This is a genomic window from Streptomyces sp. O3, from assembly GCF_054788135.1.
Window position 1 is genome coordinate 1 of record NZ_JBTVYK010000021.1, and the last position, 57,671, is coordinate 57,671.

Annotated in this window: 47 protein-coding genes and 1 riboswitch (1 of these 48 running past the window's edge); of the genes, 22 read left to right on the forward strand and 25 right to left on the reverse strand. The window is 71.2% G+C overall.

Features of this window, described 5'->3' with window-relative positions:
- Positions 1–120: 120 nt before the first annotated feature.
- From ACX6XY_RS12730 to lipB, 4 genes are all read right to left on the reverse strand, one after another.
- Entirely contained in the window at positions 121–822 is a 702-nt protein-coding gene (locus ACX6XY_RS12730) for a DUF4191 domain-containing protein (protein WP_460329454.1), read from the reverse strand.
- Between the two features lie 87 nt (positions 823–909).
- Positions 910–1,113 (reverse strand): SCO2195 family GlnR-regulated protein, encoded by a 204-nt coding sequence (locus ACX6XY_RS12735; protein ID WP_460329456.1) that lies wholly within the window; start codon positions 1,111–1,113, stop codon positions 910–912.
- A gap of 304 nt (positions 1,114–1,417) precedes the next feature.
- Positions 1,418–2,383 (reverse strand): lipoyl synthase, encoded by a 966-nt coding sequence (locus ACX6XY_RS12740; protein WP_460329458.1) that lies wholly within the window; start codon positions 2,381–2,383, stop codon positions 1,418–1,420.
- Positions 2,384–2,509: 126 nt separating this feature from the next.
- On the reverse strand, positions 2,510–3,376 hold the full coding sequence (lipB, locus tag ACX6XY_RS12745) for a lipoyl(octanoyl) transferase LipB (RefSeq protein ID WP_460329460.1): 867 nt from the start codon (positions 3,374–3,376) through the stop codon (positions 2,510–2,512).
- Positions 3,377–3,617: 241 nt separating this feature from the next.
- Here lipB and ACX6XY_RS12750 point away from each other — a divergent pair, with 241 nt between their 5' ends.
- Positions 3,618–5,060, forward strand: a complete 1,443-nt coding sequence (locus ACX6XY_RS12750) for a regulator (RefSeq protein ID WP_460329462.1) — start codon at positions 3,618–3,620, stop codon at positions 5,058–5,060.
- Between the two features lie 257 nt (positions 5,061–5,317).
- Positions 5,318–12,640, forward strand: a complete 7,323-nt coding sequence (locus ACX6XY_RS12755) for a LamG domain-containing protein (RefSeq protein ID WP_460329464.1) — start codon at positions 5,318–5,320, stop codon at positions 12,638–12,640.
- A 54-nt stretch (positions 12,641–12,694) separates the two neighbouring features.
- On the opposite strand, the gene ACX6XY_RS12760 is transcribed toward ACX6XY_RS12755, so the two are convergent.
- Both ACX6XY_RS12760 and ACX6XY_RS12765 read right to left on the reverse strand, forming a co-directional pair.
- On the reverse strand, positions 12,695–14,062 hold the full coding sequence (locus ACX6XY_RS12760; protein ID WP_460329466.1) for an FAD-dependent oxidoreductase: 1,368 nt from the start codon (positions 14,060–14,062) through the stop codon (positions 12,695–12,697).
- A 220-nt stretch (positions 14,063–14,282) separates the two neighbouring features.
- Positions 14,283–15,272: a TIGR01777 family oxidoreductase gene (locus ACX6XY_RS12765; protein ID WP_460329468.1), complete on the reverse strand. Its 990-nt coding sequence runs from the start codon at positions 15,270–15,272 to the stop codon at positions 14,283–14,285.
- Between the two features lie 61 nt (positions 15,273–15,333).
- On the opposite strand from ACX6XY_RS12765, the gene ACX6XY_RS12770 reads away from it, so the two are divergent.
- Positions 15,334–15,828, forward strand: coding sequence for a GNAT family N-acetyltransferase (locus ACX6XY_RS12770; RefSeq protein ID WP_460329470.1), 495 nt, complete (start codon positions 15,334–15,336; stop codon positions 15,826–15,828).
- A 14-nt stretch (positions 15,829–15,842) separates the two neighbouring features.
- Here the strand turns inward: ACX6XY_RS12770 and ACX6XY_RS12775 are convergent, their stop codons facing one another.
- Entirely contained in the window at positions 15,843–16,364 is a 522-nt protein-coding gene (locus ACX6XY_RS12775; RefSeq protein ID WP_460329472.1) for a DUF4240 domain-containing protein, read from the reverse strand.
- A gap of 311 nt (positions 16,365–16,675) precedes the next feature.
- On the opposite strand from ACX6XY_RS12775, the gene ACX6XY_RS12780 reads away from it, so the two are divergent.
- Positions 16,676–17,614, forward strand: coding sequence for an SDR family oxidoreductase (locus ACX6XY_RS12780; protein ID WP_460329474.1), 939 nt, complete (start codon positions 16,676–16,678; stop codon positions 17,612–17,614).
- Positions 17,615–17,669: 55 nt separating this feature from the next.
- On the opposite strand, the gene ACX6XY_RS12785 is transcribed toward ACX6XY_RS12780, so the two are convergent.
- On the reverse strand, positions 17,670–18,680 hold the full coding sequence (locus tag ACX6XY_RS12785; protein ID WP_460329476.1) for a helix-turn-helix transcriptional regulator: 1,011 nt from the start codon (positions 18,678–18,680) through the stop codon (positions 17,670–17,672).
- A gap of 166 nt (positions 18,681–18,846) precedes the next feature.
- On the opposite strand from ACX6XY_RS12785, the gene ACX6XY_RS12790 reads away from it, so the two are divergent.
- Both ACX6XY_RS12790 and ACX6XY_RS12795 read left to right on the forward strand, forming a co-directional pair.
- On the forward strand, positions 18,847–20,391 hold the full coding sequence (locus tag ACX6XY_RS12790) for a sodium-dependent transporter (RefSeq protein WP_460329478.1): 1,545 nt from the start codon (positions 18,847–18,849) through the stop codon (positions 20,389–20,391).
- Positions 20,391–20,498: a methionine/alanine import family NSS transporter small subunit gene (locus tag ACX6XY_RS12795; RefSeq protein WP_460329480.1), complete on the forward strand. Its 108-nt coding sequence runs from the start codon at positions 20,391–20,393 to the stop codon at positions 20,496–20,498. The genes ACX6XY_RS12790 and ACX6XY_RS12795 overlap by 1 nt, the downstream gene beginning before the upstream one ends.
- Before the next feature lie 56 nt (positions 20,499–20,554).
- Here ACX6XY_RS12795 and ACX6XY_RS12800 read toward each other — a convergent pair whose 3' ends face one another.
- The 9 genes from ACX6XY_RS12800 to ACX6XY_RS12840 form a co-directional block, all read right to left on the reverse strand.
- Positions 20,555–21,193, reverse strand: a complete 639-nt coding sequence (locus ACX6XY_RS12800) for a hypothetical protein (RefSeq protein WP_460329482.1) — start codon at positions 21,191–21,193, stop codon at positions 20,555–20,557.
- 145 nt (positions 21,194–21,338) lie between these two features.
- On the reverse strand, positions 21,339–24,023 hold the full coding sequence (gene aceE / locus ACX6XY_RS12805; protein ID WP_460329484.1) for a pyruvate dehydrogenase (acetyl-transferring), homodimeric type: 2,685 nt from the start codon (positions 24,021–24,023) through the stop codon (positions 21,339–21,341).
- A 270-nt stretch (positions 24,024–24,293) separates the two neighbouring features.
- The gene (locus ACX6XY_RS12810; protein WP_460329486.1) at positions 24,294–24,920 is read right to left on the reverse strand and encodes a GntR family transcriptional regulator; all 627 of its coding nucleotides are present in this window, start codon (positions 24,918–24,920) and stop codon (positions 24,294–24,296) included.
- A 117-nt stretch (positions 24,921–25,037) separates the two neighbouring features.
- Positions 25,038–26,843, reverse strand: a complete 1,806-nt coding sequence (sucB, locus tag ACX6XY_RS12815; protein ID WP_460329488.1) for a 2-oxoglutarate dehydrogenase, E2 component, dihydrolipoamide succinyltransferase — start codon at positions 26,841–26,843, stop codon at positions 25,038–25,040.
- Positions 26,844–26,903: 60 nt separating this feature from the next.
- Complete coding sequence (gene lpdA / locus ACX6XY_RS12820) at positions 26,904–28,292, reverse strand: dihydrolipoyl dehydrogenase (protein ID WP_460329490.1); 1,389 nt, start codon at positions 28,290–28,292, stop codon at positions 26,904–26,906.
- Between the two features lie 305 nt (positions 28,293–28,597).
- On the reverse strand, positions 28,598–30,157 hold the full coding sequence (locus ACX6XY_RS12825; RefSeq protein ID WP_460329492.1) for a leucyl aminopeptidase: 1,560 nt from the start codon (positions 30,155–30,157) through the stop codon (positions 28,598–28,600).
- 95 nt (positions 30,158–30,252) lie between these two features.
- The gene (locus ACX6XY_RS12830) at positions 30,253–31,050 is read right to left on the reverse strand and encodes an adenosylcobinamide-GDP ribazoletransferase (RefSeq protein ID WP_460329606.1); all 798 of its coding nucleotides are present in this window, start codon (positions 31,048–31,050) and stop codon (positions 30,253–30,255) included.
- Between the two features lie 320 nt (positions 31,051–31,370).
- A complete protein-coding gene (gene cobT, locus ACX6XY_RS12835) occupies positions 31,371–32,429 on the reverse strand; it encodes a nicotinate-nucleotide--dimethylbenzimidazole phosphoribosyltransferase (protein WP_460329494.1) in 1,059 nt (352 codons plus the stop codon).
- A 96-nt stretch (positions 32,430–32,525) separates the two neighbouring features.
- Complete coding sequence (locus ACX6XY_RS12840; RefSeq protein ID WP_460329496.1) at positions 32,526–33,722, reverse strand: bifunctional adenosylcobinamide kinase/adenosylcobinamide-phosphate guanylyltransferase; 1,197 nt, start codon at positions 33,720–33,722, stop codon at positions 32,526–32,528.
- 91 nt (positions 33,723–33,813) lie between these two features.
- On the opposite strand from ACX6XY_RS12840, the gene ACX6XY_RS12845 reads away from it, so the two are divergent.
- A complete protein-coding gene (locus tag ACX6XY_RS12845) occupies positions 33,814–34,020 on the forward strand; it encodes a hypothetical protein (protein ID WP_460329498.1) in 207 nt (68 codons plus the stop codon).
- A gap of 347 nt (positions 34,021–34,367) precedes the next feature.
- Here ACX6XY_RS12845 and ACX6XY_RS12850 read toward each other — a convergent pair whose 3' ends face one another.
- Genes ACX6XY_RS12850 through ACX6XY_RS12860 form a run of 3 tightly spaced genes read right to left on the reverse strand, consistent with a single transcriptional unit; the run spans position 34,368 to position 36,885 of the window.
- Positions 34,368–35,438, reverse strand: a complete 1,071-nt coding sequence (locus tag ACX6XY_RS12850) for a S1C family serine protease (protein WP_460329500.1) — start codon at positions 35,436–35,438, stop codon at positions 34,368–34,370.
- Between the two features lie 56 nt (positions 35,439–35,494).
- A complete protein-coding gene (locus ACX6XY_RS12855; protein ID WP_460329608.1) occupies positions 35,495–36,247 on the reverse strand; it encodes a class I SAM-dependent methyltransferase in 753 nt (250 codons plus the stop codon).
- Between the two features lie 44 nt (positions 36,248–36,291).
- The gene (locus ACX6XY_RS12860) at positions 36,292–36,885 is read right to left on the reverse strand and encodes a DUF3043 domain-containing protein (protein WP_460329502.1); all 594 of its coding nucleotides are present in this window, start codon (positions 36,883–36,885) and stop codon (positions 36,292–36,294) included.
- Positions 36,886–37,159: 274 nt separating this feature from the next.
- Between ACX6XY_RS12860 and ACX6XY_RS12865 the strand changes: the two genes are divergently transcribed.
- The 4 genes from ACX6XY_RS12865 to ACX6XY_RS12880 are packed head-to-tail and all read left to right on the forward strand — an operon-like array spanning position 37,160 to position 40,226.
- Positions 37,160–37,957 (forward strand): PspA/IM30 family protein, encoded by a 798-nt coding sequence (locus tag ACX6XY_RS12865; RefSeq protein ID WP_460329504.1) that lies wholly within the window; start codon positions 37,160–37,162, stop codon positions 37,955–37,957.
- Between the two features lie 43 nt (positions 37,958–38,000).
- On the forward strand, positions 38,001–38,279 hold the full coding sequence (pspAA, locus tag ACX6XY_RS12870) for a PspA-associated protein PspAA (RefSeq protein WP_460329506.1): 279 nt from the start codon (positions 38,001–38,003) through the stop codon (positions 38,277–38,279).
- A gap of 49 nt (positions 38,280–38,328) precedes the next feature.
- Positions 38,329–39,540: a sensor histidine kinase gene (locus ACX6XY_RS12875; protein ID WP_460329508.1), complete on the forward strand. Its 1,212-nt coding sequence runs from the start codon at positions 38,329–38,331 to the stop codon at positions 39,538–39,540.
- Positions 39,537–40,226 (forward strand): response regulator, encoded by a 690-nt coding sequence (locus ACX6XY_RS12880; protein WP_460329510.1) that lies wholly within the window; start codon positions 39,537–39,539, stop codon positions 40,224–40,226. Before ACX6XY_RS12875 ends, ACX6XY_RS12880 begins: the two co-directional genes overlap by 4 nt.
- Before the next feature lie 60 nt (positions 40,227–40,286).
- On the opposite strand, the gene nadA is transcribed toward ACX6XY_RS12880, so the two are convergent.
- A complete protein-coding gene (gene nadA / locus ACX6XY_RS12885; protein WP_460329512.1) occupies positions 40,287–41,483 on the reverse strand; it encodes a quinolinate synthase NadA in 1,197 nt (398 codons plus the stop codon).
- Between the two features lie 312 nt (positions 41,484–41,795).
- On the opposite strand from nadA, the gene ACX6XY_RS12890 reads away from it, so the two are divergent.
- On the forward strand, positions 41,796–42,152 hold the full coding sequence (locus ACX6XY_RS12890; protein ID WP_018848827.1) for a HesB/IscA family protein: 357 nt from the start codon (positions 41,796–41,798) through the stop codon (positions 42,150–42,152).
- Positions 42,153–42,218: 66 nt separating this feature from the next.
- Here the strand turns inward: ACX6XY_RS12890 and ACX6XY_RS12895 are convergent, their stop codons facing one another.
- Positions 42,219–43,760 (reverse strand): hypothetical protein, encoded by a 1,542-nt coding sequence (locus ACX6XY_RS12895; protein WP_460329515.1) that lies wholly within the window; start codon positions 43,758–43,760, stop codon positions 42,219–42,221.
- Between the two features lie 115 nt (positions 43,761–43,875).
- Positions 43,876–44,076: a hypothetical protein gene (locus ACX6XY_RS12900; RefSeq protein WP_460329517.1), complete on the reverse strand. Its 201-nt coding sequence runs from the start codon at positions 44,074–44,076 to the stop codon at positions 43,876–43,878.
- A gap of 136 nt (positions 44,077–44,212) precedes the next feature.
- Between ACX6XY_RS12900 and ACX6XY_RS12905 the strand changes: the two genes are divergently transcribed.
- The gene (locus ACX6XY_RS12905; RefSeq protein ID WP_460329519.1) at positions 44,213–45,187 is read left to right on the forward strand and encodes a carbohydrate kinase family protein; all 975 of its coding nucleotides are present in this window, start codon (positions 44,213–44,215) and stop codon (positions 45,185–45,187) included.
- 22 nt (positions 45,188–45,209) lie between these two features.
- On the opposite strand, the gene ACX6XY_RS12910 is transcribed toward ACX6XY_RS12905, so the two are convergent.
- On the reverse strand, positions 45,210–46,616 hold the full coding sequence (locus ACX6XY_RS12910; RefSeq protein WP_460329521.1) for an aminotransferase class V-fold PLP-dependent enzyme: 1,407 nt from the start codon (positions 46,614–46,616) through the stop codon (positions 45,210–45,212).
- Positions 46,617–46,910: 294 nt separating this feature from the next.
- Here ACX6XY_RS12910 and ctaC point away from each other — a divergent pair, with 294 nt between their 5' ends.
- The 4 genes from ctaC to ACX6XY_RS12930 all read left to right on the forward strand — a co-directional run bounded on the left by ctaC (position 46,911) and on the right by ACX6XY_RS12930 (position 51,420).
- Positions 46,911–47,873 (forward strand): aa3-type cytochrome oxidase subunit II, encoded by a 963-nt coding sequence (gene ctaC / locus ACX6XY_RS12915; protein ID WP_460329523.1) that lies wholly within the window; start codon positions 46,911–46,913, stop codon positions 47,871–47,873.
- Entirely contained in the window at positions 47,870–49,606 is a 1,737-nt protein-coding gene (gene ctaD / locus ACX6XY_RS12920; RefSeq protein ID WP_460329525.1) for an aa3-type cytochrome oxidase subunit I, read from the forward strand. The genes ctaC and ctaD overlap by 4 nt, the downstream gene beginning before the upstream one ends.
- Positions 49,603–50,001: a cytochrome c oxidase subunit 4 gene (locus tag ACX6XY_RS12925; RefSeq protein ID WP_460329527.1), complete on the forward strand. Its 399-nt coding sequence runs from the start codon at positions 49,603–49,605 to the stop codon at positions 49,999–50,001. The genes ctaD and ACX6XY_RS12925 overlap by 4 nt, the downstream gene beginning before the upstream one ends.
- A 165-nt stretch (positions 50,002–50,166) precedes the next feature.
- Positions 50,167–51,420 carry a L,D-transpeptidase gene (locus ACX6XY_RS12930; RefSeq protein WP_460329529.1) on the forward strand — a complete coding sequence of 418 codons (1,254 nt, stop codon included), beginning with the start codon at positions 50,167–50,169 and terminating at the stop codon, positions 51,418–51,420.
- 67 nt (positions 51,421–51,487) lie between these two features.
- Here ACX6XY_RS12930 and ACX6XY_RS12935 read toward each other — a convergent pair whose 3' ends face one another.
- Positions 51,488–51,889: a hypothetical protein gene (locus ACX6XY_RS12935; RefSeq protein WP_460329531.1), complete on the reverse strand. Its 402-nt coding sequence runs from the start codon at positions 51,887–51,889 to the stop codon at positions 51,488–51,490.
- 177 nt (positions 51,890–52,066) lie between these two features.
- Here ACX6XY_RS12935 and ctaE point away from each other — a divergent pair, with 177 nt between their 5' ends.
- The 5 genes from ctaE to trpD all read left to right on the forward strand — a co-directional run bounded on the left by ctaE (position 52,067) and on the right by trpD (position 57,463).
- Positions 52,067–52,684, forward strand: a complete 618-nt coding sequence (gene ctaE, locus ACX6XY_RS12940) for an aa3-type cytochrome oxidase subunit III (protein ID WP_460329533.1) — start codon at positions 52,067–52,069, stop codon at positions 52,682–52,684.
- A 65-nt stretch (positions 52,685–52,749) separates the two neighbouring features.
- Positions 52,750–53,562, forward strand: coding sequence for a cytochrome bc1 complex diheme cytochrome c subunit (gene qcrC / locus ACX6XY_RS12945; RefSeq protein WP_460329535.1), 813 nt, complete (start codon positions 52,750–52,752; stop codon positions 53,560–53,562).
- Entirely contained in the window at positions 53,559–54,614 is a 1,056-nt protein-coding gene (qcrA, locus tag ACX6XY_RS12950; RefSeq protein ID WP_460329537.1) for a cytochrome bc1 complex Rieske iron-sulfur subunit, read from the forward strand. Before qcrC ends, qcrA begins: the two co-directional genes overlap by 4 nt.
- Positions 54,611–56,239: a cytochrome bc1 complex cytochrome b subunit gene (gene qcrB / locus ACX6XY_RS12955; protein ID WP_460329539.1), complete on the forward strand. Its 1,629-nt coding sequence runs from the start codon at positions 54,611–54,613 to the stop codon at positions 56,237–56,239. Before qcrA ends, qcrB begins: the two co-directional genes overlap by 4 nt.
- A gap of 159 nt (positions 56,240–56,398) precedes the next feature.
- Positions 56,399–57,463, forward strand: coding sequence for an anthranilate phosphoribosyltransferase (gene trpD, locus ACX6XY_RS12960; protein ID WP_460329541.1), 1,065 nt, complete (start codon positions 56,399–56,401; stop codon positions 57,461–57,463).
- 164 nt (positions 57,464–57,627) lie between these two features.
- Positions 57,628–57,671: riboswitch (SAM riboswitch) on the forward strand; it runs 74 nt beyond the window's last position.

The window sequence follows — 57,671 nt, forward strand, 5'->3', positions numbered from 1 at the left end:
GGGGGGCGCGGCCGGGGGGGGGGGGGGGGGGGGGGGGGGGGCCCCCCCCCCCCCCCCCCCCCCCCCCCCCCCCTCCGGCTTCGGGAAGAACGAAGAACGCGGGAAGCGCGGGAAGCGCGGTCAGCGGCCCTGTGGTCCGCCGCGCGGCATCTTCATGCCCTTGGGCATCGGGCCCTTCGGCAGCGGCATATTGCTCAGCAGGTCGCCCATCGCCCGCAGCCGGTCGTTGGTCGCGGTGACCTGCGGTCCGGTGAGCGTGCGCGGGAGCTTGAGCATCTTGGTGCGGAGCTTCTTCAGGGGCACCTGGCCCTCGCCGTTGCCGACGATGAAGTCATGGACCGCCACATCGCTGACGACGCGCGCCATCTTCTTCTTCTCGGCGGCCAGCAGGCCCTTCACCCGGTTCGGGTTGCCCTCGCCGATCAGCACGATGCCCGCCTTGCCGACGGCGCGGTGCACCACGTCCTGGCTGCGGTTCATGCTCACCGCGGGAGTCGTCGTCCAGCCGCGCTTCATGTTGTCCAGGACGGCGGCCGCCGCGCCGGGCTGGCCGTCCATCTGACTGAACGCGGCCCGCTCGGCCCGGCGTCCGAAGATGATCGCCATCCCCAGGAAGGCGAGCAGGAAGCCCAGAATTCCCAGGTAGACCGGGTGGCCGATCAGAAAGCCCACCGCGAGGAGTACACCGAAGGTGACGATTCCCACAGCGGCGATCACAAGACCGATCTTGGGGTCGGCCTTGCGGGTCATCTTGTATGTGAGAGCGATCTGCTTGAGTCGCCCTGGGTTCGCAGTGCTCGCTGCGTTGTCCTTCCTCGCCATGCTCTGAAGTTTACGTGTCCGTGGTGCGGGCTACGACGCGCGGGCTGTGACCTACGACGCGCGGGCTATGACCTACGCCGCGGCGGGCTAAGACCTGCGGGCCGCGCTCACCGAGTCGAGCACCCGCTGCGCCTCCACCCGGTCCTTGGCGCGACGCCGGTCCTCGACCACGGACGTCCAGGCGTTACGGCGGGCGGTGCGCTGGCCACGGCTCATCAGCAGCGCCTCGACGGCGCGCAGGGCGTCGGTGACGGACGGGATGGCGGTGGCGCGTACGGGCGCGGCCTGCATGGCGGGGTCCCCTCTGGAAGGCGGTGCGCGGGTGAGCGGCTGCGGTGCGACTCGGCGTGAGCAGCGATGCGACTCGGCGTGAGTACAGCGTCACTGCTTGGTGTTACCAGCGCGTGACCCGCTGGTCAAACACCCATGAAACCTTGATGCGGCCGGGGCGAAGGACGGCGCGGCCCGTACACCGCCTCCGACCTGCGGAGGGGGTACGGGCCGCGCCGTCTCGGCCATTACTGACCGGTAGTTTCTTGTGCGTGAATTCACACGCGTCCGGGCTCCAGGGCCCGCGGGGTCTGCCGGGGGAGTCTCAGACCGCCTGTGACGCGACGTACTCGCCGCGCTTCTCGATCGCCATCTGGTAGAGCCGCCCCGCGCGGTACGAGGAACGCACCAGCGGGCCCGACATCACGCCGGAGAAGCCGATCTGCTCGGCCTCCTCCTTCAGCTCCACGAACTCCGCGGGCTTGACCCAGCGCTCCACGGGGTGGTGCCGCGGCGTCGGACGCAGGTACTGGGTGATGGTGATCAGCTCGGTGCCCGCCTCGTGCAGCTGCCGCAGCGCCTCGCTGACCTCCTCGCGGGTCTCGCCCATGCCCAGGATCAGGTTCGACTTGGTGACCAGACCGGCTTCGCGCGCCTTGGTGATGACCTCCAGGGAGCGCTCGTACCGGAAGCCCGGACGGATGCGCTTGAAGATCCGCGGCACCGTCTCGACGTTGTGCCCGAGCACCTCGGGGCGGGATGAGAAGACCTCGGCCAGCTGGTCGGGGTCGGCGTTGAAGTCGGGGATGAGGAGCTCGACCTTGGTGTAGCCGTCGGCGCGGTCCGCCGTCATCGCGTGGATCTGGCGCACGGTCTCGGCGTACAGCCAGGCGCCGCCGTCCTCCAGGTCGTCGCGCGCGACGCCGGTGATCGTGGCGTAGTTCAGGTCCATGGTGACCACGGACTCGCCGACGCGGCGCGGCTCGTCCCGGTCCAGGGCCTCAGGCTTGCCGGTGTCGATCTGGCAGAAGTCACAGCGCCGGGTGCACTGGTCGCCGCCGATGAGGAAGGTCGCCTCGCGGTCCTCCCAGCATTCGTAGATGTTGGGACAGCCCGCCTCCTGGCACACGGTGTGCAGACCCTCGCTCTTCACGAGCTTCTGCATCTGCGTGTACTCGGGGCCCATCTTCGCCCGAGTCTTGATCCACTCGGGCTTGCGCTCGATGGGGGTCTGGCTGTTCCGGACCTCCAGACGCAGCATCTTGCGTCCGTCGGGTGCGACAGCGGACACGTCCGGCTCCCTACGACTTCGATTCTTCGGCGTCCACCAGGGTACGCCCGTTATTTGTACGGCCCTACGTCCTGCCAACCTCTGGCCCTAGGGTCGCATTCCCGCGGAGCTCGGGCAGGCCAGCCCCTACGCGGTCGCCCGCTCGGCCTCGTGCTCGGCCTCGTGCTCGGCCTCGTGCTCCGTCTCCTGCTTCGCCTCGCGCTCGATCACGCGCGGCCTGAGCACGGCGTCGGCCAGCACATCCCGCAGGTGCCGCTCCAGCACCGGCGCCACCTCCTCGATGGTGACGTCCCGGCCCAGCTCGCCCGCGAGCGAGGCGACGCCCGCGTCCCGGATGCCGCACGGCACGATCCGGTCGAACCAGGTGTTGTCCGGGTTCACGTTCAGCGCGAAGCCGTGCATCGTGACGCCCTTGGCGACCCGGATGCCGATCGCGGCCAGCTTGCGGTCCTCGCGGCGCTGCCCGGCGTTGGACGGCGCGTACTCAGGGCCGCTGAGACGCGGGTCGAACTCGTCGTCCGTCAGCCGCGGGTCCGCCGGCCTCGGGTCGAAGTCCAGCGCCAGGCCGCCGAGGCGCTGCTCCACCGGGTCGCCCAGGACCCACACGCCGCTGCGGCCCTCGACCCGGCTGGTCTCCACGCCGAACTCGGCGCACGTACGGATCAGCGCGTCCTCCAGGCGGCGCACATGCGCCACCACGTCCACCGGGCGCGGCAGCTTCAGGATCGGATAGCCGACGAGCTGTCCTGGACCGTGCCAGGTGATCTTGCCGCCCCGGTCCACGTCGATGACCGGGGTGCCGTCCAGCGGGCGCTCGCTGTCCTCGGTGCGCCGCCCGGCCGTGTACACCGGCGGGTGCTCAAGGAGAAGGCAGGTGTCCTCGATCTCGTCCGCGAAGCGCGCCGCGTGCACCCGGCGCTGTTCCCGCCAGGCCTCCTGGTACTCGACCGCGTCCTGGCCGAAACCCATTCGGACGAATCGCAGCTCACTCACTTCGGGCGCCTCCAGACTCGTGCACCGTGCGCTGATCGCGCGCTTCCAGCCACTGTACGGGGGCTTTCCGGTACGGGGCCGGGTGCCCCCGAGCGGTCCGCCGAGCGGCCCGTCTCACACGATCGGATGAATGCCTGGCCAAGCGGGCGATGAGGCCGGTGAGGGCCGCTACATTCACGCCGTTCGGCGGCAGGACTGAGGGCTGCTCCCGGCGCCCGGAAGGCAGGAGACCGCACAGCTGATGACGGAACGACCCCCGCAGCGCACGCCCAACCGCCAGCTCGCCGCGCTTATCGCCGAGGCCGGGTTCTCCAACGCGGGCCTGGCCCGCAGGGTCGACCAGCTCGGCCTTGAGCACGGCCTCGACCTGCGGTACGACAAGACCTCGGTCACCAGGTGGCTGCGCGGCCAGCAGCCGCGCGGCACGACACCGGCGCTGATCGCCGAGGTCTTCACCCGCAGACTCGGGCGTCGGCTCTCGGCTCAGGATTTAGGTCTTGACGCCTGCGCGCCGGTGTACGCGGGTCTTGAGTTCGCGGCGTCCCCCGAAGAGGCCGTCGACATCGTCGGCGGGCTGTGGCGCAAGGACTCCGGCAGCCACACCGAGCTGCGGAAGATCGCCTTCACGCCCGCGGGCCTCGTGGTGCCGAGCCGCGACTGGCTGATCGGCCGCGCCGACGAGCGCGTGGGGCGCGTCGAGCCGCCGCAGGGGCCGCGCGTCCCGGTCCAGGGGCGGCAGTCGGTGCCCCGGCAGCGCCAGCAGACCGAACGCGGGCCCGGACAGCGGGTCGGCTCCGGGGACATCGCGGCGCTCCGCGCGGTCGGCGAGCTGTTCCGCGCCCTGGACCACGCCTACGGCGGCGGGCACGCGCGCCAGGCCCTGGTCCGCTACCTGGAGCACGAGACCGAGCCGATGCTGCGCGGCCTGTACGGCGAGGCCACCGGGCGGCGGCTGTTCGCGGCGGCCGCCGACCTGACCCGGCTGGCGGGGTGGACCTCGTACGACATCGCGGCCCACGGGCTCGCCCAGCGCTACTTCGTGCAGGCGCTGCGGCTCGCGCAGGCGGCGGGGGACCGGGCGTACGGCTCGTACGTCCTGATCACCATGAGCCGCCAGGCGGTCTATCTGCGCCATGGCCGGGAGGCCGTCCAGCTGGCGCGGGTCGCCCAGCAGGGCGTCGGGTCGGCGGCGCCGCCCGTCGTGCAGTCGCTGCTGCACGCCGTCGAGGCGCGCGGGCACGGGGTGCTCGGCGAGGTGCGGGCGTGCACCGCCTCGCTGGTGCGGGCGGAGCGGGCGCTGGCGACGGCCAGGCCGGGGGACGAGGTGCCGTACTGGGCGCGGTTCTTCGACGAGTCGCAGCTCGCGGACGAGTTCGGGCACTGTCACCGGGACCTCCAGCAGTACCGGGCGGCGGCGCAGCACGCGGAGCGCTCGCTCCAGCTGCGCGCGCCCGCGTACGCCCGCTCGCGCCTGTTCTGCCGGGTCGTACTGGCTACCGCCCGGCTCGGCCTCGGCGAGCTCGACCAGGCGTGCTCGCTGGGCGCGGAGGCGGCGCAGCAGGCGGCGGAGATGCGCTCGGCGCGGGCGAACGAGTACGTACGCGACTTCGAGCGCCGCTTGGAGCCCTACCGCGACGCGGCCCCGGTGCGCGGCTACCGCGACCGCGTCGCGGCCCTCGGCTGACGACGCCCCCCCGCCCCTGCCTGGCCGCCCCTGGGCAGGGCGGCCATCCTCCGGCCCTGTCGTGGACGGCGAAGTCCAGCCAGCTGACGCACAATCAAGTCATCTGTTCCTGAAGCGATTTCGCAACCGTCTCGCCATCGAAGCCCCCCATGCCAGACTGATCGGCGCATCCCGAGGGACGCGCCGCAAGTCCATCGCCGCTCCGGACCGCGGGAGGAACCGGAGGCCCGGCGTCCATGCTCGTGGGAGGGGAAACAGTGACGTCTCAGGATTTCTTACTCAAGGTCTACGGGGACCGGTCGTACCGGCACGTGACCATGGCGCGGCACCAGGGCACGACCATCGCGTTCGCGATGGACGCGTCCCGCCGGCTCGTCTACTCCGTACTGGACCTGTCCGGGCCGTCGGCCAAGGGCGAGGCGGATGCCGCGTACTGGAGCGAGAATCCGGCCGAGCTGGTCTTCCCCCGAGAACTGGCCGAGGTGGGGTACGCCGTCGTCGGCGCGACGGCGATGCCGACGGTCAAGCGGGGCGGGGCCGAGGCGGCCGCCGCCGAACGGCCGAAGGCCGGGGAGACGGACCCCTTCCTGTCCACCACCGCGCGGCTGACCGCGGACGCCCCGTTCCACGTCATGTCCGACGGGACGTATGTGGTGGTGCTGCGGCAGTCGGTCGGAGGGACGCACCCCGACGCGGTGTTCAAGCTGACCGGTGGCGGCTGCTCGGGTGACGCGTCCCGCACGGACTACGTGCTCAGCGACGGCAAGAAGGCGCCGCTGGTGCGCGACACCCTGCTGTGCGACCGGTTCCTGCTCGTGGACGGCAAGCTCAAACCGGTCCTGGAGGCGCGCTACAAGCGCAGCAGGCACGCCACCCTTCCCGAGTCCGCCAAGGACAGCCTGGGCACCGAGGACATGGAGGGCCGCCCGTTCTACGAGCCGACCCAGGAGCTGTCGTTCGTCCGGAACCTGACCCAGGGCCGGTTCGCCGCGGTGCTCGTGCCGACCGCGGTCAGCGGCGTGCAGCGCTGGCAGCTGTTCGCCCACAACGACGCCACCGGGCGAATCGACTCCTTCAACATCGAGCAGGGCGCGCAGGGCCTGTTCAACACCCAGGGCACCCGTTTCTACACCAGCCCGGACCCGCTCTACCGGGACGCGGTGTTCGAGCGCAGCCCTGGGACCTGTCCGTTCACCGGGCGCGAGCTGGTGCCGGTGACGAGCAGCGAGGGGCACGCGGAGACCGCGCTGCGGCTGTCCGGCGCCGACCCCCACGTCGACCTGGGCGATCCGGCGGCGCTGCGGTTCGACGGCAGGCCCTACACCATCGAGGCATGGGTCAAACCGACCTCCCACGGCGGCCCGGTGCTGGCCAGGGCCGGTGAGTACGTGCTGGCCGTGGACGCCGCCGACCTGGTGAGCCTCACCCACGAGGGCGCGCCGTCGGCACTGCTGTCCACCGAGCCGGTCCCGACGGACCGGTACACCCACATCGCCGCCGCCTTCGACGGCACTGCCGCGAAGCTGTACGTCAACGGCAAGCCCGTCGGCAGCGGGGCGCTGCCGTTCGCCCCGGCCACCGGCGTGAACACCCTGGTCGGCAAGGACTCGTCCGGCGGCGTTGACCAGAACTTCGAGGGCGACATCGACGAGCTCCGGATCTGGGACCGGGTGCGTTCCGCCACCGAGCTCACCGAGGACATGAACCACCGGCTGATCGGCAACGAGCCGGGTCTGGTGGCCTACTACCGCTTCGACGAGGGCGCGGGGAGCGCCGCATACGACCAGACCGACCGGGCGCTGCACGGCACTCTCGGCGGCGGCGCGCGGTGGAGCGGCTCGGATGCCCCGGTCGGCGACCACCCCGGCGTGCGGCGCGACAGCTTCGTACTCAAGGGGCGCTCGGTGGCGTCCGGCATGTCGGCGGTGCTCTACCACCAGCAGGAGAACGTCGTCGCCGGGTACCGCCCCGACCCCAAGCCCGCCAAGCGGCAGGCTCGGGTGATGCTGGCGTTCGCCGCCAAGTACGGCCACAACCCGTGCCTGGCGAGCCTGGACTTCGCGGTCGGCCGCGACGGCCGGCTGGCCCAGGCGCCGGACGTGTTGGACCCGACGGTGCTCAAGCGGCCGACGAAGGGCCAGGACTCGGAGCAGGTCAGCGCCCTCCAGCAGTTGATCAGGCGACTGGAGCAGGAGGTGGCGGCCCTGCCTCCGGAGATCGACCGGCTGGCCGCCACCGCGGGCAAGGCGGCCGAGCGGCAGGCGGAACACGACCGGCTGAAGCCGGGGTTCGACGACCTGGAGCGGCGCTACTTCGCCGAGAAGGACCTGGTGACCTCCTGGATTCACGAGGTGGAGGTCAAGAACCCGCGCGAGGTGAAGGGCACCACAGCGCAGCGGCTCTTCGCCTTCGCCGCCTCGACGGACGACTCCGGGGTGATTCTCCTCCCTGAAGAGGGCCCCCGGTCGACCTGGCGGGTGGAGGCCGTCGGCGAGAGCCAGAGCGGCCTGCCCTGCTACTTCCTGGTCGCCCACGAACTGAACAAGGACCTGCGCGTCGCAGGCAACTCGACGGCGGAGAACGCCAGGCTGGGCACGGTTGCCTCCCGCGAACCGAGCAACCAGTCCGCGCATTTCCTGCTGGTTCCCGACGGCGAGTACGTCCGCATCGCCAACCGCAGGAGCCGCCTCCCGATCGGCCTGCCCGCCGCCGCCCAGAACCTCATCCCGGTCCAGTCGAGCGAACACATCAAGGCGGAGTCGGGCCTGTTCCGTATGACGCGCCTGTCCATGCACTCAGGGGTGGACGTGCGGTACTTCGCGGCGAAGGAGAAGATCGACGCCGCCCGCGCCCTGGTCCAGGAGGCGAGGACCGCCCGGCAACGGGTCGCCGAACTACAGCTCGCGCTGACCGCCAAGCAGGCGGAACTGCAGGACGCTCGGGACCGGTTGGCTCGCCTGTCGAGCGCACTGCAGGGCGACGACGACCTGACGGTGGCGATGCCGCTGCTCGCGGTGGACCGCACCGGTCTGAGCCTGTCCGGCGGCCTGCTCGAGTTCGCCCGCGGCACCGACCGGCCCGCACTGCTGGACAGCGGCACCGGCAACGTCGTGCTGTACTTCCGCGGGTCCGACGACCAGTTCTTCGCCGTGTACTACGACACCGCCGTCGTCCGCGGCGCCCAGACGCTGGCCGGGGACGGCGGCACGCTCACCTTCGTCGCCCGCGATCCGGGCCTCACCCTGGACGGCGCCGTCATCAAGGTCAGTAACGGCGACGCCCCGAGCCGCTGCGACCTGACCGTCACCGTCGGCACCGACACCGAGACCTGGAAGTCCCTGCCCCGCAAGGCCGACCAGATGGCGGCCGCCCTGGCCGGGAGCCCCGGCCGGCCGGTAACGGTGGGCGCGGTCGCACGCGTGACCGGCAGCACCGTGGAGCTCGCCGCGGCCACCACCGCCCCGGTCCCGGCCAAGGCCCACCTCATGATCGGCGGCACCGGGTACGCCACGGACGCGGACGCCCCCACCGGTTCCAAGACGCTCACCCTCACCACGGCGGGCACCGCGATCAAGCCCGGCGACAAGGTCGGCCTGGTCGGCTACGACTGGGACCGGGCCGAGTCCACCCGGCCCGGAGTCCTGCTGTCCACCGGCTCTCGGCTGATCTCCCTGACCACGGGCGGGGTCGACTCGGCGCCCAACGGCACCGCCCGTGCGAGCATCACCGGCCGCGGCTGCCGCTGGCGGGCCGAAATGCCAGGCCGGGCCTTCCTGTTCGACGGCAAGGACCAGTACCTGACACTGCCCGCCGCCAAGCTGCCGAGCGTCACCCCGACCGGCGACCTGACCCTGGAAGCCTGGGTCAACCCCGAGACGGGACAGGGCCGGATCATCCACGCCAGGACCGACGAGTCCGCATACTCGCTGGCGCTCACCCCCGCCGGGCTCCCCGTCAAGCGGTTCACCGGCGACACCAAGACCGAGCTGACCCCCTCACTCGACCTGTCTCATCGCGACTTCACCATCGAACTGTGGGCCAAGCGCAGCCAGTCCCGCGGCCGCCGCGAGCCGCTGCTGACCCACGGCACGCCGACCGGCCGGGTGGACCAGACCCTGCACCTGCACTACGAACCGAACGACGCCTTCGGCTTCGGCCTGTTCGGCGACGACCTGACCACCACTGAGTCCTACCCGGACCTGGAGTGGCACCACTGGGCGGCGGTGTACAAGGACGCCACCCGCGAGCAGATCCTCTACCGGGACGGCACCAAGGTCGCCAGCCGCACCGCCACCGGCGCGTACGCCGGCAACGGGCCGCTGATCCTGGGCCACCAGCCCTTCACCGGCGCCTACCTCGACGGCCAGATCGACGAGGTCCGCGTGTTCGGCCGGGCGCGCACCCAGCAGGAGATCTCCGCCGAACGCCACCAGCGGCTCTCCGGCCGGGAGCCCGGACTGCTCGGCCACTGGACCTTCGACGGGACGGGCAGCCCCGCCTCGCCGATCAAGGGCTACCAGGTGGTGGCCCGAGTGGGCGACCGCGTGCTGCGGTCGGCGGAGCGCTTCCCCTGCAACGAATGGGCGCACCTCGCCGCCGCCTTCACCCAGTCCTGGGCGCTGCGCCTGGACGGTGGCGGGGGTCTGTCGGTGGCCTCGCAGAACGCGCTGGACGTCCTGGAGGACCTCACCATCGAGGCGTTCGTGCGGATCGAACGGCTGGGCGCCCCCATGGGCCTGCTCGCCAAGGGCACGGTCGTCGACGGCGGCCGGGACGGCGTCCCGTACCAACTGAGCGTCCTGGCCGACGGCCGGGTGGAGTTCGCCTTCGCCGAGGCCGACGGCACGGCCGTCCGGTACACCTCCGAGCGGGCCGTCACGGCCGGCGCCTTCCAGCGCGTCAGCGTGGTGCGGCAGCGCCGCGAGCGAGACGTCTCCGCCGCCACCCCGGCGAACGCGAACCTCCAGCCCGAGCAGGACATCCGCTTCTACCTCGACGGCGTGCCGGCCGGCAGCCATCTGTACAGCGGCTCCGGCGCGCAGTCCAACACCAGCGAACTGGAGATCGGCCGCGGCTTCCGCGGCGTCCTGGGCGAGGTGCGGCTGTGGAACACCGCGCGGCCGTCCGTCCGGCTCGGTCTGCCGGTCACCTCGCGTGAGAAGGGACTCGTGGCCCGCTGGGCCTTCGAGGAGAACACCGGCAACGTCACCCTCGACTCCTCCGGCTCCTTCCCGGCGAAGCTGCGCGGCGCCCGCTGGACCCGCGACCCCGACCCCACGGCCAGTCCGCTGCGGCTCTACCGCAACGGCGAGCCGCTGTCCGTGGGCCCGGCCACCGCGCAGGACACCGGCGCCTGGGGCGACCGCCAACTCGCCCTGGGCACACGCCTGGCCGGGGGAAGGCCCACCGAGCTGCTGGCCGGAACGCTGGAAGAGGTGCGGATCTGGCGTACCGTCCGCACGCGGGAGCAGATATCCGACAACCTGTTCACCCGCCTGCGCGGGGACAAGCAGGACCTGCTCGGCTACTGGCCCTTCGACCGGGACTCCACCGCACCCGGCACCACCTCGGTGCGCGACGAGGGCCTGCGCGGCAACGACCTGGGATTCTCCGCCAAGCGGCCGCGCATCCTGCTCTCGACCGCGCCGGTGTCCACCGACACCGCACAGGTGCGCTCGGCCCTCGCCGACGTCCGCACCCCCTTCCACGACACCGTCGCCGGCGCCCCCGGCGCCACCGAGTACGCGGACCTCCAGTTCGACGCCAAGGGCGACGCGCTCGGCGTGCTCAAACGCTGCTACAGCTTCGTCCGCGACGGCCGCTGGCACCTGGTCACCGGCTACAAGGTGGGCGACCTGGTCACCGAATGGGTCGGCCAGGCCCAGTTCGACCCGCAGCTCATGGGCTATGTCGAGGGCGCCCCGCCAGTGCCTTCGGAGAACCTCACCGCCAAGGAGGCCGGCTACGCCGGCGCCTCTTCGGTGGAGTTCACCGAGGCCGACCAGGTGGTGCAGAGCCTGTCCTCCAGCAGGACCCGCAGCGTGAACGCCGCCTTCAACTTCGCCCTGGGCGTCGAGACCGACCAGAGCGTCCTGGCGATCACGGCGCCGATGGGCTTCGGCACCGCCAGCCCGCTGGCCGAGGGCGGGATGAAGTTCGGCGTGTCGGGCAGTCTGGAGTACGCCAACACGTGGAGCCAGGACACCAGGGTCAGCCAGGGCCGGAACACCGTCCGGAAGACCCGTCTGACTCTGACCGGCCACACCGAGGACCCCGCCAAGGTACTGAACGCCGCGATCGGCCGACGGTACGTGCCCGCCAACACCGGCCTGGCGCTGGTGCAGTCGCAGACCGCCGACGTCTTCGCCCTGCGCCTGGCACACACCGGCGCCCTGGTCGCCTACCGGATGCTGCCCAACCCGGACATCCCGCTGGACTGGAACGTCATCCACTTCCCGATCAACCCCCGTTACACCAAGCAGGGCACCCTGGACGGCGCGGTCGGCTTCGACGACCGGGGCAAGGTCCTCGATCCCGACTACCCCACCGCCGCCGACTACGGCGAGTACAGCTACTTCAAACCGAAGGACGCCTACGCGCTCAAGCGCCGGATCACCCGCGACCAGCAGCGGCTGCACGCCTTCTACGAGTCGATCTCCACCGATCCGCACCGCCGGGACCCGGCCGAGACCCAGGCCGCGGCACTGCTGCGCTCAATGGGCATGTCCACCGGGCAGCAGGAGACCGGCCGCAGCACCGCCGGCAGCGCCGCCGCCAACGGCTTCTCGCACCGGGACCTGGTCAACACCTACGTCTGGACCGCGCAGGGCGGCTTCTTCACCGAGACCGCCGAGGCCACCGACGCCGTCACCGAGACCACCTCCGGCTCCTACGCCTTCAGCGGCAAGTTCGGAGCCAGCTTCGAGGGCGGCTTCGGCGCCCTCGGCATCGGTTGGTGGGGCCAGCTGGACGCATCGGTGGGCGGCGGCTTCAGCACCACCCGGACCAAGGGAAAGGACGCCTCCCGCTCCTTCGGCCTGAACGTCCAGTGCGCGCCCTCGGGCGACCTGCAACGCCGCGACAAGGACGGCAAGCCGGTCTACGGCGTCGCGGGCAAGCCGCTCCTGGTGCCGGGCAAGGTGGACGCCTACCGCTTCCTCACCTTCTACCTCGGCGAGAACAGCGCCAACTTCGACGACTTCTACCACAAGGTGGTCGACCCGACCTGGCTGTCGGGCAGCGACGCTCCCGACGCCGCCGCGCTGCGACAGACCCGTCAGAACTCCGCGAAGCCCCCGTGCTGGCGGATTCTGCACCGCGTCACCTACGTCAGCCGGGTGCTGGCGCCCGTCCCGCCGCCTGGGGCGCCGCCGCTGGAGAAGGCCATGCGCGCCGAGGACATCGACAGCAACTACGAGCTGATCAAGCGCCTCGAACCGTACGTCCGCCCCGCCGCCACCAGCGCCGCCGCCCTCGCCGCCGCCACCCGCGACACCCTGGCCGCCCAGTTGCCCGAGCTGCTCCCGCACAGCGCCGAGATCATCGACTACCTCGGCCGCTACTTCGGTATGGAGAACTGACAGCCGCCCGGCCCTCCGCCACACCGGAGGGCCGGGCTGGTCAGCGTGCGGGAGCTACGCGGCCGCGGGCAGGCGTGCGGCCGTGTCCGGCGTGGGCAGGCCGAAGTCGCGGAGTGCGGCGTGCGCGGCGCGGCGGCCCGAGACGAGAGCGCCCTGCACGGTGCTGGTGTCCCGGTGGTCGCCGCACACGTACAGCCCGGCGAGCACCCGGACCGGGCGGCGCGGATCGTGCGGCGGCGGCATCGCCGGGACGGCCTCCGGGTCGTGGTGCACGGCGATCAGCTCCCAGTCGGCGGTGGACGTGCCGTACAGGGCCGCCAGATGGGCGCGGACCTCCGGTTCGGCGGGCGGCGGGCCGAGCACCGTGGAGGAGATCAGCGGGCGGCCCGACGGCGCGCGCGCCGGGTCCACCGCGCTGATGACCGCCGTATGCGAGACCGGCCCGCGGCGGTCCGCGTCGAGCAGCAGCGCGGGCCCGGTCGACGGCGGCTCGGGCGCGGTGTGGTGCAGCACCGTCACCGGGTGGAAGGACGGCATCCGCAGTCCGGGCAGCAACTCGGCGGCCTGCCGGGCCCCGGTCGCCAGCAGCACCGCGCGGCAGCGCAGTTCGCCGTGCCCGGCCGTGCGTACCGAGGTGGTGGAGATCTCCACGGCCTTCACGCCGGTGCGCACGGCGCCCGGCGGCAGCGCCGCGGCCAGCAGCGCGGGCAGCGCGTCGGCGCCGCCCGCGGGCAGACAGAGGCGGCCGCGCGCGAAGCCGCGCAGCGCGAGCTCCGCGCACCGGCTGGACGTGGTGAGGTCCGGGTCGCACAGCAGCGCGGACAGCAGGGGGCGTACGAAGCCGTCGGCGGCGCGCGACGGCAGCCCGCGCGCGGGAAGCGACGCCTGCGCCGCCAGGGCCTGCCGGGCGGGCCGCTCCGGACGGGCCAGCAGGCGCTGGACGGGGGTGGCCGCGAGCCGGGCCAGATAGGCGCCGAGCCGGGCCTGGTCGAGCGAGCTGCCCAGCGGCGGCCGGGCGCTCCGGGGGGCGCTCGCGAAGGCGCGCGCCGCAGAGAACGCGCCTCTCGCGCGCCCCCCGCTCCCGCCCGCGCCGCCGGGGCCGTCCAGGCCGCCGCCCGGCTCCCAGGTCCGGTGCTGGCGGCCGTCGCTGTGCACCAGGACCCCCGGAGCGAAGGGCCTCAGCTCCAGGGCGTCGAGGCCCGGCGTGCGGCGCAGGTCCGGGTACGAGGTGGAGAGCAGCTGTCCGATCCGGTCGAGCCGGAACCCGTCGACCGCTTCCGTGGACATCCGCCCCCCGACGTAGGGGGCGGCTTCCAGGACCAGGGTGCTGACTCCGGCGCTGGTCAGCTGATGGGCCGCCGAGAGACCCGCGACCCCGGAACCCACGATGACGACGTCCGCTTCTTGCGAGGGTTCAAGCACGTGTGCCCCTCCCAGAGGTTGAGCGGCTGATGGGGACCTCATGCCCTCAACAGGGGCTAGCGATACCCGAGTTCGCCACGAGGGTAGGGGCGGGCGCGGCCGGTCGCAGTCGCGCACCGGCCGTGCACGGTCGCACACCAGTCGCACACGGCCGCCGACGCGAACGGAGCCGCCACAGCCGCCACAGCGGCCACAGCGGCCACAGCGGCCACAGCGAGGGTCAGCGCAGCGCCGCGCCGATCGCACCGTCGATCGTCGGGAACGCGAACCGGAACCCGGAGTCCAGCAGCCGCTTCGGCAGCACCCGCTGACTGCACAGCACATCGCCCGCCATCTCCCCGAGCACCACCCGCAGCGCGGGAGACGGTGCGGGGAACAGCGTCGGGCGGTGCAGCGCGCGCCCCATCGCGGCCGTCACCTCGCGGTTGGTGACCGGGTTCGGGGCCGTCACATTGACCGGCCCCGACAGGTCGTCGGACGCGAGGAGACGCCGCAGCGCGGCCACCTCGTCGTGCAGCGCGACAAAGCTCCAGTACTGCCGCCCGCTGCCGAGCCGCCCGCCGAGCCCCGCCTTGAACAGCGGGAACATCCGGCCCCAGGCGCCGCCCTCGCGCGCCACCACCAGACCGGTGCGTGCGAAGACGGTCCGCACCCCCGCGTCCACGGCCGCGCCCGCCGCCTCCTCCCACTCCACACACAGCGACGGCAGGAACCCGTCACCGGCCGGGGCGCTCTCGTCCACCGCGCGCCCCCCGGTGTCGCCGTAGTACCCGATCGCGCTGCCGCACAGGAACACCCGCGGCGGCTCGTCCAGCGCCGCGACGGCCTCGGCCAGCGCGGTGGTGCCGAGCACCCGGCTGTCCCGCAGCTCCCGCTTGTACGCGGCCGTCCAGCGGTGGTCGCCGACGCCCGCCCCGGCCAGGTTCACCACGGCCGTGCACCCGGCGAGCCCGCCGGTGTCCACGTAACTCCGCTTGGGGTCCCACTCGACCTCATGGTCGACGCGCGCCGCCCTGCGGACCAGCCGCAGCACCCGGTGCCCGTCCGCCTCCAGCGAGCGCACCAGAGCGGAACCGATGAGCCCGGACGCCCCGGCGACAGCGATACGCGACTCCGGTCCCGATCCCGGTCCCGATTCCGGCCCCGATTCGGGTCCTGATGCCGGTGCCGGTGCCGATTCCTGCGTGGGTTTCCGCGTGGGTTCCTGCATGGGTCCATCCTGCCCCGTACGACGCCTGACGGCAGGGGGTCTACGGCCGTACAGTGACCGCATGTCCGACGCGCGCATACGTCCGGCCCGGCGCACCGACGAGGCGGCGCTCAGCCGTCTGGACCACGACACCTGGTCCACGCTGCACTCCGTACAGCCGAAGCCGACCGGGACCGAGCCGTTCTTCTCGGACCGGGTGCCGCCCGAGCGGAACCTCGTCGCCGAGTGCGCGGACGGCCGGATCGCGGGGTACGTCCGGCTGCTCCCGGCCTCGTCGCTCGCCGTCCACGTCCACGTACGGCAGATCCAGGGCTTCGCCGTCGCCGCGTGGGCACGCGGGCGCGGCATCGGCCGCGCGCTGGTCAGGGCGGCCTGCGCCGACGCGCGCGACCAGGGCGCCTCGCGCGTCACGCTGCGGGTGCTCGGGCACAACACCCCGGCCAGGAAGCTGTACGAGACGGAGGGCTTCGAGGTCGAGGGCGTCCTGCCGGGCGAGTTCCTGATCGAGGGCGGGTACGTGGACGACGTCCTGATGGGCCGCTCGCTCAAGCCGTAGCGCACGGCGGTGTGTCACTCCGGGGCGAAGCGGTCCCACAGCCTCGGGTAGTAGCGCGCCAGCGCCGCGTCGTCCTCGAAGTCGATCGGCGTGCCCTCCGGCTCCGCGGGCGCGGGCGCGATCCCCAGATCGGGCGCGACGGCCCCGGTGAGCTGCTCGTACGCCTCGTCCGCCGCGTAGCCGAGCTCCTCGCCGTCCCCGTCGATCTCCTCGTCGAACTCGTCCAGCAGCTCGGCCAGCGAGTCCGGGTCGTGCAGCGCGCCCTCGAAGACCTCCCGGCCCTGCCCGATCAGCCAGCACCGGAAGTAGTCGAACGCGTCGTCGCTGGCCCCGTCGAGCAGCACACACGCGGCGCCCCACAGGTCCCAGCGGTAGGCGCGGTTGTAACGGGCCTCGAAGTGGCGGGCGAAGTCGAGTACGACGTCCGGGTCGAGCCGCAGCAGGCGTTCGACGAGCAGGTCGGCCTGCTCCTCGGGGTCGCCCTGGGCGTCCTCGCGGGTGCTGTCGACGATCTCCCAGAACTCCGTCTCGTCCATCGGTCTCCTAGCGAGGGGACCACCGGCTTCAGCCGGTGGGGGGAATGGCTTCCCTGGCCTGTGATAATCTCGTTACGCTCCGTAAGGGGTCGGTTCGGGCTGGACCGCAACCCTCGGGTTGGAAGCCCCCCTCCTTCAGATGGGGAGCGGAGTCACCACCGCTCCAGGATCGTCCCTGGAGGGTGCCAACGCACCCGGAGTGCGCGGATTCATCGGCCCGCCCGCGGACTGGTCACAGACCGACCGCGGGTGGGCCGAATCGCTCGGCAATGGCGTCAGAAGATGTCGGGTATCGGTGCCAGGCTCGACGTATGGGATTCACGACAGAGCAGAGCAAGCCGCTCGACGGGAAGATCGCCCTCGTCGCGGGCGCGACACGCGGCGCGGGCCGGGCCATGGCCGTGGAGCTCGGCCGGGCCGGGGCCACGGTCTACGCGACCGGCCGTACGACACGGGACCACGTCAGTGAGGTCGGACGGCCGACCGAGACCATCGAGGAGACCGCCGAACTGGTCACGGCGGCGGGCGGCGCCGGCATCGGCGTCGCGGTCGATCACCTCGAACCCGAGCGGGTGCGGGAGCTCGTCGATCGGATCGACCGCGCGCACGGCCGTCTGGACATCCTGGTCAACGACATCTGGGGCGGTGACGCACACGTCCAGTGGGGCCGGAAGCTGTGGGAGCACGACCTCGACGAGGGGCTGCGGGTGCTGCGCCTCGGCATCGAGACACACCTGGTCACCAGCCGGTACGCGCTGCCGCTGCTGATCAGGAACCGCGGCGGCCTGGTCGTCGAGGTCACCGACGGCACCGCGGAGTACAACGACAGCCACTACCGCGAGCCGCTCTACTACGACCTGGCCAAGGCCGCGCCGATCAGGATGGCGCGCGGCCTCGCCGAGGAGCTCGCGGAGTACGGCGGTACGGCGCTGTGCCTCACGCCCGGCTGGCTGCGCTCGGAGTTCATGCTCGACACCGCCTTCAAGGTGACCGAGGAGAACTGGCGGGACGGCTGCGCACAGGACCCGCACTTCGCCATCTCGGAGAGCCCGGTCTTCGTGGGGCGCGCCCTGGCCGCGCTCGCGTCCGACCCCGAGGTGTCCCGGTTCAACGGCCGGTCGCTGTCCAGCGGCGGACTCGCCAAGGAGTACGGCTTCACGGACGTCGACGGCTCGGCGCCGGACGCCTGGCGCTATATGACCGAGGTCGTCGGTGCGGGCAGGGAGGCGGACGTGACCGGATACCGGTAGTCGGGACGCCGCGCCGCGTGACCGGTCCCCGCGCTACCGGCAGCGCGGGGACCGGTCATCCGCTCCGCTCGTACGACTCGGCCATCCGGGTGGCCGCGGCGGCGAGTCGCGTCCGCAGCTCCGCGGGCTCCCGCACCTCGGCCTCCGGGCCCAGCGACAGCAGCTGGGAGTACGCCACGTCCAGGGACTCCACGGGCAGCGTGACCGTCACCCGGCCCTCGGCGTCGGGCTCGTCGGCGGCGTCCAGCGCCTCGCGGGCCGCGGCGCCGTCGGTGACGTACGGCAGCCGGCGGGCGCCCGCGGCGGAGAGCCGTACCACCGCCTCGGCGCGCAGGAGGGAGCGGGCGAACTGGGCCGCCCGCCGCTGCCAGAAGTCCGGCAGGTCGAAGTCCTCTTCGCGCGCGAAGTGTCCGGCGAGCGCGGACACGGCGGTGAAGCGGTCGATCCGGTACACCCGGAAACCGCCGGCGGTTCCGGTGTCGGACGACCCGCCGGAACCGTCCGTCGCGCGGGCGCACAAGTACCAGACGCCCGCCTTCAGCACCAGCCCGTACGGTTCCAACTCCCGCTCCGCCTCGGCGCCCTGGCGGCGGTACACGGCCGCGACACGCCGGTCGTCCCAGACCGCCTCAGCGAGCGCGGGCAGCGCGTCGGGCGTCCGCGGCTCCTGGTACCAGGCGGGGGCGTCCAGATGGAAGCGCTGTGCCACGCTCCGCGGGGCGTCCCGCAGCGAGGGGAGCAGCGCGGCGGAGACCTTGAGACGGGCCGCGGACGCCGCCTCCGCGAGCCCCATCTCGCGCAGCGCGCCGGGCAGTCCGGACAGGAACAGCGCCTCGGCCTCGTCCCGGCCGAGGCCGGTGAGGCGGGTACGGTAGCCGCCGACCAGCCGGTAGCCGCCGCCCCGGCCCCGGTCCGCGTAGACCGGGACACCGGCCTCGGACAGCGCCTGGGCGTCGCGGGTGACGGTCCGCTCGGACACCTCCAGTTCCCGCGCCAGTTCGGCCGCGGTCATCGCGGGGCGGGCCTGGAGCAGAAGAACCAGTTTGATGAGTCGGGCTGCGCGCATGGCCGCATTGTGCCGCGCGTCGGCCTGGACGGTGTCGCGCGTCGGCCTGGACGACCGGACGCGGCCCCGCTGCTAACGTGCTCTCGAAATCGATCACATGCTTCCCGATCCGGTCGTATCCGGACCTGGGTCGTATCCAGCCCAAGGCACGCAAGGGGCGCACGCTATGTCCAACCAACCCCGCGAGCAGTGGGGCACACGCGCAGGATTCCTGCTGGCCGCGATCGGCTCAGCCATCGGGCTCGGCAACATCTGGCGGTTTCCCGCCGTCGCCTTCGACAACGGCGGCGGCGCGTTTCTGCTGCCGTACCTGATCGCGCTGCTCACCGCCGGTCTGCCGCTGCTCATCATGGAGTACTCGATCGGGCGCAAGTACCGGCAGTCGCCCCCGGCGGCGTTCCGCCGACTGGCCCGCCCGGCCGAGGCGATCGGCTGGTGGCAGGTCGCGATCTCCTTCGTCATCGCCACCTACTACGCCGTGATCCTCGCCTGGGCGGTGCGGTACGTCGGCTTCTCGGTGGGCCAGCAGTGGGGCGACGACCCCGCGGCCTTCCTGATCGGCGACTTCCTGAAGGTGGCCGACGAGCCCGGCGGCATCTCCTCGTATGTGCCCGGTGTGCTCTGGCCGCTGATCGCCATCTGGGTGGTCGTCCTGATCATTCTGGGCTTCGGCGTCCGGCGGGGCATCGAGGCGGCCAACAAGATCTTCATCCCGCTGCTGGTCGTCTTCTTCCTGATCCTGGTCGTCAGGGCGCTCACGCTGGACGGCGCGGAGATCGGTCTGGACGCCTTCTTCTCGCCGGACTGGGCGGCGCTGAAGGACAGCGGCGTCTGGGTCGCGGCCTACGGCCAGATCTTCTTCTCGCTGTCGGTCGGGTTCGGCATCATGGTCACCTACGCCTCCTATCTGCGACGCCGCGCCGACCTCACCGGGTCCGCGCTGGTGGCCGGACTCGCCAACAGCTCCTTTGAACTGCTGGCCGGTATCGGCGTCTTCGCGACGCTCGGCTTCATGGCCGCCTCCACCGGGGGCCAGGTGGACGACGCCGGCGGCGGCCTGGTGCTGGCCTTCATCGCCTTCCCGACGATCATCTCCGAGATGCCCGCCGGGGCGTTCTTCGGCGTGCTGTTCTTCGGGTCGCTGGTGATCGCCGGTCTGTCCTCGCTGATCAGCATCGTGCAGGTGGTCGTCTCCGCGGTGCAGGACCGCACCGGAATGAGCCGCGGACTCGCCGTGTTCGGCGTCGGCGGGGCGGTGGCCGTGGTGTCGATCGTGCTGTACCCGACGGACAACGGGCTCAACTACCTGGACGCCGCGGACCACTTCATCAACCAGTACGGCATCGCGTTCGCGGCGCTGGTCAGCGTGATCGTGGTGGGATGGCTGCTGGGCAAGCTGCCGATGCTGCAACGGGACGCCGACGCCACATCGGCGGTCAAGCTGGGCCACTGGTGGAAGATCTGCCTGGGCGTCATCACCCCGGTGGTGCTCGGCTGGGTGCTGGTGGACTCGCTGATCGACGAGTTCGACAAGAACTACGGGGACTTCTCCACCGGATTCCTGCTGGCCACCGGGTGGAGCGTCGCGATCGGCGCGCTCCTCGTCGGCATCCTGATCTCGCTGATTCCCTGGCGGCAGGCCGACAAGGACGCCGCGCTGGACGCGGACGGCGCGGACGGCGCGGACGCCCCGAACGAGAGGAAGAGCTGATGTCGACGGGTGCCGTGGTGATGATGGTCGTGTCCATCGTCATCGTATGGGGCGGCCTGGCGGCCGCCATCCTCCGACTCCGGTCCCACCCGGACCCGGAGGAATGACAGCGAGCGGGGCCCCGGCGTGTGAGAACGCCGGGGCCCCGCTCACCACTGGTGTGTCAGTACTTGCACTGCCATGTGCGCGGGCAGAGCTTCTTCGCCATGTTGTCGGCGAACTTCTTCCATGTCTGCTTCGCGAAGGACTTGTTGAGCGAGTCCGGCACGCTCGGGCTGGCGACATAGGCCCAGACGCGCAGCTTCAGGTTCTTGTTCGAGTCCTGGTACCACTTGAAGTACACCTTGGAGCCAGGGCCGTCGAAGTGCCCCTTCTGCGCGGTGAACTGCCAGCTGTAACCGGCGCGGTCGTAGTACCGGACCGGAGCGTTCTTGCAGAAGATCCCGGAGGCGCAGGCCTTCAGCTTGATGTACTGGCCGTTGCCGGGGAACTTCTTGGGCGCGCCGCTCACCGGGAAGACACAGTTGAAGCAACTCTTCAGCTTCGCCCAGGCCTTGCTGGGGTGGGCCTTCACGGTGGGCCGTCCGCCGCAGCCGACGATGCTGCTGGTGCAGTCCTTCTTGACCGTGAAGCGGTAGTCGTACAGTTTGCGGAGCTTGGGGGCCTTCGCCGCCTTTATGGCGACGGTCGTCTGAACGGCCGCCACCGATGCGGACTTGGGGGCAGGGGTGCTGGCGGCCGCCACGGCCGGACCGCCCAGCAACATCACGCCTGCGAGCAGGGCGATGAGGATCTTCCTCATGAAGATACGCGCCTTCCTGTGGGGAGTTGACGCGCAAGATCGTAAAACGGCGCAACGGCCGGTGGGGACCAGTTTGTTCGCCTGGTCCCCACCGGCCGCTGTACTGCCCCGCCGCCCGGCGGGCGCCGGGGGCTGGGCTACCGGGTCACAGCCCGTACTTCTCGCGGGCCTCCTTGACCGCCGAGGCCGGAACCTCGCCGCGCCGGGCCAGCTGGGCCAGCGACCCGACGACGATCGACTCGGCGTCGATGCCGAAGTGGCGGCGCGCCGCGTCGCGGGTGTCGGACAGGCCGAAGCCGTCCGCGCCCAGCGAGGTGTAGTCCTGCTCGACCCACTGCGCGATCTGGTCCGGGACCTGGCGCATGTAGTCGCTGACCGCGAGCACCGGGCCCTCGACGCCCGCCAGGGCCTGCCGGACGTACGGGGTGCGCTCCTCGCCGCGCAGCAGCGCCTCGTCGCACTCCAGGGCGTCCCGGCGCAGCTCGGTCCAGGAGGTCGCGGACCATACGTCGGCGGCCACGCCCCACTCGTCGGCCAGCAGCTGCTGGGCCTTGAGCGCCCAGTGGATCGCCGTGCCGGAGGACAGCAGCTGGGTGCGCGGGGCGTCGGCGGGGACCGTGACGCCCGCCGACTCGGCCGTGTTGAAGCGGTACAGGCCGCGCACGATGCCCTCGTCCACGCCCTCGGGCTTGGCGGGCTGCGGCATCGGCTCGTTGTAGACCGTGAGGTAGTAGAAGACGTCCTCCGGCTGCTCGCCGTACATGCGGCGCAGGCCGTCCTTGACGATGGCCGCGACCTCGTAGGCGAACGCCGGGTCGTAGGTGAGCGCCGCCGGGTTGGTGGCCGCGATCACCGGCGAGTGGCCGTCGGCGTGCTGCAGGCCCTCGCCCGTCAGCGTCGTACGACCGGCCGTCGCGCCGATCAGGAAGCCCTTGCCGAGCTGGTCGGCGAGCTGCCACATCTGGTCGGCGGTGCGCTGCCAGCCGAACATCGAGTAGAAGATGTAGAACGGGATCATCGTCTCGCCGTGCGTCGCGTACGACGAGGCGGCGGCGATGAAGTCGGCCATCGAACCGGCCTCGGTGATCCCCTCGTTGAGGATCTGCCCGTCCTTGGCCTCGCGGTAGTACATCAGCTGGTCGCGGTCGACCGGCTCGTACGTCTGCCCCTTGGGCGAGTAGATGCCGAGCGAGGGGAACAGCGACTCCATGCCGAAGGTGCGGGCCTCGTCCGGGACGATCGGCACCCAGCGCTTGCCGGAGGTCTTGTCCCGCATCAGGTCCTTGACCAGGCGGACGAAGGCCATCGTGGTGGCCACCGACTGCGTGCCGGAGCCCTTGTCGAAGGAGGCGAATGCCTTGTCGGCGGGCGCGGGCAGCGGCGCGACCGGGTGCGTACGGCGGGCCGGGGCGGGGCCGCCGAGCGCGGCGCGGCGCTCCTGGAGGTAGCGGACCTCGGGGGAGTTCTCGCCGGGGTGGCCGTAGGGCACCACGCCGTCCTCGAACCGCGCGTCCGAGATCGGGAGCCCGAGCAGGTCGCGCATGCCCTTGAACTCGTCCTCGGTCAGCTTCTTCATCTGGTGGTTGGCGTTCTTGGACTCGAAGCCCTCGCCGAGCGTGAAGCCCTTCACGGTCTGCGCGAGGATCACGGTCGGGGCGCCCCGGTGGGACAGGGCCGCCTTGTACGCCGCGTACACCTTGGACGGCTCGTGGCCGCCGCGCGAGGCGTGGAAGCACTCGATGATCTTGTCGTCGCTGAGCAGTCTGGCCAGCTCGACGAGCGCGGGCTCGGAGCCGAAGAAGTGCTCGCGGATATAGGCGGCGTCGCGGGTCTGGTACGTCTGGATCTGCGCGTCCGGGACCTCGCGGAGGCGGCGGACCAGGGCGCCGGTGGTGTCGAGCTGGAACAGCTCGTCCCAGGCGTTGCCCCACAGCGACTTCACGACGTTCCAGCCCGCGCCGCGGAACTGGGCCTCCAGCTCCTGCACGATCTTGAAGTTGGCGCGGACCGGGCCGTCCAGGCGCTGGAGGTTGCAGTTGATGACGAAGGTCAGGTTGTCCAGACCCTCGCGGGAGGCGAGCGCCAGCGCCGCGGTCGACTCGGGCTCGTCCATCTCGCCGTCGCCGAGGAACGCCCAGACGTGCGAGTTCGAGACGTCCTTGATGCCGCGGTTGGTCAGATAGCGGTTGAACCGCGCCTGGTAGATCGCGGAGAGCGGGCCCAGGCCCATGGAGACCGTGGGGAACTCCCACAGCCAGGGCAGCCGCCGCGGGTGCGGGTAGGACGGGATGCCCTGGCCGCCCGCCTCCTGGCGGAAGTTGTCGAGGTGCTGCTCGGTGAGGCGGCCGTCCAGGAAGGCGCGGGCGTAGATGCCGGGCGAGGCGTGGCCCTGGATGTAGAGCTGGTCGCCGGAGCCGTCCTGCTCCTTGCCGCGGAAGAAGTGGTTGAAGCCAGTCTCGTACAGCCAGGCGGCCGACGCGAAGGTGGCTATGTGCCCGCCCACGCCGTGCTTGGAGCCGCGGGTGACCATCGCGGCCGCGTTCCAGCGGTTCCACGCGGTGATCTTGCGCTCCAGCTCCGGGTCGCCTTCGGCGGCGGGCTCGGCGGCGGACGGGATGGTGTTGACGTAGTCCGTCTCAAGGAGCCGGGGCAGGGCGAGGCCCGCCTGCTCGGCGTGGTGCAGCGTACGGCGCATCAGGTACTCGGCGCGGTGTGCGCCGGCGTGCTCGCTCACGGCGTCCAGCGAGGCCGCCCACTCGGCGGTCTCTTCGGGGTCGCGGTCCGGCAGCTGGTCGAGCTGGCTCGGAAGCTTGCCTACGGGGTCGGTCATGATCGCCGCCTTCCGGACAGGAATCCCCCGCGCCGTGAGACGGGAGGAGGGGGGTGGAGATGGCCCTGGCTGGCAGGACAGGGCGGTGGGCTGGGTGCAGCCCGCCGTCGACTGTAAGCAATTGATCGATGATCGATCAAAGGATTCGACAGGCTAATTTAACGTATGGGCAGAAGTCGGCACCCGGTGCCTTGGATTTAGGCACCGGGTGCCGGAAATTTGGGGTGAATCGGGCGCGGGTTGGGGGGCTCGGGTCGGGGACTTGCCGCGCTACGCGCGTGGGGCGCAGCCCAGGACGTGGGACTTGACCAGCTCGCCGATGCGCGGGTCGCGGCCCCGGAAGGCCTCCACGAGTGCCTCGTGCTCCTCCGCGTAGGACTGCTGGCGCGTGCCCAGCCAGCGGATGGACAGCGCCGTGAACACCTCGATGCCCAGGCCCTCCCAGGTGTGCAGCAGCACCGAGTTCCCGGCCGCGCGCACCAGCTCCCGGTGGAAGGCCACCGTGTGCCGCACCTGCGCCTCGCCGTCCGCCGCCCGGTCCGCCTCGTACAGCGCCGCGACCGAGGGTTCGAGCACCGACACGTCATCGGCGAGCCGCGCCGCCGCCAGCTCGGCCGCGATCTGCTCAAGACCGGCCCGTACCGGGTAGATCTCCTCCAGGTCGGCCGCCGACAGGTTCCGCACCCGTACGCCCTTGTTGGGCGCCGACTCGATCAGCCGCAGCGCCTCCAGCTCGCGCAGGGCCTCCCGTACGGGCGTCTGGCTGACCTCCAGCTCGACGGCGATGCGACGCTCCACGATCCGCTCGCCCGGCTGCCAGCGGCCGCTCACGATGCCCTCCACGATGTGCTCGCGGATGTGTTCGCGCAGCGAGTGGTGGGCGACGGGCGTGGTCATGCGTGCTCCTTAAGAAGGGCGGCGAGGCCCTGGACAAGCGTCGACGCCCTAGACAATACGGCGAAGCCCCCGCCCGGACAGGTCCGGACGGGGGCATTCACGCTGATGAGACGAGCGTTACAGACCGAGCTCGACCTCGAACTCGCCAGCCTCCAGGATCGCCTTGACGGCCGTCAGGTAGCGGGCGGCGTCGGCGCCGTCCACCAGACGGTGGTCGTAGGAGAGCGCGACGTACGTCATGTCGCGGATGGCGATGGTCTCGCCGAGGTCCGGGTGGTCGATGACCACCGGACGCTTCACGGTGGCGCCGATGCCCAGGATGGCGACCTGGTTCGGCGGCACGATGATGGTGTCGAACAGCGCACCGCGCGAGCCGGTGTTGCTGATCGTGAAGGTGGCGCCCGCCAGGTCGTCCGGGGTGATCTTGCTGGCGCGCACCGCGCCCGCGAGCTCCGCGGTCCTCTTGGCGATACCGGCCAGGTTGAGGTCGCCCGCACCCTTGATGACCGGGGTCATCAGGCCCTTCTCGGAGTCCACCGCGATACCGACGTTTTCGGTGTCGAAGTAGGTGATGGTGCCCTCGGCCTCGTTGATCCGGGCGTTGATGACCGGGTGGGCCTTCAGCGCCTGGGCGGCGGCCTTCACGAAGAACGGCATCGGGGACAGCTTGACGCCCTCACGGGCGGCGAAGGCGTCCTTGGCCTGGGCGCGCAGCTTCATCAGCTTGGTGACGTCGACCTCGACGACCGAGGTCAGCTGGGCCTGGTCGTGCAGCGCCTTCATCATGTTGTCGCCGATGACCTTGCGCATCCGGGTCATCTTGACCGTCTGACCGCGCAGCGGGGACGCCTCGAGGGCCGGGGCCTTCGACGCGGCGGGGGCGGCAGCGGCGGCCGGAGCCGGAGCGGCGGCCTTCGCGGCCTCGGCGGCGGCGATGACGTCCTGCTTGCGGATACGACCGCCGACGCCGGTGCCCTTGACGGCCGACAGCGCGACGCCGTGCTCGGCGGCGAGCTTGCGGACCAGCGGCGTGACGTACGCGCCTTCGGCGTCAGCGGCGGCCGGAGCCGGGGCAGCCGGAGCAGCCGGAGCCTGAGCGGCAGGCGCGGCCGGAGCCGGAGCCTGAGCCGGAGCAGCAGGCGCGGCCGGAGCCGGAGCAGCCGGGGCAGCCGGAGCCGCCGGGGCGGGAGCCGCAGCGGCAGCCGGAGCCGGAGCCTCAGCGGCGGGCGCCGGGGCCTCAGCGGCGGCGGGGGCTGGAGCGGCCGGAGCCGGAGCAGCGGCCGGAGCGGCGCCCTCGACGCCGATGACGGCCAGCTTGGCGCCGACCTCAGCCGTCTCGTCCTCGCCGACCACGATCTCCAGGAGCACGCCAGAGGCGGGCGCCGGGATCTCGGTGTCGACCTTGTCGGTGGAGACCTCAAGCAGCGGCTCGTCGGCCTCGACCGACTCACCGACCTCCTTGAGCCAACGGGTCACGGTGCCCTCGGTGACCGACTCGCCCAGCGCGGGCAGCGTGACGTCGGTACCGGTGGCGCCACCGGCCGGAGCGGCCTGGGCGGCGCTGTCCTGAGCCGGGGCCGCGGGGGCCTCGGCGGCGGGCGCCTCAGCGGCGGGAGCCTCGGCCGCAGGGGCTTCGGCGGGTGCGGCCTGAGCCGCGGGGGCCTCGGCAGCGGCGGGGGCGCCACTGCCGTCGTCGATGATGGCCAGCTCGGCGCCGACCTCGACCGTCTCGTCCTCGGCGACCTTGATGGACGCCAGGACACCGGCGGCGGGCGCGGGGATCTCGGTGTCGACCTTGTCGGTGGAGACCTCGAGCAGCGGCTCGTCGGCCTCCACACGCTCACCCTCGGCCTTCAGCCAACGGGTGACGGTGCCTTCGGTCACGCTCTCGCCGAGCGCCGGCAGTGTTACGGAAACCGCCATGGTTTCGGTTGCTCCTTACGAACTGATGTGGCAGGGGGTGCGCTCTCGCGAGAACACGGACTAGTCGTGCGCGTGCAGCGGCTTCCCGGCCAGCGCCAGGTGGGCCTCGCCGAGCGCCTCGTTCTGCGTCGGGTGCGCGTGGATGAGCTGCGCGACCTCGGCGGGCAGCGCCTCCCAGTTGTAGATGAGCTGCGCCTCGCCGATCTGCTCACCCATGCGGTCGCCGACCATGTGGACACCGACCACGGCGCCGTCCTTGACCTGGACGAGCTTGATCTCGCCCTGGGTCTTGAGGATCCGGCTCTTGCCGTTGCCGCCGAGGTTGAACTTCATCGCGACGACCCGGTCCGCACCGTAGACCTCCTTGGCCTTCGCCTCGGTCAGGCCCACCGAGGCGACCTCCGGGTGGCAGTACGTCACCCTCGGCACACCGTCGTAGTCGATCGGCACGGTCTTGAGACCGGCCAGCCGCTCCGCCACCAGGATGCCCTCGGCGAAGCCGACGTGCGCGAGCTGGAGGGTCGGCACCAGGTCGCCGACGGCCGAGATGGTCGGCACGTTGGTCTGCATGTACTCGTCCACCAGGACGAAGCCGCGGTCCATCGCGACGCCCTGCTCCTCGTAGCCGAGACCGGCCGAGACCGGGCCGCGGCCGATGGCGACCAGCAGCACCTCGGCCTCGAAGGTCTTGCCGTCGGCGAGCGTGACGCGGACGCCGTTCTCGGTGTACTCGGCCTTCTCGAAGAAGGTGCCCAGGTTGAACTTGATCCCGCGCTTGCGGAAGGCGCGCTCCAGGAGCTTCGAGGAGTTCTCGTCCTCGACCGGAACCAGGTGCTTGAGGCCCTCGATCACCGTGACCTCGGCCCCGAAGGACTTCCACGCGGAGGCGAACTCGACGCCGATGACGCCGCCGCCCAGCACGATCGCGGACTGCGGGACGCGGTCCATGACCAGCGCGTGGTCCGAGGAGATGATGCGGTCGCCGTCGATCTCCAGGCCGGGCAGCGAACGCGGCACGGAGCCCGTGGCGAGGAGGATGTGGCGGCCCTGCACACGCTGGCCGTTCACGTCCACGGACGTGGGCGACGAGAGACGGCCCTCGCCCTCGATGATGGTCACCTTGCGCGAGGTCAGCAGCCCCGTCAGGCCCTTGAACAGGCCGGTGATCACGTCGTCCTTGTACTTGTGCACGGCCGCCATGTCGACGCCGTCGAAGGTGGCCTTGACGCCGAACTGCTCACTCTCGCGGGTCTGGTCGGCGACCTCGCCCGCGTGCAGCAGGGCCTTCGTGGGGATGCAGCCGTTGTGCAGGCAGGTGCCGCCCATCTTGCCCTTCTCGATCAGGGCGACGTCCAGACCCAGCTGCGAAGCGCGCAGCGCCGCGGCGTAACCGCCGCTACCGCCGCCGAGGATCACTAGGTCGAAAACGGTGCTGGCGTCGTTCGCCACGTCACGTCCTCCATGCATGTGCGCCGGTCGGCGGTCTGGACGACCGCTCGGCGGCTGGTGTTCGGCCGCTTTGTCCTTCGGCCCTTTGGTGGGGGCCCTGTCCTGCCGAGAACCCATCTTTGCACTTGTCCGCGCGAGACGGGACGTCGGGCCTGTGGATGAGACGGGTGTCCCCCTGTCCGCGCGCGGCGTGCGCAGGGCGGACGCGGGGTGTGTGCGGAGGTGCCGGGGGTGTCGGCGTACGTGCCACAGGGCCCCGGCGCGGTCGCCGCACCGGGGCCCTGTGGGGGACGTCACACGCCGCTTCAGCCCAGGTCGCCCGACGCGGTGCGCTCGGCCAGCCGGACCAGGGTGCGTACGGCGGAACCGGTGCCGCCCTTGGGCGTGTAGCCGTACGGCCCGCTCTCGTTGAAGGCCGGGCCCGCGATGTCCAGGTGCGCCCAGGTGATGCCCTCGCCGACGAACTCCTTGAGGAACAGACCGGCGACCAGACCGCCGCCCATCCGCTCGCCCATGTTGGCGATGTCGGCGGTCGGCGACTCCATGCCCTTGCTCAGATAGGCCGGGAGCGGCATCGGCCAGGACGGCTCGCCGACCTCCTCCGCGATCTCGTGGATCGAGGCGCGGAACGCGTCGTCGTTGGCCATGATGCCGAACGCGCGGTGGCCGAGCGCCAGCACCATGGCGCCGGTCAGGGTCGCCACGTCGACGATCGCGTCCGGCTTGTCCTCGGACGCCTTGGTGATCGCGTCGGCCAGCACGAGGCGGCCCTCGGCGTCGGTGTTCAGGACCTCGACGGTCTTGCCGCTGTACATCCGCAGCACGTCGCCGGGGCGGGTCGCGGAGCCGGACGGCATGTTCTCGGCGAGCGCCAGCCAGCCGGTGACGTTCACCTCAAGGCCGAGCCGGGCGACCGCGACGACGGCCGCGAACACGGCGGCGGCGCCGCTCATGTCGCACTTCATCGTCTCGTTGTGCCCGGCGGGCTTCAGCGAGATGCCGCCCGAGTCGTAGGTGATGCCCTTGCCGACCAGCGCCAGGTGCTTCTTGGCCTTGGCGTGCGTGTACGAGATCTTCACCAGGCGCGGCGGCGCCTCGGAGCCCGCGCCGACGCCGAGGATGCCGCCGAAGCCGCCCTTGGCGAGCGCCTTCTCGTCCAGCACCTGCACCTTCAGGCCGTGCTCCTTGCCCGCGGCCTGGGCGACCGCGGCGAAGGCCTCGGGGTTGAGGTCGTTCGGCGGGGAGTTGACCAGGTCGCGGCAGCGGTTCAGCTCCTCGGCGACCGTGGTGGCCCGCGCCAGCGCGGCCTTGTAGGCCTTGTCACGCGGCTTGCCGCCGACGAGCACGGCCTCGGCGAGCGGGCCGCTGGCCTCCTTGCCCTTGCTCTTCCCCTTGTTCCCCTTGGCGTCGGCGCTGTCGGCCTTGGCGTCGCCCTTGTAGGCGTCGAAGGAGTACCCGCCGAGGGCCGCGCCCTCGGCGATCGCCCCGAGGCCGTCGGCGTCGTCGACAGGCAGCGCGAACGCGGCCTTCTTGACGCCGGTCAGCGCGCGGGCGGCGGCGCCGGCCGCGCGGCGCAGCTCGTCCGTGCCGTAGGTCTCGTTCTTCTTGGGAACCGTTCCGAGTCCGACCGCGAGGACGACCGGGGCCTTCAGACCGTCCGGCGACGGCAGCTTCGTCACCTCGCCCTCGCCGCCCGAGGCGCCGAGGGTCTCCAGGACGGAGCCGAGCTTTCCGTCGAACGCCTTGTCCACGGCCTCGGAGCCCGGCGCGAGCACCGGCCCCTTGGCGCCCTTCGCGACACCGACCACGATCGCGTCGGCGCGCAGGCCCGACGCGGTGGAGGTGCTGTGAGTCAGAGCAGTCACGGTGGTGAGATCTCTCTTTCGATTCAGGGTCTTCGATTCAGGGTCATGGCGGGCATTTGGGTTGGTGCCCCAGGTCCTGGGCGAGCCTACGCCCGTCAGCCTGTCGCGAGCACGACGAGGGCGGTCGTAGCGGCGGTTTCGGCGAGTGCCCCGAACACATCGCCGGTGACCCCGCCGAAGCGGCGCGTGCAGTGCCGCAGCAGCAGCTCCGCGGTGCCCGCCGCGAGCGGCACGGCGAGGGCGCAGCGGATCAGGTCGTACGTCCCGAAGGCGACGCCGGTGCCGGCGGCCGCCGCCGTGACGGCGGCGAGCACCAGCAGCGCGGCGGCGGCCGGGACCGTCCCGGCCACCGCCGCGCCGAGCCCCTCGGGCCGGGCGGCGGGCACGCCGGTGCGGGAGGCGAGGGTCAGGGCGGTGCGCGCGGCGACCGCCGAGACGACGGCGGCCAGGGCGCCGCGGGCCCAGCCGCCGTCGTACGCCTGGGCGAGCGCCGCCACCTGGGCGAGCAGCACGAACAGCAGCGTGACGACGCCGAACGGGCCGATGTCCGAGCGCTTCATGATGTCCAGCGCGTCCGCGGCGGGCTTGCCGCTGCCCAGGCCGTCCGCGGTGTCGGCGAGGCCGTCCAGGTGCAGGCCGCGGGTCAGCGCGGCGGGCACCGCCGCGCTGCCGACCGCCGCGAGCAGCGGCCCGGCGCCCGCGAGCAGCAGCGCCGTGCCGAGCGCGGCCGCGGCGAGCCCGACCACGAGCCCCGCCACGGGCGCGCACAGCATGCCGGTACGAGCCGCGGCGCGGTCCCAGCGGGTCACCCGGACGGGCAGCACGGTCAGCGTGCCGAAGGCGAAGCGCAGACCGTCGCCGAGAGGTGCGGCGGTGGCGGGGGAGGAGGGCATCGCGGTCATCCCGCGCAGGCTATCCCGCGCCGCGGCTTTCTCGTGCCGCCTCTCGCGCCGCGGTTTCTCGCCTTGGCTTCTCGCGTTGGCCCTTCTCGTCCCGGTTCCTCTCGCCCCGGTCCCCTCTCGTGCCGCCTCTCTTGTCTTGTCCAGTCGCCTTTCGTCCTGCGGTTTCTCGCTCCGGCTTCTCTCGTGCCGCGGTTTCTCTCGCGCCACGGCTTCTCGCGTTGGCCCTTCTCGTCCCGGTTCCTCTCGCCCTGCCTCGGGCCCTTTCGGGCTGTGGCTGGCCGTCTCGGCCTCGTGGGCGGTTGCTTGGCCGGTCAGGGGCGAGCGGTTGGGGCCTCTGGCAGCTCGGCTGCCAGTAGGGCCGCCGCGCGTACCAGTGGCAACGCCAGTACCGCGCCGGCCCCCTCACCCACCGTCACGTCATGCGAGAGCAGCGGGTCAAGAGCCAGTCGGTCCAGCGCCTTCGCCTGCGCTGGCTCCCCGCTGGACTGCCCGGCCAGCCACCAGTCGGGTGCCCTGAAAGCGATCCGCTGCGCCACCAGCGCGCAGGCCGCCGACACCACGCCGTCCAGGATCACCGGCAGCCGCCGCACCGCGCACTGCAGCAGAAAACCGGTCGCGGCCGCGACATCCGCGCCGCCGACCGTACGCAGCAGCTCCAACTGGTCGCCCAGCACCGGTCGGGCCCGCCGCAACGCGTCCCGTACCGCCGCGCACTTGCGCATCCAGGTCAGGTCGTCGATGCGCCGCCCGCCACGTCCCGTCACCACAGACGCGTCGGTGCCGCACAGCGCCGCGACCAGCGTGGCCGCCACCGTCGTACCGCCGACGCTGAGGTCGCCCAGGACGACCAGGTCGGTACCGGAGTCCGCCTCTTCGTCGGCGACCGCCATCCCCGCCCGAAACGCCTGTTCCACCTCGTCAGCCGTGAGCGCGTCCTCGATGTCGATGCGCCCCGAGCCCCGCCGTACGCGATGGCGTACGACGTCGTCGGGCAGCTCGGCCGGATCGCAGTCGACGGCCAGGTCCACGACCCGCACCGGCACCTCACTGCCGCGGGCCAGCACCGCGACCGGGCTCTCGCCCGCGAGCACCGCGTGGACCAGGTCTCGGGCACCGCCCGCAGGCCGGGCCGACACGCCGAGCTCCGCGATCCCGTGGTCCCCGGCGAACAGGACCACCCGCGGCTGGGTGACCGGCTTCACCGGTACCGCGGACTGCGCGGCCGCGAGCCACTCGCCCAGCTCGTCCAGGCGGCCGAGTGCGCCAGGCGGCACCGCCAGGCGTTCCCTGCGTTCTTCGGCGTCGCGGCGGACCCCGCCGTCGGGGCGCTCGATCAGGTCGGAGAAGTCGTCGAGATTCAGCGAGCTCATTCGCCGAACAGTACCGGGATGTGTCGAACACGGGCGCGCCCTGCCGGTGAACCTGACGTGTGCTGTGCCGTGTTGTGTTGTGCCGTGCTGGTGTCGTCAGCCGCGTAGCACCAGCGGCTGGCCTGCCACGACCAGCAGCACCTGCTCGCACTCCGCGGCGAACGCCGCGTTCAGCCGCCCGAGTTCATCGCGGAACCGGCGGCCGGACGCGGTCGCGGGCACGACGCCCGAGCCGACCTCGTTGGACACCGCCACGACCGTGCGCCGGGTCTGCCGTACCGCCTCGACCAGGGCGTCCACCCGCTGGCGCAGCGCACGGCTGCCGCCCGCGGCCCACTTGGCGTCGTCCCAGGCGTCCACCTGGTCCATCGCGTCGGTCAGCCACAGCGACAGACAGTCGATCAGCAGCGCGGGCCCGTCCTCGTCCAGCAGCGGCGCCAGGTCGCAGGTCTCCTCGGTGCGCCACGCCCCCGGACGCCGTTCGCGGTGCGCGGTCACCCTGGCCGCCCAGTCCGGGTCGCCCTCGCGGCTGCCGCCCGTCGCCACGTACACCACGCCGGGGAACGACTCCAGACGCCGCTCGGCCTCCACGGACTTGCCCGAGCGCGCGCCGCCCAGCACCAGCGTGCGGCGCGGCACGTCGGGCACCGCGTGGTACTCGCCGACCACCAGCGTCGTGCCGTCCGGCACCGTGCGCGCGCCCGCGGCCGCGAGCCTGCGGTGCAGCTCAGGACCCACCGGGGCGTCGTGGCTCAGATGGACGGCGATCACGTCGGTGGCCGCGGTGACCGCGCCCGCCGCGCGCAGCCGGGCCAGGGCGTCGGGGCGGCCGGTGAGGTCGGCGAGCACCATGTCGTACGGGGCGGGGTGGTCGAGTCCGGCGGGTCCGGCGCCCGGCGGCAGATACAGCAGGCGCTGGCCGTCGGGGGCCGTCACCTCGTAGCCCGTACCGGGCGCGTCCATCGGCAGCGCGCGGACCCGGTGGCCGCTGAGCAGCGCCAGCTCGCGGCCGTCGGGCACCCGGCCGGACGCGGGGAGACCGGCGGGGTGTTCGACTGCCGGGCCGTTGTGCGGGTGCGAGAGCAGTACCTGGCGTACGCCGCTGAGTGTGTGCCCGGCGCGGGCGGCGGCGAAGGCGGCGCCCGGAGTGAGGTCGAGCAGCAGTACCCCGTCGACCAGGAGCGCCGTCGCGGCGCGGGCGCGGTCACCGCGTGCGCTGGCGCAGGCGGCGCAGCGGCAGTCGGGACGGGGCAGGCCTTCGGGGGCACCGGTGCCCAGCAGAGTCAGTTCCACGGGGACGATCCTCCCGCGTCCGCGTGGGTCTTGCGCGCCCGGATAGGCTGCTGGCACGAATCGGATCTTGGGCGGGAACCTGGAGGCTGGCATGGTGGCGTGGACGTGGCGGTTCGAGAAGGCCGACGGGACTGAGGTGGCGCCTGCGGTGGAGCCTGAGGAGTTCACCACGCAGGGCGATGCGGAATCCTGGATCGGCGAGCACTGGAAGGCCCTGCTCGAGGGGGGCGCGGAGCAGGTCACCCTGTCCGAGGACGGCACCAAGATCTACGGCCCCATGCCCCTGAGCGCGGACTGACCCCGCGTCTGTGGGTCGGGGGTGGGGTGGGGGGTACGTGCTCACGGCGACTGGTTACCCGGAAGCTGCGAACCGCGTGCTGCCCAGGTCACAGTCCCCGCTCCGCTCGCACCCCCCACCCCACCCCCTCACGTGAGCTCCACGGCTGCGGGTGGGTGGGGGTGCGAGCGGCTGTGCGGGTGGGTGGGCGTACGTCCCGTCTGACTGTTGTGGGCATACGTTCCGCAAGGGCGGAACGGGTGGGCACAACCCACCGACCCTGGTGACCGGTCTCGCCTGGGCCGCAGGGCGACACCCCTCCGGGGAGGGGACACGGGGTACCCCCGTGAAACCACGGGCGCGGCGGCCTAGCGTTCGCCGAGGGTGACCGTCGTCGTGCGCTCCGCGCCGTCGCGCGAGTAGGTCACCTCGACCTCGTCCCCCGGCTTCTCGGAGGCCAGCGCCTCCGCGAGCGACGTGGTGGTGGTGATGTCCGCGTCGCCGACCCCGGTCAGGATGTCCCCCGGCTCGATCCCCGCCTCGTCCGCCGCCCCACCGGACTCGGTGGCGACGACCGCCACCCCCGCGGGGCGGTAGTCGTCGCCGACCACCGTGCGGCCGGTGATCTCGAGCGCCGCCCGCCCGGAGTCGGTGACCCTGCCGTCCCGCACGATCTGGTCGGCGACCGTCCTGACCATCGACGCCGGGATCGCGAACCCGATGCCGGGCGCCGCGCTGTCCCCCAGCTCCGGACTGGTGGCCGCGAGCGTGGGGATGCCGATGACCTGGCCGTCCAGGTTGACCAGCGCACCACCGCTGTTGCCGGGATTGATCGCCGCCGAGGTCTGCACCATGCCGGCGATGGTGGCCCCGGTGCCGCCGCCCGCGCGGCCCTCGCTGACGGTCCTGCCGGTCGCCGAGACGATGCCCTGGGTGACGCTGGAGGAGAGACCGAGCGGGGAGCCCATGGCGAGTACCAGCTGGCCGACCTCGACCTTCGTCGAGTCGGCGAACTGGGCTGCTTTGAGTTCGGTGGGCGGGTCGTCGAGTTTGATGACCGCGAGATCCTGCTCGGGGTAGCTGAAGACCAGCTTCGCGGTGTGCGGCTCCTCGCCGGTGGGCGAGGTGACCGTGAAGGTCTTCTCCTCGCCCACCACATGGGCGTTGGTGACGATATGGCCCTGGGCGTCGTAGACGACCCCGGAGCCGAGACCGTCCTCGGCGTTGATCTGGACGACCGACGGCAGAACGTCCTTGATCACCTTCTGGTAGTCCTGCTGGAGGTCGTCGGCGCTGGCCTGCGCGGGCGCAGCGGCCTGGCTGGCCGTATCGGGTTGCGCGGCGTCGGAGCTGGAGCAGCCGCCGAGCAGCGCGGCTGCGCAGCCGGCGGAGGTCAGCACGAGCGCCAGCCGGGCGCTGCGGGTACGAGAGCGGTCCATGCCCGGAGTATCACCGGGAGCGGGGCGGGTCAGCCTGCGGTGCGGGTCCGATCAGGTCAGGCTGTGGCGGCTCGTACTCCGCACAGGTGGAGGAGCGCTGCGACGTGCCGGTAGGGGTCCGTGCGGCTGGCGCGTTCCTCCGTGGCGAGCAGCGCCGTGAGTTGGTCGCCAGGGGGTGGCTCAGCGTCGTTCGCCGCGGTGTCGGTGAAGACCCGCACCCCGTACCAGGCGCGGAGCGGGGTGCCGATGCCGTCGAGCGTCGCGGTCAGCGCGGCGAGGTGGTCGGCGCGTACGCGGAGGCCGAGGCGGTTGGTGTACGCGGCCGAGTCGAAGGCCGTCAGCGCCGTGTCCCAGTCGCCGCCGAGCCCCGGCCGCATGGCCAGCGCGTCGGCGTTGCGCACCAGCAGCGACAGCAGGCCGCCGGGCGCGAGGACGCGGGCCAGGCCCGCCAGCATCGCGTCGGGCTCGTCGACGTACATCAGCACGCCGTGGCACAGGACGCTGTCGAAGGAGCCGGGAGTGAAGTGGACGCCCGTCTCGCGGGCGTCGCCCTCGACCAGCCGCACCCGCTTGCGGACGCCGTCCGGCTCGGCGGACAGCGCCTCGCGGGCCGTGCGCAGCATGGCGGGGTCGGACTCGATCCCCGTCACCTGATGCCCGGCACGGGCCAGGCGCAGCGCCTGGGTGCCCTGCCCGGCGCCCACGTCCAGCACCCGCAGCCGCTGCCCGACCGGGAACCGCGCGGCGAGCTGCTCGTCCAGCTGGCGGGCGACCAGCTCCTGGCGTACGACGTCGCGCAGCTTGCCCAGGCCCTTCAGCCAGTCCGCCGCGCCCCCGGTGAAACCGGTCGTGCTCAGGGCCGCTCTCCGCGCTTGACCTGCGGCTTGGGCAGCCGCAGGCGGCGCATCTGGAGCGTGCGCATCAGCGCGTAGGCCACCGCGCCGCGCTTGGGCTCGTCCGGGAAGCGCTCCCTGAGCTGCTTCTTCAGACGGAACGCGATGCCGATCGAGTCGACGACGATCATGACGATCACGAACAGCCAGAGGAGCAGGGAGATGTTCTGCAGGCCGGGGTTCTGCAGCAGGCTCATGACGAGGATGAGCACGGCGAGCGGCAGGAAGTACTCGGCGACGCAGAACCGCGAGTCCACATAGTCGCGGGCGAACCTGCGCACCTTGCCCTTGTCGCGGACCGGCAGGTAGCGCTCGTCGCCGCTGTTCAGCGCCTCGCGCTGCTTGGCCATCTGCGCCCGGCGGTCGTCGCGCTGGCGCTTGGCCGCCTCCTTGCGGGTCATGGGCGTGTTGGCCACGCTGCGGCGCTGCGACTGGGCCTCGCTGCGCTTGGGGGTGGGGCGGCCCTTCGGAGCCTCGGGGTCGCGGGGCTGCTTGGAGAGGTCCGGCACCTGCTCGGTGGGGGACTTCTCGGAATTGGCACGGCTACGGAACACAAAACCCAAGGGTACGGGGTGCGGAGCATGGAGCACACGCCTCTGGGGAACGATCTGGCAACGGCAGTCGTCTCCATGGGTACCTGCGTACGGCGCTCTGTCGCGGTTTCTCAGGGGGTGTCTCCTCCTTGCGCCGGAGTGGTCGGGGCGGAGTCGTCCCTGGGGAGGAGCGCATCGGCGCCCGGACAGTGCGGTAATGGTGTCGGGACCCGTAGGCTGGGTCTATTGCAGTGCTGGAGCTCTGGAGTCCGTCAGAAGGGGGCGCGCGAAGCCCATGAGCGGTGTCATGAAGCGTATGGGGATGATCTTCCGCGCGAAGGCGAACAAGGCCCTTGACCGGGCCGAGGACCCGCGCGAAACCCTCGATTACTCGTACCAGAAGCAGCTGGAGCTGCTCCAGAAGGTGCGCCGCGGCGTCGCCGACGTGGCGACCTCGCGCAAGCGGCTTGAGCTGCAGCTGAACCAGCTCCAGGGGCAGTCCTCCAAGCTGGAGGACCAGGGGCGCAAGGCACTCGCGCTGGGCCGTGAGGACCTGGCCCGCGAGGCGCTGTCCCGGCGTGCCGCGCTCCAGCAGCAGGTCACGGACCTGGAGACGCAGCACCAGACGCTGCAGGGCGAGGAGGAGAAGCTCACCCTCGCGGCGCAGCGCCTCCAGGCCAAGGTTGACGCCTTCCGCACCCGGAAGGAGACCATCAAGGCCACCTACACCGCCGCCCAGGCGCAGACCCGGATCGGGGAGGCCTTCTCCGGCATCTCCGAGGAGATGGGCGACGTCGGTCAGGCGATCCAGCGCGCGGAGGACAAGACCGCGCAGCTGCAGGCGCGCTCCGGCGCCATCGACGAGCTGCTCGCGTCCGGTGCGCTGGACGACCAGTCGGGGATGGCGAAGGACGACATCGCCGCCGAGCTGGACCGTATCTCCGGTGGTACGGATGTAGAGCTGGAACTGCAGCGCATGAAGGCCGAGCTGGCCGGTGGTTCCTCCGGTTCCCAGCAGGCCATCGAAGGCGGGAACGGCGCCGAGCAGGGTCAGCAGACCCCGCAGGACACCCCCCGTTTCGACAAGCAGTAGAGCGGTAGATCAGTCCCCGGCTCGACTTCGAGGAGAGAGTGTCGTGATCGTACGGATCATGGGGGAGGGGCAGGTGAGGCTGGACGACAGCCACTTGGCCGAACTGAACAAGCTGGACGACGAGCTGCTCGAAGAGATGGAGAGCGGCGACGGCCCCGGCTTCCGGCAGACCCTCCACGTGCTCCTGGAAAAGGTGCGCGAGTTGGGCGCCCCGCTCCCGGATGACGCCCTGGAGCCGTCCGAGCTGATCCTGCCGTCGCCGGACGCGACCCTCGAAGAGGTCCGCGCGATGCTCAGCGACGACGGACTCATCCCTGGCTGACCCCAGTGAGCGCCCCCGCCCCACGGACGGCGCGGGGGCTCCTACCCTGATGCTGGTGACCACCTTCGCGCGGGCCCGCCGCTGGCTGACCGCCCATCCCCTCGCCCTGGACTCGGGCCTCGCGCTCGGCGTGTTCGCCTGCATGCTGACCGGTTCGTTCGTGGAGCCGCACGGGCCGTACGGGCCCACCTTCGGGCAGCAGCCCCACGCGCTCAGCGTCGTGCTGATGGTGCTGGTCTCGGTGGCGCTGGTCTTCCGTCGGCGCGACCCGATGCCGGTGCTGGCCGCCACCGCCGCGCTCTCCTTCGTCGAGCTGACCACCAACGAGCCGAGCGCCCCCGTCGCGATGAGCGCGGTGATCGCCCTCTACACCGTCGCCTCGCGCACCGACCGCCCCACCACCTGGCGGGTCGGCCTGCTCACCATGGCCGCGCTCACCGCGGCCGCCATGCTCACCGGGCCGATGCCCTGGTATGCCCAGGAGAATCTGGGCATCTTCGCCTGGACCGGGATGGCCGCGGCCGCGGGCGACGCCGTACGCAGCCGCCGGGACGTCGTGGGCGCCATCCGGGAGCGCGCCGAACGCGCCGAGCGGACCCGCGAGGAGGAGGCCCGTCGCCGGGTCGCCGAGGAGCGGATGCGGATCGCCCGTGAACTGCACGACGTGGTGGCGCACCACATCGCCCTGGTCAATGTGCAGGCGGGCGTCGCAGCCCACGTCATGGACAAGCGCCCCGACCAGGCCAAGGAGGCGCTCGCGCACGTACGCGAGGCCAGCCGCTCGGCGCTGGGCGAACTGCGCGCCACGGTCGGTCTGCTGCGCCAGAGCGGCGACCCGGAGGCGCCCACCGAGCCCGCTCCCGGTCTGGCCCGGCTCGACGAGCTGGTCGACACCATCCGTAACGCCGGGCTTCGGGTGGAGGTCGTACGCGTCGACGACGGCGAGCCGCTGCCGGCCTCCGTGGACCTGGCCGCCTATCGCGTCATCCAGGAGGCGCTCACCAATGTCCGCAAACACGCGGGCGCCGAAGCCAGGGCCGAGGTGAGCGTCATCAGGGTGGGACGGCTGATCGAGATCACGGTCCTGGACGACGGCCCCGGATGCCAGGGCAGCCCGGACGGCGGCGGCCACGGGCTGCTCGGCATGCGCGAGCGGGTCACGGCGCTGGGCGGCAGCTGCACGGCCGGGCCCCGCTACAGCGGCGGCTTCCGGGTCCACGCGACGCTGCCCCTGCGGGCCCTCACAGGAGAGAAGGCATGACGACGATCCGGGTACTGCTCGCCGACGACCAGGCACTGCTGCGCAGCGCGTTCCGGGTGCTGATCGACTCCGAGCCCGACATGGACGTCGTCGGAGAGGCGTCGGACGGCGCCGAGGCGGTGCGCCTGGCCCGGTCCGAGCGCCCCGACGTGGTGCTGATGGACATCCGGATGCCGGGCACCGACGGCCTCGCCGCCACCCGCTCGATCAGCGACGATCCGGGGCTGCGCGACGTACGCGTGGTCATGCTGACCACCTTCGAGGTCGACGAGTACGTGGTGCAGTCGCTGCGCGCCGGCGCCTCCGGGTTCCTCGGCAAGGGCTCCGAGCCGCAGGAGCTGCTGAGCGCCATCCGGGTCGCCGCCGCGGGCGAGGCGCTGCTCTCCCCGGCCGCGACACGGGGACTGATCGCCAAGTTCCTCGCCCAGGGCGACGGGGACGGCGACGACGGGAGCGGCGGGCGGCACGGTGAGCGGCTCGCGGCGCTCACCGTGCGGGAGCGCGAGGTGCTGGTGCAGGTCGCGGGCGGCCACTCCAACGACGAGATCGCCGAGCGGCTGACCGTCAGCCCGCTCACCGTGAAGACCCATGTGAACCGCGCGATGGCGAAGCTCGGCGCCCGTGACCGGGCCGGTCTCGTCGTCATCGCGTACGAGTCGGGTCTGGTGCGGCCACGGGTGGACTGAGCCCGGCCGCCCGGATCCTCAGAAGGCTCCGGGCGGCCGGGTGAAGGCTGGTGTGCGGGGCTACGGGAGCGCCAGCATGCGCTCCAGCGCCAGCTTCGCGAAGCTCTCGGTCTCGGTGTCGACCTGGATCTGGTTGACCAGGTTTCCCTCGGCCAGCGACTCCAGGGCCCACACCAGGTGCGGCAGGTCGATGCGGTTCATCGTCGAGCAGAAGCACACCGTCTTGTCGAGGAAGGAGATCTCCTTGCCCTCGGCGGCGAAGCGGTCCGCGAGCCGCCGCACCAGGTTGAGCTCGGTGCCGATGGCCCACTTGGAACCGGCCGGGGCCGCCTCCAGGGTCTTGATGATGTACTCCGTCGAGCCCACGTAGTCCGCGGCTGCCACCACCTCGTGCCTGCACTCGGGGTGCACCAGCACGTTCACACCGGGAACCCGCTCGCGTACCTCGTTGACCGAGTCCAGCGAGAAGCGGCCGTGCACCGAGCAGTGGCCGCGCCACAGGATCATCTTCGCGTTCCGCAGCTGCTCGGCGGTCAGCCCGCCGTTCGGCTTGTGCGGGTTGTAGAGGACGCAGTCGTCCAGGGACATGCCCATGTCCCGTACGGCGGTGTTCCGGCCCAGGTGCTGGTCCGGCAGGAACAGCACCTTCTCGCCCTGCTCGAACGCCCAGTCCAGGGCGCGCCTGGCGTTCGACGAGGTGCAGATGGCGCCGCCGTGCTTGCCCGTGAACGCCTTGATGTCGGCCGAGGAGTTCATATACGAGACGGGCACCACCTGCTCGGCTATGCCCGCCTCGGTCAGGACGTCCCAACACTCCGCGACCTGCTCGGCGGTGGCCATGTCGGCCATCGAGCACCCGGCCGCCAGGTCCGGCAGGACCACCTTCTGGTCGTCGGTGGTCAGGATGTCCGCGGACTCGGCCATGAAGTGCACACCGCAGAAGACGATGTACTCGGCCTGCGGCCGGGCGGCCGCGTCCCTGGCCAGCTTGAAGGAGTCACCGGTCACGTCCGCGAACTGGATGACCTCGTCGCGCTGGTAGTGGTGGCCGAGCACGAAGACCTTGTCGCCGAGCTTCTCCTTGGCCGCGCGGGCACGGGCCACGAGGTCCGGGTCGGAGGGCGACGGCAGATCGCCGGGGCACTCCACGCCGCGCTCACTCCCGGGGTCGGCGTCGCGGCCGAGCAGCAGCAGGGCGAGAGGCGTCGGCTGGACGCCGAGATCCACGGGGGATTGGGCGGTGGTCACGACACGCACCCTTTCTGTTCTACGGAGCAACTGAAGAAGCCGCCAGGGAGCGCCAAGGTGCCCTGAGGAGGCTTCTCGTCGAAATGACGCTATCTATCATAACCGGTTCACGTCAGATTGACGATGGCCATCGTGTCGATGTGACGCATCCCCGGTCGCCGGGACGCTGCTCCCGACCGCGCGGGTATGCGAGCATGAAGGGGCAGCACGAGCACGGCGAATCCGGCGCGCGGTCGAAAGCGCCCAAGGCCTGGAATGAATCCGCGGCCCCGACGGTTGCACCCGTCGGCAAGCAGTCCGAACAACTCGGGAGAGAAGCAGATGTCCGTATCGGACGAGAAGACCACTGTCAGCGACGGCATTCTCCTTTCCGACGCCGCCGCGGCGAAGGTCAAGGCCCTGCTCGACCAGGAAGGGCGCGACGACCTGGCGCTGCGCGTCGCCGTTCAGCCCGGCGGCTGTTCCGGCCTGCGCTACCAGCTGTTCTTCGACGAGCGCTCGCTGGACGGCGACGTCGTCAAGGACTTCGACGGCGTCAAGGTCGTCACCGACCGGATGAGCGCCCCGTACCTGGGCGGCGCCTCCATCGACTTCGTCGACACCATCGAGAAGCAGGGCTTCACCATCGACAACCCCAACGCCACGGGCTCCTGCGCCTGCGGCGACTCGTTCAGCTGAGCCCACACACAGGCGGCGGTCCCCCGGCTCGGGGGGCCGCCGCCTGTGCGCGTTCCGGCGTACGCGCTACCTGCGGGGCACCGTGGCCCCCGTGGTGTCGACGACCTCACGGTCGCCCAGCGGCTTGTCCAGGGTCACCGTCTCGGTGAGCTCCTTGGCGAGCATGATGCAGACCCTGTCCGGGTCGGGCGTGGTCTCGGTGATCTTGACGGTCACCCGGCCGCCGCGCTCCTCGGCGGACGCGGAGTACGCGGAGCACGCGCCGCCCCAGAAGTGCAGGCTCAGCGTCCTGCCGTCGGCGCTGTACGACTCGATCGCGGCGTTGCGCTGCTCCGCGGGCTCTGCGGGTTCTGCGGGTTCCACCGAGTCGGGGCTCGGCTGCGCGGGCGGCGGGTCCAGATACGTCGGATCCACCGCGGGGTGCGTGATCGTGACGCTCTGGTCGGCGTGCGGCCGCGCCTCGAACAGCCACGACGGCACCAGAATCTGCCGCCCCCGCTCATGGTGCGCCGCAAGCCCGAACACCGCGTCCTCCACGACCACCGTCGGAGCCTTCGGGGCCTTCGGGCGCTCCGGGACGTCCGTACTCGGCGCACAGGGCTGCTGGCTCGCGCCCCGGCCGCCGCTCGTCGCGGCGGCGTCCCGGCCCGGCGCGCCGCCGTCCGGCGTGGCGGCGTCGTCCGGCGCGGTGCCGGGCTCGTGCGGTACGGCGCTGGCGCACCCGGCGATGGCGCCCCGGCTGGCGCCCGCCGCGGGTGCGTTCAGCCGCTTCAGCGTCTCGGCCGCGTCGAGCACCGGATAGCTGGCCCCCTTCACCGGCTTCGCCAGATGGCCGCTCGCGCCGACCACGGCGCCCTCCACGCCGACCCGGACCTGCGTCGACCAGCCGTACGTGGGCAGCCCGCCGATCACCGGATCGGCGTTCACCACCCGGACCGTCGGCCCCTGGGTCTCCCCGGCGTCGAGCTTGGCGTCGTCCTGGCCGAGCGCCTTCAGCAGCGGCGCGGCCGCGGCCTTGGCCTCCTGCTCGCTGATCGGGCCGACCATCTGGGCGAGGCCCTTCCCGCCGACGGGCGCGCAGCGGGTCTTCGCGCAGTCAGCCGTGCCGTACTGCGTGTACGTCCAGCTGCCCGGCGCCCGCTTGTGCACCCGCAGCTCCCGCCCGAGGTCGTCCTTCACCTGCTTGACCGTCCAGGCGGCGCCGTCGAGCCGGGGTGTGCCCTCGATCTTCAGGGCCGTCGCGAGCCGCTCCACCTGCTCGCGGGTGACCTCGCCGCGCGCCCGGTACACCGGGGCCGCGTCGGGTCCGTCGGGCAGCGCGCCGACCGCCCGGTACCTCGCCCCGCTCGGGTCCGGCTCGCCGGGCGCCACACCGGCCCCGTCCGACTCCGTACCGCGGGTGACGAGGCCGTCCAGGTCGAGCGGGGGTGGGGCCGCGTCGGCGCTCGACCCGTCGGCGCCCGCACCGCCGCCGTCTCCCGAAGCGCCGGTCGCGAGATACGCGCCCCCGCCGCCGACCAGCAGCACCCCGGCCGCGACCGAGGCGACGGCCAACGGGGTACGTCGCCGGGCGGGTGCCTCGTCCCTCTCGGGTTCCTCGGTGCTCACCGCATCGCTCCTTCACCTGTGCCGCCGTCTCATGCCGTATCGGACATCCCCCCGAAGAGGGAGCGACGATGAGACGCGGCGGGGGAGCGCGCGGTTCCCGTCCCGCGCCCCCGTTTCAGTCGCCGTACTCCGACATGGCGTCCAGCAGCCTCGCCGAGTGGGGCGGTACGACGACGCCGTGGATGAGCGACGGCGGAACGGGCGCGGGAGCGGTCACGGCGGGCGCCGCCCAGTGGGGCGCCATCCGCGCGCAGTCCCCGCGCAGCTGTTCGAGGCTGAGGTCGACGGGCTCCGCGATCACGCTGTGCTTCGGCATATCAGCACCGTACGCAGGCGCCGCCCGGACAAAGAAGGTCTACTATCGGGTAGTTTTCCCCGTTCAATCCACCGGCCCTCAACGGGTAGCGTGAACTGTCAATCTCCCCCGCTGCCTTCCGCAGGAGACTAAAGCCGTGCGAATCGCTGTCACCGGCTCCATCGCCACCGACCACCTGATGACCTTCCCTGGTCGCTTCGCCGACCAGCTGGTCGCCGACCAGTTGCACACGGTCTCGCTGTCCTTCCTGGTGGACAACCTCGACGTCCGCAGGGGAGGCGTCGGCCCCAACATCTGTTTCGGCATGGGGCAGCTCGGCGGACACCCGATCCTGGTCGGCGCCGCCGGTTCGGACTTCGACGAGTACCGCGCCTGGCTCGACCGGCACGGCGTGGACACCGCGTCCGTACGCATCTCCGAGGTGCTGCACACCGCCCGCTTCGTCTGCACCACGGACGCCGACCACAACCAGATCGGCTCCTTCTACACGGGCGCGATGAGCGAGGCCCGGCTCATCGAGCTCAAGAACGTGGCCGACCGGGTCGGCGGACTCGACCTCGTCCTGATCGGCGCGGACGACCCCGAGGCGATGCTGCGCCACACCGAGGAGTGCCGCACCCGCTCCATCCCGTTCGCCGCCGACTTCTCCCAGCAGATCGCGCGGATGAACGGCGACGAGATCCGCACCCTCCTGGACGGCGCCGCGTACCTCTTCTCCAACGAGTACGAGAAGGGGCTCATCGAGTCCAAGACCGGCTGGAGCGAGGAGGAGATCCTGGACCGCGTCGGCCACCGGGTCACCACGCTCGGCTCGCGCGGCGTCCGCATCGAGAGCAAGGGCGAGCCCGTGATCGAGGTCGGCGTCCCGCAGGAGGAGGGCAAGGTCGACCCGACCGGCGTCGGCGACGCCTTCCGCGCGGGCTTCCTGTGCGGCCTGGGCTGGGGCGTCAGCCTGGAGCGCGCGGCGCAGGTCGGCTGCATGCTCGCCACCCTGGTCATCGAGACCATGGGCACCCAGGAGTACACGCTGCGCCGCACCCACTTCATGGACCGCTTCACCAAGGCGTACGGCTTCGAGGCCGCGACCGAGGTCAAGGAGCACCTGGCCTAGGACAGGCCCTAGCCAGCGGCGTTCACGAGAGCCGGCGGACCAGGTAGGCGCTGCCTCGGTCCGCCGGCTCCTCGCCGACGTACTCCTGGCCGCGCATCTCGCACCACGCCGGGATGTCGAGCCGGGCGGCCTCGTCGTCGGACAGCACCGTCACCGTCCCGCCCACCGGGACGTCGCCGATCACCTTGGCCAGCTCGATCACCGGGATCGGACACCGCTTGCCCAGCGAGTCGACGACCAGCGTCCGTGTCCCGGTGTTCTCGGCGTTCTCGGCGCTCCCGGTGTGCTCGGCCGCCGGGCGCGGCGCGTCCAGTTGCTCCCGAACGGCGGACACCACCCCTGGCAGCACCCGCAGAAAGCGGTCGACGTCGTCGGTCGGCGTACCCGTCGGCAGCGAGACCCGGACGTTCCCCTCGGTGAGCACGCCCATCGCGCGCAGCACATGGCTGGGGGTCAGGGTCGAGCTGGTGCACGACGAGCCGGACGACACCGAGAAGCCCGCCACGTCCAGCTCACGCAGCAGGGTCTCTCCGTCGACATAGAGACACGAGAACGTCAGCAGATGCGGCAGCCGCCGCTCCGGGTCGCCCACCACCTCGCAGTCCGGCACCAGTTCGGGCACCCGGACCCGGATCCGGCCGGTCAGCTCGCGCAGCCGCGCCGCCTCCTGGGCGGCCTCGGCCCGCACCGCCCGCAGCGCCGCGGCCGCCGCCACGATCGCCGGGATGTTCTCGAAGCCGGGGGCGCGCCCGGACTCCCGCTCGTCGGCGGGCCCCTGGGGTGCGAACCGCGTCCCCTTGCGTACGGCGAGCAGCCCGACCCCTGCCGGTCCGCCCCATTTGTGCGCGCTGCCGGTGAGCAGCGACCAGTCGCCGTCCACCGGGCCCCACGGCAGCGACTGGGCCGCGTCCACCAGGAGTGGCACATCGGCCGCCCGGCACGCCGCGGCTACCTCGGCGATCGGCTGTTCGGTTCCCACCTCGTGGTTGGCGGACTGCAGACAGGCCAGCGCGGTGTCCTCGCCCAGCGCCGCCGCGTACGCCGCCGGGTCGACGCGGCCGGTACGGTCCACCGGCACCTCGGTCACCCGGCCCCCCTGCTCCCGATGGGCCGCCGCCGAATGGAGCACCGACGAGTGTTCGACCGCGGAGACGACCAGACGGGATCCGACACGCCGACGCCCGGCGAGCGCGCCCGCGACCGCGGAGTGCACCGCGCGGGTGCCGGACGAGGTGAAGACCAGCTCGTCGGGGCGGCAGCCCACCGCCTCCGCCGCCGCCTCACGGGCCGCGTCGAGCAGCAGCCTGGCCCGCCGCCCCTCGCGATAGAGCCGGGACGGATCGGCCCACCCCTCGTCGAGCGAGGCCTGCAGGGCCTGCCGGGCGACGGGGTGCAGCGGAGCGGAGGACGCGGCGTCGAAGTAGGGCACCCGGCCACGCTATCCCCGGTCCGGGACGGGCGTGCGCCGCGGGGATCTCAGCGGGCGTCAGTTGCCAGGTGGGGAGGGCTGTTCGAGGGGGCGAGCGGTGCGTTTCACGCGATCAGGCCACCCCTTCGGGGAGTGCCACGGCGCGTTGGGGACCCTCCCCGCGCGACCCCAAATAGCGTCCAGTAGGGTTTGGTCCGCATAAACATCCAAACCCCTGCCCGTGTACGGGCCGGAGCCCGACCATCTCCACGGACGAGCCCGGTCGAGCGGGCGAGACTCTCGGGAAGGCGCTACGTGAGTCCCAACGGCTCCGACCGCTCGTCGCGGCGCCCGATGCGGCGGAAGCTGCCGCAGGTGCTGACTGCGGGCCTGATCCTCGCGACCGCTACCGGTTGCACCTACAAGGACTTCCCCCGCCTCGGAATGCCCACTCCGGTCACTGAGGAGGCCCCGCGGATCCTGTCCCTCTGGCAGGGCTCGTGGGCGGCCGCGCTCGCCACGGGCGTCCTGGTGTGGGGTCTGATCCTGTGGAGCGTCATCTTCCACCGGCGCAGCCGCACCAAGGTGGAGGTACCTCCGCAGACCCGGTACAACATGCCCATCGAGGCGCTGTACACCGTGGTTCCGCTCATCATCGTCTCGGTGCTGTTCTACTTCACCGCTCGGGACGAGACGAAGCTCCTCGCGCTCGAGGACAAGCCGCCGCACACCATCAACGTGGTCGGCTACCAGTGGAGCTGGGGCTTCAACTACATCGAGAACGTACCGGGCTCCGACGGGGAGGACGCCAAGACCAGCAAGGAACTGGCGGCCATCCCGGACCGGTACAAGGAGGACTTCCCGGACAACGCCGGCGGCGTGTTCGTGGCCGGCACGCCCGGCGAGCGGAACCCGCAGAACGGCAACCCCGGTCCGACCCTCTGGCTCCCCAAGGGCGAGAAGGTCCGGTTCATCCTGACCTCGCGTGACGTCATCCACTCCTTCTGGGTGGTGCCGTTCCTGATGAAGCAGGACGTCATTCCGGGCCACACCAACGTCTTCGAGGTGACCCCCAACCAGGAGGGCACCTTCATGGGCAAGTGCGCCGAGCTCTGCGGCGTCGACCACTCCCGGATGCTGTTCAACGTCAAGGTGGTCTCCCCGGAGCGCTACCAGCAGCACCTCAAGGAGCTGGCCGACAAGGGGCAGACCGGCTACATCCCGTCCGGCATCGAGCAGACGGACCCGGCCAGGAACGCGGAGAAGAACCAACTGTGAGCATCCTCAACGAACCCCAGGGTGCCGCCGCGACGGACCACTCGTACGAAGACGAGGTGCCGTACCGGCGTAGGCAGCCCGGCAATGTGGTGGTGAAGTGGCTTACCACCACGGACCACAAGACGATCGGCTCGCTCTACCTGATCACGTCGTTCGTGTTCTTCTGCGTCGGTGGCCTGATGGCGCTCTTCATGCGCGCCGAGCTGGCCCGTCCGGGCACGCAGATCATGTCGAACGAGCAGTTCAACCAGGCGTTCACGATGCACGGCACCGTGATGCTGCTGATGTTCGCGACCCCGCTGTTCGCCGGCTTCGCGAACTGGATCATGCCGCTGCAGATCGGCGCGCCCGACGTGGCGTTCCCGCGGCTGAACATGTTCGCGTACTGGCTGTACCTCTTCGGCTCGCTGATCGCGGTGGCCGGGTTCCTCACCCCGGACGGCGCGGCGAACTTCGGCTGGTTCGCCTACTCCCCGCTGTCGGACGCGGTCCGCTCGCCGGGCGTCGGCGCCGACATGTGGATCATGGGTCTGGCCTTCTCCGGCTTCGGCACGATCCTCGGCTCGGTCAACTTCATCACCACGATCATCTGCATGCGCGCCCCCGGCATGACGATGTTCCGGATGCCGATCTTCACCTGGAACGTGCTGCTGACCGGTGTGCTGGTCCTGCTCGCCTTCCCGGTGCTGGCCGCCGCGCTGTTCGCCCTGGAGGCCGACCGGCAGTTCGGGGCCCAGATCTTCGCTCCGGAAAACGGCGGAGCGTTGCTCTGGCAACACCTCTTCTGGTTCTTCGGCCATCCAGAGGTGTACATCATCGCGCTGCCGTTCTTCGGCATCATCTCCGAGGTCATCCCGGTCTTCTCGCGTAAGCCGATGTTCGGCTACATGGGTCTGATCGGCGCGACCATCGCGATCGCCGGTCTGTCCGTGACGGTGTGGGCGCACCACATGTACGTCACCGGCGGTGTGCTGCTGCCGTTCTTCTCCTTCATGACCTTCCTGATCGCGGTGCCCACCGGTGTGAAGTTCTTCAACTGGATCGGCACCATGTGGAAGGGCAGCCTGTCCTTCGAGAACCCGATGCTCTGGGCCGTCGGCTTCCTGATCACCTTCACCTTCGGTGGTCTGACCGGCGTCATCCTGGCCTCGCCCCCGATGGACTTCCACGTCTCCGACTCGTACTTCGTCGTCGCGCACTTCCACTACGTCATCTTCGGCACCGTGGTGTTCGCGATGTTCTCCGGCTTCCACTTCTGGTGGCCGAAGTTCACCGGCAAGATGCTGGACGAGCGGCTCGGCAAGATCACCTTCTGGACGCTGTTCGTGGGCTTCCACGGCACCTTCCTGGTGCAGCACTGGCTGGGCGCCGAGGGCATGCCGCGGCGTTACGCGGACTACCTGGACGCGGACGGGTTCACGGCGCTGAACACCATCTCCACGATCAGCTCGTTCCTGCTCGGCCTGTCGATGCTGCCGTTCTTCTACAACGTCTGGAAGACGGCCAGGTACGGCAAGAAGGTCGAGGTCGACGACCCGTGGGGCTACGGCCGCTCGCTCGAGTGGGCCACGTCCTGCCCGCCGCCGCGGCACAACTTCCTCACCCTGCCCCGGATCCGCTCCGAATCCCCGGCGTTCGACCTGCACCACCCGGAGATCGCCGCTCTCGACCAGCTCGAGCACGCCGGTCACGGCGCCAGCGTCGTCGCGGCAAGCAAGGAGGGTGACAAGTGAGTATCCAGGGCAAGATGTTCGGCTGGCTGAGCATCTTCATCCTCATCATGGCCGGTGTCTACGGCTGGTGGTCCAAGGAGCCGGTCGGCACCGCGGCGCTCTTCATGGCCTTCGGCCTGTGCGCCATGATCGGCTTCTACCTGGCCTTCACGGCCCGGCGGGTCGACCAGATGGCGCAGGACGACAAGGAAGCCGACGTCGCGGACGAGGCCGGCGAGCTGGGGTTCTTCTCCCCGCACAGCTGGCAGCCGCTCGCGCTGGCGGTCGGCGGCGCGTTCGCCTTCATGGGCGTCGTCTTCGGCTGGTGGCTGCTGTACTTCTCCGCCCCGCTGCTCCTGATCGGCCTGTGGGGCTGGGTCTTCGAGTACTACCGCGGCGAGAACCAGAACCAGTGAGCCGCTAGCACCGGCCCGCGAGACCGGCGCGTAACACACAGCGGGACCCCGAGGGGCCCGGACACTCCGTCAGGGAGCGTCCGGGCCCCTCGTTCGCCGTAATCTCCGCCCCTCGTACGGGTCACTCGGCGTGCCGTGGTTGACGCGGCTTCCTAGCGTGTGGTCATGAGCCACTCACCGCGAATCCACACGATACTGAGCTGCACTCTGCTGGTGGTCGCCGGCGGCGCGGGGGCCTCGGCCTGCGGCTCCGACAGCCATCCGCTCTCCTCGAAGCCGTATGACGCGACCGGGCAGATCGCCTTCAACGGGCCCGAAGGAGGCAAGAAGGCGGACCCGGACCAGCCGCTGGAGGTGACCGCCCAGGGCGCGGACGGGCGCATCACCGACGTCACGGCGACCGACGCGAAGGGCCGTCATATCGCGGGTGAGCTCTCCGCCGACGGATCGCGCTGGCACAGCACCGCACCGCTGGCCGCGAACGCCGCGTACGAGGTCAAGGTCGGCACCGAGAACGGCGACGGCGCGCCGGGGCACAAGACGCTGACGTTCCGGACCGGCGACGCCAAGGCGAAGGCGCTCAAGGTCGAGTTCGGCCCGCGGGCGGGCACCTACGGCGTGGGACAGCCGGTCACCGCGAAGCTCAGCGCCCCGGTCAAGGGCAAGAAGGCCCGCGCCGTCGTGGAACGCGCCCTGACCGTGCGCTCGACGCCCGCCGTGGAGGGCGCCTGGCACTGGGCGGACAGCGAGACCCTGCACTACCGGCCCAAGGAGTACTGGCCGGCCGGCGCGACCATCGAGGCGACCTCGCACCTCGCGGGCCTCAAGATCAACGACCGGCTGAGGGGCACGGCGACCAAGCCGCTGCGCCTGAAGACCGGCGACAAGATCGAAGCTGTGGTGAACGCCTCATCGCACTGGATGACCGTCTACCGCAACGGAGAGCAGATCAACTCGATGCCGGTCACCACCGGCAAGCCGGGCTACTCCACCCGAAACGGCGTCAAGGTCATCCTGGGAAAGGAGTACTTCGTCCGGATGCGGGGCACCAGCATCGGCATCCCCGCCGGCAGCTCCGACTCGTACGACCTGCCGGTCTACTACGCGACCCGCGTCACCCACAGCGGCGAGTACGTGCACGCCGCGCCCTGGTCCACGGGCTCGCACGGCTACGCCAACGTCAGCCACGGCTGCGTCGGCATGAGCACCGGCAACGCGGCCTGGTTCTTCAACACCGTGCGCCAGGGCGACCTCGTCCGGACCATCAACAGCTACGGCGAGACGATGCCCGTCTTCGGCAACGGCTACGGCGACTGGAACATGAGCTGGAAGAAGTGGCGCGAGGGCAGCTCCCTGCTGGCCGGAACCCGCGAGGGCCAGAGCCCGGCCGACGCCGCCCGGCTCCGGCCGCAGGTGTGACCGGGCGGGCGTGGCCGAACGGATGTGACCGGGCGGGCGTGACCGGAACGCCCTCAGGGACGCGCGGTCAGGCCTGTACGAGGGCCCTGGTGCGCAGCAGAGCGGCCAGGGCCCCGGCGAACTCCACCGGCTCCACCGGCAGCGTCACCGCGGCCTCCGCGCGGCTCCAGGTGGCCAGCCAGGCGTCCTGCGGGCGGGCGATCAGCAGCAGCACCGGCGGGCTCTGGAAGATCTCGTCCTTGATCTGCCGGCACACCCCCATGCCGCCCGCGGGCGACGCCTCGCCGTCCAGGACGCAGACGTCGATCCCGCCCCGGTCCAGCTCCCTGAGGACCGCGGCGGGCGTGGCGCACTCGACGAACTCGACCCGCGGCACATCCGGGGCCGGCCTGCGGCCGGTCGCGAGACGCACCTGTTCACGGGTGTTCGAGTCGTCGCTGTAGACCAGGACCGTGGCGGTGGGCTGCATGGGTGCTCCGCTTCGTCGACAACATCGCATCTGAACCGATGCGCGGATGCTACTCCGTCACACACCCCGTCAACACTGGTACGCACAGGGCTTCGATGGGCCATCCGGGCTGGACATGGGCCGCGGACACTCCGAACGGCACCCCCCGGAGTGAGGGCGGGATAAGCGACCGACATAATGTCGGTCGTGGCGACAGTAACGACAGTAGATACCGGGCACGCACACCCGACGGTCAATCGACCGAACCTCACCAGCGTCGGAACCATCATCTGGTTGAGCTCCGAGCTGATGTTCTTCGCGGCCCTCTTCGCGATGTACTTCACCCTGCGATCGGTGACGGGTGCCGATTTCTGGTCCGGCCAGGCCGACCTGCTGAACCTCCCGTTCGCGCTGACGAACACCGCGATCCTGGTGGCGTCCTCGCTGACCTGCCAGATGGGTGTCTTCGCGGCCGAGCGCGGCGATGTGAAGAAGCTCCGGGCGTGGTTCATCCTGACCTTCATCATGGGCGCGATCTTCATCGGCGGCCAGGTCTTCGAGTACACCGAGCTCGTCCACGAGGGCCTCACGCTCTCGTCCGACGCCTACGGCTCGGCGTTCTACCTGACCACCGGCTTCCACGGCCTGCACGTGGCGGGCGGTCTCATCGCCTTCCTGCTGGTACTCGGCAGGACGTACGCGGCCAGGAGGTTCACCCATGATCAGGCAACGGCCGCCATCGTCGTGTCGTACTACTGGCACTTCGTGGATGTGGTCTGGATCGGCCTCTTCGCCACGATCTACCTGATCAAGTAATCGGGCGCTGAGTCCGACACAGTCCTGAAGTACCGACGCAGAAGATCCTGACACCGGGGTAATCCGTGAAAAAGCTCTCCGCACGACGACGCCATCCGCTGGCGGCGGTCGTCGTCCTACTCTTCGCGCTGGCGGCCACCGGGGGGCTGTACGCCGTGTTCGCGCCCGCGGACAAGGCGCAGGCCGACGAGACCGCCCAGTCCCTCGCCATCGAGGAGGGCAAGAAGCTCTACTCGGTGGGCTGCTCCAGCTGCCACGGGGCCAACGGCCAGGGCGGGTCCGACGGGCCGAGCCTGGTGGGCGTGGGCAGCGCGGCGGTCGACTTCCAGGTGGGCACCGGCCGGATGCCGGCCGCCACCTCGCAGGGCGCCCAGGTGCCGCGGAAGAAGAAGATCTACAGCCAGGCCGAGATCGACCAGCTGGCGGCGTACATCGCCTCGCTGGGCGCCGGTCCCTCCGTGCCCAAGGCCGACCAGTACAGCCCCGAGGGCGCCGACATCGGCAAGGGCGGCGAGCTCTTCCGCAACAACTGCGCGCAGTGCCACAACTTCACCGGTGAGGGCGGCGCGCTGACGGAAGGCAAGTACGCCCCGCCGCTCGGCGACGTCGAGCCGAAGCACATCTACGAGGCGATGCAGACCGGCCCGCAGAACATGCCGTCCTTCCCCGACACGACGATGCCGGAGAAGGCCAAGAAGGACATCATCGCCTACCTCGACGCGGTGAACGGCGAGGAGACCCCGAACCCCGGCGGCCTCTCGCTGGGCGGTCTCGGCCCGGTCAGTGAAGGCCTGTTCGCCTGGGTCTTCGGCCTCGGCTCCCTCGTCACCGTCGCCGTCTGGGTCGCCGCGCGGACCGCAAAGGCCAAGAAGTCATGAGTAGCCAAGACATTCCCGAGACGAGCCTGCCGAGCGAGCAGGCCACCGAGTCGAGCGCGGTGGAGCCCGCCGACAAGAACCCGTTCGCGGATCCGGGGCTGCCGCCCCACGAGCACCGCGTCCAGGACATCGACGAGCGGGCCGCCAAGCGCTCCGAGCGCACCGTCGCCCTGCTGTTCACCGTGTCCATGCTGTCGACGGTCGCGTTCATCGCCTCCTTCGTCGCGTTCCCGATCGACAAGATCGTGTACATCTGGCCGTTCGGCCGGGTCAGTGCGCTGAACTTCTCGCTGGGACTGACGCTGGGCCTCGCGCTGTTCTGCATCGGCGCGGGCGCGGTCCACTGGGCCCGCACCCTGATGTCCGACGTGGAGATCGCCGACGAGCGGCACGAGATCGAGGCCCCGCCCGAGGTCAAGGCGAAGGTCATGGAGGACTTCCGGCAGGGCGCCGCGGAGTCCGGCCTGGGCCGCCGCAAGCTGATCCGGAACACCATGTTCGGCGCCCTGGCGCTGGTGCCGCTCTCCGGCGTCGTCCTGCTGCGTGACCTCGGTCCGCTGCCGGAGGACAAGCTGCGGCACACCAAGTGGGCCAAGGGCAAGCGGCTGGTCAACCAGAACACGCACGAGCCGCTGCGTCCCGAGGACGTCGCCGTCGGGTCGCTGACCTTCGCCATGCCCGAGGGGATGAGCGAGCACGACCACGACTTCCTGAACGAGATCGCCAAGGCCGCCCTGATGATCGTCCGCCTGGAGCCGGATGACATCAAGGACAAGCGCGAGCTCGAGTGGGGCCACGAGGGCATCGTCGCGTACTCCAAGATCTGCACCCACGTGGGCTGCCCGATCAGCCTGTACGAGCAGCAGACGCACCACGTCCTCTGCCCGTGCCACCAGTCCACCTTCGACCTCACCGACGGCGCCCGGGTCATCTTCGGCCCGGCCGGTCACCCGCTGCCGCAGCTGCGCATCGGCGTGAACGATGAGGGCTACCTCGAGGCGCTCGGCGACTTCGAGGAGCCCGTCGGCCCGTCCTTCTGGGAGCGCGGATGAGTACCGCAACTGACGACAAGCGCAAGGCACCCGCGGGCGAGCGGGTCGCCGACTGGGCCGACGGCCGGCTGGGCGTCTACAGCCTGGCCAAGGCCAACATGCGGAAGATCTTCCCGGACCACTGGTCCTTCATGCTGGGTGAGATCGCGCTCTACACCTTCATCATCATCATCCTCACGGGTGTGTACCTGACGCTGTTCTTCCACCCGTCGATGAACGAGGTGGAGTACAGCGGTGCGTACGTCCCGATGCAGGGCGTGCTGATGAGTGAGGCCTACGCCTCGACGCTGGACATCAGCTTCGAGGTCCGCGGCGGTCTGCTGATCCGGCAGATCCACCACTGGGCCGCCCTGATCTTCCTCGCGGCCATGTTCATCCACATGATGCGCGTCTTCTTCACGGGCGCGTTCCGCAAGCCGCGTGAGATCAACTGGCTGTTCGGCTTCCTGCTGTTCGTCCTCGGCATGTTCACCGGCTTCACCGGCTACTCGCTCCCGGACGACCTGCTCTCCGGCACCGGTGTCCGCTTCACGCAGGGCGCGATCCTGTCCATGCCGATCGTCGGCACGTACATCTCGATGTTCCTGTTCGGCGGCGAGTTCCCCGGCGGCGACATGGTCGCCCGGTTCTACTCGATCCACATCCTGCTGCTGCCCGGCATCATGCTGGGCCTGGTCGTGGCCCACCTGATCCTGGTCTTCTACCACAAGCACACGCAGTTCGCGGGTGCCGGGAAGACCAACAAGAACGTCGTCGGCATGCCGCTGCTGCCGGTCTACATGGCCAAGGCCGGAGGCTTCTTCTTCCTGGTCTTCGGCATCATCGCGGCCATCGCGGCGATCGCCTCGATCAACCCGGTCTGGGCGCTCGGCCCCTACCGGCCCGACATGGTGTCCACCGGCGCCCAGCCCGACTGGTACATGGGCTTCGCCGAGGGTCTGATCCGGTTCATGCCGGGCTGGGAGATCGTCCTCTGGGACAGCTACACGCTCAACCTGGGTGTGTTCATCCCGCTGATGATCTTCCCGCTGGTGCTGGGCGCGATCGCGGTCTACCCGTTCATCGAGTCCTGGATCACCGGCGACAAGCGCGAGCACCACATCCTGGACCGCCCGCGCAACGCTCCGACGCGCACCGCCTTCGGCGCCGCCTGGATCGCCGCGTACTTCATCATGCTGATCGGCGGCGGCAACGACCTGTGGGCCACGCACTTCAACCTGTCGATCAACTCGATCACCTGGTTCGTGCGGATCTTCTTCATCGCCGGACCGATCCTGGTGTTCATCGTCACCAAGCGGATCTGCCTGGGGCTGCAGCGGCGCGACCGCGAGAAGGTGCTGCACGGTCGCGAGACCGGTGTCATCAAGCGGCTGCCGCACGGTGAGTTCATCGAGGTGCACGAGCCGCTCGACCAGGAGCAGCTGCACAAGCTCACCGCGCACGAGCAGTACAAGCCCGCCGAGATCGGCCCGTCCGTCGACGAGAACGGCGTGAAGCGCAAGGTCAAGGCGAGCGAGAAGCTCCGGGTGAAGCTCTCCAAGGGCTACTACGCCGAGGGGAACCAGATTCCCAAGGCGACCACCCAGGAGTACGAGGAGATCACCAGCGGCCACGGCCACCACTGATCTCCGCACCGGTCGTCACCGACCAGCACTGATCGCCACGGCTCTGAGCCCCGTCCACCGAGTGGACGGGGCTCTTTGCCGTACTCGGCGCTTGGATAGGCTGGCCGGGTCCACACCACACCCGTCATCACACCCGTCGGTACGACACCAGGAGCGACCATGAGCGCTGTGAACCCCGCTGGAGGCGACACCGCGGCGGGCCGTTCCTGGCCCGGCGTGCTGAACGGCCTGCTGGAGGGGCGCGACCAGAGCGCCGACGACACCGCGTGGGCGATGGACCGCATCATGCGGGGCGAGGCGACCGACGCGCAGATCGCGGGCTTCGCGGTGGCGCTGCGGGCCAAGGGCGAGACCGTCGAGGAGATCTCCGGCCTGGTCCGCACGATGTACGAGCACGCCAGACTGATCGAGGTGCCGGGCCCCAGCGTCGACATCGTCGGCACCGGCGGCGACGGGGCCAAGACCGTCAATATCTCCACCATGTCCGCGATCGTGGTCGCCGGAACCGGCGCCAGGGTCGTCAAGCACGGAAACCGCGCCGCGTCGTCGGCGTCCGGCGCGTCCGACGTCCTGGAGAAGCTCGGCGTCAATCTGGAACTGACGCCGCGGCGGGTCGCCGAGGTCGCCGATGAGGCCGGGGTCACCTTCTGCTTCGCGGTGAAGTTCCACCCGGCGCTGCGCCATGTGGCCGCCGCGCGCAAGGAACTGGGCATCAGGACCACCTTCAACTTCCTGGGGCCGCTGACCAACCCGGCTCGGGTACCCGCCCAGGCGACCGGCGTCGCGGACGCCCGGATGGCGCCGATCATGGCCGGGGTGCTCGCCGAACGCGGCTCGTCCGCGCTGGTGTTCCGCGGCGACGACGGGCTCGACGAGCTGACCACGACCGCGACCTCGCGGGTGTGGGCGGTACGGGACGGGCAGGTGCGCGAGGAGGCCTTCGACCCGCGTGAGGTCGGCCTGGAACTGGTGCCGGTGGAGGCGCTGCGGGGCGCCGACGCCGCGTACAACGCGGAGGTGGCGCTGCGGCTGCTGGCCGGTGAGACCGGTCCGGTCCGGGACGCGGTGCTGCTCAACTCGGCGGCGGCCCTGGTGGCCCTGGAGCCGACGGACGCGCCGCTGGCGGAGCAGATCCGGGCCGCGATGGACCGGGCGGCCGAGGCGATCGACTCCGGCGCGGCGAAGGCGGCACTGGACCGCTGGATCCAGGCCAGCAACCGCTAGCGTCCGCGAGCGCCGGGCGGCGGGGCGGGGGACCAGCCCAGCCCAGCCCGGCCCGGCCCGGCGCTCGCGGGCGGGCGTCGGACAGGCCGTACGGCGGGAGTCGCACCGTCCGGCATGCGGACGGGATTTGCGCTGTCCGGTGCGTATGGCAAGATGCCGTCCAAGGTCATGAGTGACAGCGATTACGGCCCCGGCCCGCTGTCCGGCA

Coding starts and splice junctions, on each gene's coding strand:
- ACX6XY_RS12730 (WP_460329454.1), bottom strand. CDS start 822: ATGGCGAGGAAGGACAACGCAGCGAGCACTGCGAACCCAGGGCGACTC.
- ACX6XY_RS12735 (WP_460329456.1), bottom strand. CDS start 1,113: ATGCAGGCCGCGCCCGTACGCGCCACCGCCATCCCGTCCGTCACCGAC.
- ACX6XY_RS12750 (WP_460329462.1), top strand. CDS start 3,618: ATGACGGAACGACCCCCGCAGCGCACGCCCAACCGCCAGCTCGCCGCG.
- ACX6XY_RS12765 (WP_460329468.1), bottom strand. CDS start 15,272: ATGCAGGAACCCACGCGGAAACCCACGCAGGAATCGGCACCGGCACCG.
- ACX6XY_RS12770 (WP_460329470.1), top strand. CDS start 15,334: ATGTCCGACGCGCGCATACGTCCGGCCCGGCGCACCGACGAGGCGGCG.
- ACX6XY_RS12775 (WP_460329472.1), bottom strand. CDS start 16,364: ATGGACGAGACGGAGTTCTGGGAGATCGTCGACAGCACCCGCGAGGAC.
- ACX6XY_RS12780 (WP_460329474.1), top strand. CDS start 16,676: ATGGGATTCACGACAGAGCAGAGCAAGCCGCTCGACGGGAAGATCGCC.
- ACX6XY_RS12785 (WP_460329476.1), bottom strand. CDS start 18,680: ATGCGCGCAGCCCGACTCATCAAACTGGTTCTTCTGCTCCAGGCCCGC.
- ACX6XY_RS12790 (WP_460329478.1), top strand. CDS start 18,847: ATGTCCAACCAACCCCGCGAGCAGTGGGGCACACGCGCAGGATTCCTG.
- ACX6XY_RS12795 (WP_460329480.1), top strand. CDS start 20,391: ATGTCGACGGGTGCCGTGGTGATGATGGTCGTGTCCATCGTCATCGTA.
- ACX6XY_RS12800 (WP_460329482.1), bottom strand. CDS start 21,193: ATGAGGAAGATCCTCATCGCCCTGCTCGCAGGCGTGATGTTGCTGGGC.
- aceE (WP_460329484.1), bottom strand. CDS start 24,023: ATGACCGACCCCGTAGGCAAGCTTCCGAGCCAGCTCGACCAGCTGCCG.
- ACX6XY_RS12810 (WP_460329486.1), bottom strand. CDS start 24,920: ATGACCACGCCCGTCGCCCACCACTCGCTGCGCGAACACATCCGCGAG.
- sucB (WP_460329488.1), bottom strand. CDS start 26,843: ATGGCGGTTTCCGTAACACTGCCGGCGCTCGGCGAGAGCGTGACCGAA.
- ACX6XY_RS12830 (WP_460329606.1), bottom strand. CDS start 31,050: ATGCCCTCCTCCCCCGCCACCGCCGCACCTCTCGGCGACGGTCTGCGC.
- cobT (WP_460329494.1), bottom strand. CDS start 32,429: ATGAGCTCGCTGAATCTCGACGACTTCTCCGACCTGATCGAGCGCCCC.
- ACX6XY_RS12845 (WP_460329498.1), top strand. CDS start 33,814: ATGGTGGCGTGGACGTGGCGGTTCGAGAAGGCCGACGGGACTGAGGTG.
- ACX6XY_RS12850 (WP_460329500.1), bottom strand. CDS start 35,438: ATGGACCGCTCTCGTACCCGCAGCGCCCGGCTGGCGCTCGTGCTGACC.
- ACX6XY_RS12865 (WP_460329504.1), top strand. CDS start 37,160: ATGAGCGGTGTCATGAAGCGTATGGGGATGATCTTCCGCGCGAAGGCG.
- ACX6XY_RS12875 (WP_460329508.1), top strand. CDS start 38,329: ATGCTGGTGACCACCTTCGCGCGGGCCCGCCGCTGGCTGACCGCCCAT.
- ACX6XY_RS12880 (WP_460329510.1), top strand. CDS start 39,537: ATGACGACGATCCGGGTACTGCTCGCCGACGACCAGGCACTGCTGCGC.
- ACX6XY_RS12890 (WP_018848827.1), top strand. CDS start 41,796: ATGTCCGTATCGGACGAGAAGACCACTGTCAGCGACGGCATTCTCCTT.
- ACX6XY_RS12900 (WP_460329517.1), bottom strand. CDS start 44,076: ATGCCGAAGCACAGCGTGATCGCGGAGCCCGTCGACCTCAGCCTCGAA.
- ACX6XY_RS12930 (WP_460329529.1), top strand. CDS start 50,167: ATGAGCCACTCACCGCGAATCCACACGATACTGAGCTGCACTCTGCTG.
- ACX6XY_RS12935 (WP_460329531.1), bottom strand. CDS start 51,889: ATGCAGCCCACCGCCACGGTCCTGGTCTACAGCGACGACTCGAACACC.
- ctaE (WP_460329533.1), top strand. CDS start 52,067: ATGTCGGTCGTGGCGACAGTAACGACAGTAGATACCGGGCACGCACAC.
- qcrA (WP_460329537.1), top strand. CDS start 53,559: ATGAGTAGCCAAGACATTCCCGAGACGAGCCTGCCGAGCGAGCAGGCC.
- qcrB (WP_460329539.1), top strand. CDS start 54,611: ATGAGTACCGCAACTGACGACAAGCGCAAGGCACCCGCGGGCGAGCGG.
- trpD (WP_460329541.1), top strand. CDS start 56,399: ATGAGCGCTGTGAACCCCGCTGGAGGCGACACCGCGGCGGGCCGTTCC.